This is a genomic window from Actinomadura opuntiae (genome assembly GCF_030283205.1).
In the GTDB taxonomy this organism is placed as follows: Bacteria; Actinomycetota; Actinomycetes; order Streptosporangiales; family Streptosporangiaceae; genus Spirillospora.
The window spans coordinates 115,344-172,265 of the sequence record NZ_JASNWF010000018.1; the positions used below are offsets into that span (position 1 = coordinate 115,344).

Here is a 56,922-nt window from a genome sequence, read left to right on the forward strand (position 1 = left end):
TCCTTGGCGGTATGAAGTCCACCATCACCGTGATCGGCGGAGGTCTGGCGGGTTTGACCGCTGCCATCGCGAGCGCTGAGCAGGGCGTCGATGTGGTTCTGTTCGAGGCACATCAGAGCTTGGGCGGCAGGGCTCGGTGCTCGCCTGCGCCCTATGTCGCCAATGACGGTCCCCATGCGTTCTACAAGGACGGCACCGCGTGGAGGTGGCTGGCGGCTCGGGGGCTGACGCGGCCTGCGGCGCGGTTGGGCGTCGCGCAACTGGCCCGGGTGCGGTTTCGTCACGGCGGCGGGCTCAAGCGCTGCCCGCCCGCCGGACTGGTCGGCATGCTCACCGCCGGCCGAGGACGGCGCGCCCCGGTCGACCGCTCGTTCCGGGACTGGGCCGGCGCGCAGTTCGGGACGTCCGCCTACCGGGCCGCGGCGGGTCTGCTGGGTCCGGCTCTGTTCGAGGCCGACCCCGGCCGGCTCTCGGCCGCCTTCGTCTTCGAGCGGCTGTTGCGGGTGGGGTCGTGGCGCCAGCCCGTCACCCGCTATCCGGTGGGCGGCTGGGGCGCGCTGGTCGACAGGATGGCCGCCCGTGCCCGCCACCTGGGCGTACGCATCGAAACCGGAGCGCGCCTGGATGCGATCCCCACGGCGGGGCCGGTGATCGTGGCCACCTCGCTGGACGCCGCCCGGGGGCTGTTGGGTGATGGGAGCCTGCGGTGGGAGTCGGGGCGGTGCGTCCTGCTGGACGTCGCCCTGCGGTGTTCGCGCGCCGACCAGTGCGTCACCTTCGACCTGCAGGACGGCGGCTTCGTCGAACAATTCGGCGCACAGGATCCGAGCCTTGCGCCGCCCGGCGAAACGCTGGTGCAGGGATCGATGCCACTGTGGAACAACGAGTCCAAGTCCGACGGCCTGAGGCGTCTGGAGGCCCTCTACGACCTGTGCGCCCCGGGCTGGCGCGGCCGGCTGACCTGGCGTCGCGACCAAATCGCCGTCGCGCGCACCGGGGCCCTCGACCTGCCCGGCACGACCTGGCGCGACCGGCCCGCCATCAACCGTGGCGAGAACGTGTATCTCACCGGAGACGCCGTCGCCGCTCCCGGGCTCCTGGCCGAGGTATCGGTCAACAGCGCCCTCATCGCCGCCCGCCTGGCCACCGCGAACTGATGCCTCACTCCAGGTCGAGGTCCTTAGGCACTTGCCTCGGATGCATCTCGACACGGAGGCGGACGTAGCGCACCGAGTGGCGCCATCGGCCGTGTTCCGTGGCGGCGTCCGCGCTGATCTCCGCCACCAGGGTGGGGACCACGCGGATGTACGGGGTGGGTTTCTCGGTGCCGGGCATTCCTCCGGCCCATCCGGCAGGGAGTTCGGCGGGCCAGGGATGCTCGTCTCCAGCCGGGCGCAGGAGGGCGGCCAGTTCCTGGGCTGCGGACGGGGGCAGCGGTGCGGATCGGGCGACGACGCGCAGGCGGCCGTCCTGCTCGTAGCGGCCGAGGATCAGGGTTTGGGGCGCGGCGAGGGTTCCGGTGACGCCGCCGATGATGGCTTCGGTGGTGGTGCGGTGCTTGACCTTCCACCAGCCGCGTTTGCCTTCCCGGTAGCGGCCGGCGGCGGCCTTGATGACCAGGCCCTCGATGCCCTGGGCGGGCAGGATCTCGAACCACAGCCTGGCCTCACCGGTGTCGCGCAACTGCGGGCACAAGACGATCAGGGACGGTTCCGGGACGTCGGCCAGGAGGCGTTCGAGGGCCTCGCGGCGCTCTGACAGGGGTTTGGGCCGGTAATCGATCCCGCCGGCTTCCAGGACGTCGAACACCACGTAGTGGCACGGCTCGGTCAGGGCGAGGTCGGATCCGCGTCGGGTGACGTGGCGGCGTTGCAGTGCGGCGAAGTCGAGGCGCCCGTCGCGTCCCCAGCGGACGATCTCGCCGTCCACCACGGTGCCGGGCGGGAGGGCGTCGAAGAGGGCCAGGACGACTTCGGGAAACGCGTCGTTGAAGGGCTTCAGGCGCCGCGACCACAGGCGGACGCCGCCGGCCTCGTTCACGATCGCCAGCGCGCGGAACCCGTCCCACTTGGGCTCGTACCGGCAACCGCCCGGGCAGGCCCGTTCGTCCGGGATGTGCTCGATCGCCGTGGCCGCCATCGGGACGACGGGTCCACCGATCCGCATAGCCGCCCCCAGAAACCAGTCCGTGGTGTGCGGCTACCCGCCACGTCGGCGCCGACAGCACCGCGACCGGTTTCTTGGTTGGCCGATGGGCGGGTCATTGCGCTGCCGTCGTCCCCCGCCATCGCCTTGACCGGCGCACGCGCCCCCTCGGACCCGACCGATCCGCTCGACCCGCACCACCGTCCCGACCCCACGGAGCGGCATCGCGTCGCGTTCGAGCGCGCGCTGCGGCGCAGGCCCGAGCCCGACTTCTGAACGGATCAGAGCCGCATGAGCTTGGTGACAAGTGCGGTGAGCTGGGCGCGTTCGCCGGTGGTGAGAGGGGCGAACGTTTCGTCGAGGTAGGAGGGGACGGTGCCCTCCGCCTCGGCGAGACGGTCGCGACCCTCGTCCGTGATCGTGACGGCGTAGGAGCGGCGGTCGTCGGGATTGCGCTCTCGCCGGACGAGCCCGGACCGCTCCAGGTCGTCGCACACGTTCACCATGACGCTGCGGTCGATGCGCAGCTCCTCGCTGAGCGTCTGCTGGGAGCAGGGGCCGACGGCGTCGAGCATCTTCAGCACCAGATGCTGGCCGACGCCGAGGCCGTGCCGGACGGCGTGGGCATCGGCGGCACGCGCCAGGTACGCGGCGGCCCGGCACAGGGCGATGTCCGGGCGCTCGGCCGCGAGGGCCGGGAAGTACGCAGGTCGGACGGGCTTGGACGGCATGGGTCTCCTGCTCGGTCGGCCCGCACGAGGCTACCAGAAATCATCTTTCGGATGATTGTTTGACAGCAGACGATCTGTGATCATACGGTTTTGATCGTCTGCTCGCAGACGATTCTTCGGCCCCTCCGTCCGAGCCTGGGAGAACCTCGATGACGCTTCTCGACCTCACACCCGACGAGCTGCTGTCCACCACGCGGGCCGTCCGCAAGCGGCTCGACCTCGACCGGCCCGTCCCGCGCAGGCTCATCGAGGAGTGCGTCGACCTGGCCACCCAGGCGCCCACCGGGCGCAACCGGCAGCGCTGGCACTTCATCGTGGTGACCGAGCCGCGCCTGCGCCGCAGGGTGGGCGACATCTTCCGCCGCGCGCTCGCCGCCGCCGAGGGCCAGCCGCTGACCGAGCAGGACGTCCGCCGCATGAACCACGCTCCGCGCTCCACCCAGGGCGTGTTCGACGGGCTGCGACACCTGACGGAGAACATCCACCGCGTCCCGGCGTTCGTCATCCCCGCCATTGAAGGACGCACCGACCACGCCTCGGCGGCCGTGCAGTCCGGAACGTGGGGCTCGATCCTTCCGGCGACGTGGAGTTTCATGCTCGCCGCCCGCGCCCGCGGCCTCGGCACCACATGGACCACCGCACAGGGGCCGCTCGAACGCGAACTCGCCGGCGTGCTGGGCGTCCCCTATGACGAAATCATGCTGGCCGCGTTCATCCCGCTCGCCTACACGATCGGCACCGACTTCAAGCCCGCGCCCCGCGTCCCCCGCGACCAGGTCCTCCACTGGGAGCACTGGTGACCGCTCCGCCGACGGTAGCGGCGGACGGGCCGTTTATCGCGTCTCGTCTTCCATGTCTTGCCGGAAGATCCTTCGTCTGTACCACGCGTCGAAGAGCAAGCCGAAAAGGACGGCAAAGCCCAAGCCGAGGCAGCCGGCCAGGATCCACGAAGCATCCGGCGCCATCACGATCCGCATGAGCACGCCATACAGGACCCCGCCCATGGCGTAGAAGATCACGCGCACGGCGAGCGGGCGTCTCGGAACTCTCGATTTGGCCACGCTGTCAGCACCTCGGCATGGGGGACGGGTCCGATCATCCCACTCATTCCCTGAATGGAGGGGGGAGGATTGCTTGGATTGTGTGGCGGGCGTTGGCGGAGATGATGGGGTTGGTGTGGCGGTAGTACGGGAGTTGGATGACGGCCATGGACAGGGCCCAGCCCCGGCCGCGCAGCCAGGTCGCGTCGTCCACGTCCGCGATCTCCCTGAAGGTGTCCCTGGCCGCGGCCGGCAGCAGGTTCCAGGCGACGATGAGGTCGCAGGCGGGATCGCCTATTCCGGCGGTGGCGAAGTCGATGACGGCGGTGAGGCGGCCGCCGCTGACGAGCAGGTTGCCGGGCATGAGGTCGGAGTGCACCCAGCAGGGGGCCGCGGTCCACGCGGGCGCGGTCACGGATTCTTCCCAGGCGGCGATGGCGGCGTCGGCGTCGAAGGGCTCGTCGGTGCGGCGTAGCTCTTCGATCGCCTTGCGTGTTTCGGCGTCGACGGTCGTCAGCGGGCCTCCGCGATAGGCGCGAGGGGCGCCTTCGATGTCGACCTTTCGCAGTGTCCGCACGAATTCCCCGAGGTCATGTGCGAGGTTTTCGGGGTCGGCGAGTTGGCCTTCCAGGGGGTTCTCGCCTTCGATCCAGCGATGCACCGACCAAGGCCATGGGTATCGGTCGGCGGGTTCGCCGTGGGCGACCACGGTGGGGATCGTGACGGGAAGCGCAGGTGCGAGTTCAGGCAGCCATCGCCGCTCCCATTCCAGGTCTTTGGCGCCGTTCCTGGTCAGCGGGAGCCGGACGGTCAGAGCGTCGCCAAGCCGATAGACGGCATTGACGGTTCCGCCGGAGACGAGCCGTTCGATCGGCAAGTCCGCCCACTGCGGGAATTGCCCGCGGACCAGCCGTCGGACCAGGTCGTCAGAGATGTCGGCCTCGTCGGCGTGCATCTTGGGCATCCACTCACACGACCAGCCGACGGGTTTTCCGTCAACGGGATTGTTGACGGCGAGCGGCCGGTGTCAGGTGCGCTGCCAGAGCGTCGGGACGGCTCCGGGGTGCCAGTCGCTCTGGGCGGTGTGCGCCTGGATGCAGACGTAGCTCGCGCCGTTGTAGGTCACCCGCGTTCCCGGTGCGGCTTCCCGGCGGGGGCGGTGTGCGTCTCCTGCGGCTGGGTGCGGGGCTGCCGGGTCTGGGACGAGCGCGGTGTCGGGGACGGCGCGCCTCGCGTGCTTGCGGCGCCGGTGCGCGGCGGGACGGCGCGCCCTCGGCGTGCCGGTGGTCGTCCCCGCTGCCTCGCCGGTTCCGTCGCGAGCGTCCCCTGGCGTGCCTCGCCCCCCCCATGCCCCTGCTCCCGTCCCCCATGTGATCAGACAGGGCAAGCGTAAGGCGGCGAGGCACCGCGGGGGGGCTCAGAGCAGGGCGTACATGCGGATGGCGACCGCGTCCTCCGCGACGCCGCGGGCCAGGCCGACGAAGACGGTCTGCGCGAGCCACCGGTGCGCCGGCGCGTCGGTGCGGAAGGCGGGCGAGGTGCGGTAGTACACGCCGGGCCAGCTGACCTGGAGGTCCCCGTCGTACTGCTCGGGGCTCTTGGTCTCCTCGTGGTAGTAGCCGCGGTTGACGATGTCGATGACCGCGCCGTCCTCGGCCTGGATGAGGTACCGCGCGTCGAGTTCGCAGATGCGGCCCCGGGTGTTGGACCAGTCGCCGCCGCCCGGCAGGACGGTCCCGCGCATCAGCGGGCCGTCCACCGTGCCGCCGGTGATGGGGGTGAACTCGGTCCTCTCCCCGTCGCCGTGTCCGACGTGCAGGGAGGGGGCGAGGTCGGCGCGGATCTCGAAGGCGAAGGTCAGGGCCGGCGCGAACGCGGAGGTCTCAGTCTCGGGCATGGCGGCAGGCTAGCGAGGGACGCCAGGAAATACAACAGTGTTGTACATCGCTGTTGCATCTCAGTCGCCCAGGTCAGCGCCGGGCGTGCTTGGGCAGCAGGCCGACGAGGAGGAGGGTGACGGCGTAGAGGACGGCGCCGACGGCGAAGACGAGTTCGGCCGCGGCGGTGTAGGAGCCGGTCCCGCCATGGCCGACGCGGGTGAAGAAGACCGTGCCGAGTGCGGCCACGCCGACGGCTCCGGCGAACTGCTGGACGGCGTTGAGCATGCCCGCGCCGGTGCCGGCCTCTTCCGGCGTGGCGTCGCCGAGGATGTAGTCGACCAGCGGGACGAAGACCAGGCCGGAGCCGAAGCCGGTGACCAGCAGCGCCGGGGCCAGGTTCCACGAAGTGATCGCGGCGCCGAAGTGCGCGACGGTCCACCACAGGGCGAGCAGGCCGGCGACGGCGACGGCGAGCCCGAGTTGCAACGTGGCGCGGCCGAGCCGCTCGGCGAGGAAGGCGCCGGCCAGGCCGACGGAGACGGCCGTGCCGAGCGCCCACGGGATCAGGGTGAGCCCGGCGTGGATGGCCGTCCAGCGCATGCCGAGCTGGAGCAGCAGGTTGGCGACCAGGGTGAACGCGCTCAGCGCGGCGAAGAACCCGCCGGTGATCAGCAGGCCGACGACGAAGCTGCGCTTGCGGAACAGCGACGGCGTGATGACCGGGTGCCGGCTGCGGCGTTCGGAGACGACGAACAGGGCGAGCGCGACGGCGGAGCCGGCCATCATCGCGTAGGTCCACACGGGCCAGCCGAGTTCCCGGCCCTGGACGAGCGGGACGATGAGCAGCGCCGACGCGGCGGTGAGCAGGGCGACGCCGGTGAGGTCGAGGCGGACGGCGGCGTCCTCGCCGGCGCGGTGCGGCAGGACGCGCCAGGCCAGCGCGGCGACGGCGACGCCGATCGGGACGTTGATCATGAAGATGGAACGCCACTCGCCGCCGAACAGGTCCACCTGCAGCAGCCAGCCCGCCAGGATCGGCCCGGCGACGGTGGCCAGGCCCATCACCGGGCCGAACGGGATCAGCGCCTTGCGCAGGTGCTCGGGCGGGAAGACGACCTTCACCAGGGCCAGTCCCTGCGGGATCATCACGGACCCGAACAGCCCCTGCAGGATGCGGGCGACGATCAGGAACGCCGGGTCCGGGGCGAGGGCGCAGGCCAGCGAGGCCAGGGTGAAGCCGGTCATGCCGAGCAGGAACAGCCGGCGGCGGCCGAACAGGTCGCCGAGCCGCCCGGAGGTGACCAGGCCGAGGGCGAAGGCCGCGGTGTAGCCGGCGAGCACCCATTGCAGGGTGACCGGGCCGCCGCCGAGGTCGGCGTGGATGGCGGGCCCGGCCAGGTTGGCGACGCTGGAGTCGATCAGGTCCATGAGGTCGGCGATGAAGACGACGGCCAGCACGGCCCAGGCGTGCCGCAGGCTCAGTGTCGGGGCGGCTGATCGAGGGGGTGTACGTGCATCGATGCTCATGGAACACCGTTCTACACTAGAACGGTGATCCATACAAATGGAAAGGTGTTCCACCCGGCTGGTAGGGTGCCCGCATGAGGTCCACTCCCGAGCAGCGGCGCGCGGCCCGGCACCGGTCGCCCGCCGGTCAGGACCCCGCCGCCCGCACCGCCCCGCGCGCCCGCCGCAAGCAGCCGATCACCGTCGATCTGATCGTCGACACGGCGCTGGAGATCGTGGCGGCGGAGGGGTACGAGGCGCTGACGATGCGCCGCGTGGCCACCGCCCTGAAGACCGGGCCCGCCTCGCTGTACTTCCACGTCGTCAACAAGACCGACCTGGACGACCTGCTCATCGGCCGCCTCAGCGCCGAACTGGCCATCCCCGAGCCCGACCCGGCGGCCTGGCGGGAGCAGATCATCGACGTCTGCGCGCAGATGCGCGACCAGTACCTGAGGTACCCCGGCATCTCCCGCGCCGCCCTGGCCGTCATGCCGACGAACCTGGAGACCCTGCGCGTCAGCGAGGGGATGCTGTCGATCCTGCTCGCCGGGGGCGTGCCGCCGCAGACCGCGGCCTGGACCTGCGACGCCCTGACCCTGTACGTCAACGCCTACAGCCTGGAGACGTCCCTGCGCATGGCGCAGCCCGGCGACACCGAGCGCGCCGAAGGGGACGACGCGTGGGTGCTGCCCCGCGGCGAACTGCTGAGCCGCTTCGCCGCCCTCCCCGACGACCAGTTCCCCAACACGCGGCGGCACGCGGCCGAGCTGACCGCCGGCACCGGCCACGAGCGGTTCGACTTCACCCTCAACCTGATGCTCGACGGCCTCACCGGCCGCTGACGGCGGCGGGCCCGCCCGCGCGGCTTCCGGGTGCGGGGTCGTGCGGGGCGTGGGAACCTGGTGCCGTGACCTCGGAAGGTGGGACGGCCGCTTCCCAGCGGGCCATGGGCAGGCCGCGCGCGACCTCGCCGGCCGTCCTGGAGCGGCTGGCGTTCGAGCTGTTCGCCCGCAAGGGGTTCGACGAGACCACCGTGGACGACATCGCGACGGCGGCGGGGATCGCGCGGCGGACGTTCTTCCGCTACTTCTCGTCCAAGAACGACCTGGTGTGGGGCGACTTCGAGGGGCAACTGCGGAGGCTGCGCGCGCTGCTCGACGAGACCGGCCCGCGCACGCCGATGATGGACGCGGTGCGCCGCGCCGTGGTCGAGTTCAACCGGTTCGACCCGCAGGACGTGCCGTGGCACCGGCAGCGGATGCAGCTCATCCTGGGCGTGCCGACCCTGCAGGCGGACGCGACGCTGCGGTACTCGTCCTGGCGGTCGGTCATCACCGCGTTCGCGGCCGAGCGCACCGGTGAGCCGGCGTCCGCGCTGGTCCCCCGGCTCACCGGCAACGTCGTGCTGGCCGCCGCGGTCTCGGCGTACGAGTTCTGGCTGGCGTCCGGGGAGGAGACGGTGCTGGCCGACGTGCTCGACGAGGCGCTCCGGCGGGTGAGCGACGGCCTGTCGGCGGTGCCGGACGGCGCCGGCCCGGTGTCGCGCTGATCAGCCGCCCCGGCGGACGGTGGCGGCGATCACCTCGCCGATGAGGACGGCCGTGGCAGCCGGGCCGCGCAGCGGAGCCGTCGGCAGGATGGACGTGTCGGCCACGCGGAGCCCCTCCAGGCCGTGCACGCGGCCCTGCCCGTCGACCGCGCCGCCCATCGGCACGGTTCCGCACGTGTGCTGGGACGTGCCGAGCCGGGCGAGTATCCACGCGTCGAGCAGGCCGTCGTCGTCCAGCCATCCGGGCTCCGGCTCGACGAGTCCTTCGCAGACCTCGCCGAAAGCGCCGGTCGCCACGATGGCCGCCGCCGCCCGCACGGCCTCGCGCATCCGGCGCCGGTCGGTGCCGGTCTCCAGATAGCCGTAGGTGATGCGCGGCGGGACGTCCGGGTCGGCGGACACGGTGCGGAGCGTCCCCGCTCTGCGAGGTGTCTGGACCGACACGAGGAACGGTATCGGCGCGCCGGGCGCCGCCGCCTCCCCGCCGACCAGGGCCATGGTCGGCACGAGGGACTGCAGGATCTCCAGGTCGCCCGCCGCGTCGCCGCCGGAGGAGGGCAGGTGCAGGACGCCGCCGAGCCAGCCGCCGGACGGCACGGGCATCGGCCGCCGCGGCGTCCACTCCACGACGGTCTGGGGATGGTCGCTGAGGGCGGCGCCCACGGCGGGAAGGTCGTGGACGACCGGAATACCGTGGCGGGCGAGGTCGTCGGCCGGGCCGACGCCGGACAGGTGCAGCAGGTGGGGTGAGGACAGCGAGCCCGCGCACAGGATGATCTCGCCCGCGTCCAGGACCGTCCGCCGCCCGCCGCGTTCGACCACGACCCCGGTCGCCCTGCCGCGGCGAATGACGACCGACCGCACCACGCACTCGCCCAGGACGGTGAGGTTGGGCCGGCGCGCCGCCTCGCCGAGCAGGTAGGCGACCCCGGTGTTGATCCGGCTGCCGCCGCGGGTGTTCGTCGGGACGGGCCCGAAGCCGGGTGCCCCCTGGTCGTTCTTGTCGGGATCGTCCGGATACCCCAGCGAGCGGGCGGCGGCCTGGAACGCGGCGGCGGCGGGATGGCGCAGGTCCGTCCGGTGGACGGGGACGGGGCCGTCGCCGCCGTGCAGTGCCGTCGCCCCGAGATCGAGGTCGGTCTCCAGCGCGCGCATGACCGGCAGCGCCCGTTCGTAGGACCAGAGGTCGCCGTGCACCGACCAGCGGTCGAAGTCCTCGCGCCGCGCCCGGACGAAGTAGCCGCCGTTGACGGCGGTCGACCCGCCGAGGAACCGCCCGCGCGCCGCCGCGTACGGCAGTCCGGGCGCGAGCAGGGCCGGGAACGTCCGGACGGCGGCGTTGCCCGGCTGCGCGCCCGGGACGAGGCGCGCGTCCAGCAGCCCGGCGGGGAAGTCCGGCGGCGTCCGCGGCGCCGGGCCGGCCTCGGCGAGCAGCACCTCGCAGCCGGCGTCCTCGCTGAGCCGGGCCGCCAGGACGGCCCCGCTGCCGCCCGCTCCCACCACGAGCACGTCGGGGCGGCGCCGGGCGGGGGCGATCACGCGGGATTCCGGCGGATCATGGGGTGGAGCCTTCCTTTTGGCACTCGATGCATTTACTATCCGTCCAGGACCGATGGTACGAGCCGCGCGGCATGCCGCCGGAAGGAGGACCCATGGACACCGACGCCCCGCAGCAGCAGGACGCCGACCGGGCCGACGAGCGGGCCCCGGACGCCGACGTCGCCGAGTCGCTGATCGAGGAGGTCTCGATCGACGGCATGTGCGGCGTCTACTAGGCCGCACGCGATGACCGAGCCCGCGCCCGGCCTCGACCTCGACCGCGCCTGGGACCTGCACCCGCAGGTCTCGGTGCGGCCCGAGCCCTTCGGCGCGCTCCTGTACCACTTCGGGACGCGCAAGCTGTCGTTCCTGAAGGACCGCCGGCTGCTGGAGGTCGTGCGCTCCCTCGGGGACGCGCCCACCGCCAGGGAGGCGTGCACCCGGGCCGGCGTGCCCGCGGCGGACCTGCCGAGGTTCGGCGCGGCGCTCGGCGCCCTGGCCGGCTCCCGCATGCTCGTGGAAAGGACCCCATGACCACCACGACGAACCGGCCCGCCCCGCAGAACCCCGCGCAGCGGTCCGGGACGCGGCTGGTCGACCTGTTCGAGTACGGGCTCGACGCGCCGATCTGCCTGACCTGGGAGCTCACCTACGCCTGCAACCTGTCGTGCGCGCACTGCCTGTCCAGTTCCGGGCGGCGCGACCCGCGCGAGCTGAGCACCGCGGAGGCCAAGGCCGTCATCGACGAGCTGGAGGCCATGCAGGTCTTCTACGTCAACATCGGCGGCGGCGAGCCGACGGTCCGGCCCGACTTCTGGGAGCTGCTGGACTACGCCACCGCCCACCACGTGGGCGTGAAGTTCTCCACCAACGGCGTGCGGATCACCCCGGAGGTCGCCGAGCGGCTGGCCGCCAACGACTACGTGGACGTCCAGATCTCGCTGGACGGCGCGACGCCCGAGGTCAACGACGCGGTGCGCGGCCCCGGCTCCTACGACACCGCGATCCGCGCGATGCGGAACCTGCGCGACGCGGGGATGAAGAACTTCAAGCTGTCGGTGGTGTGCACCCGGCACAACATCCCGCAGATGGACGCGTTCAAGGCGATCGCCGACGAGTACGGCGCGCAGCTGCGGCTGACCCGGCTGCGCCCGTCCGGCCGCGGCGCCGACGTATGGGACGAGCTGCACCCGCGCCAGGAGCAGCAGCGCGAGCTGTACGACTGGCTGGTCGCGCACGGCGACAGCGTGCTGACCGGCGACTCGTTCTTCCACCTGTCCGCCTACGGCAAGGCGCTGCCGGGCCTGAACCTGTGCGGCGCCGGACGGGTGGTGTGCCTCATCGACCCGGTCGGCGACGTGTACGCCTGCCCGTTCGCGATCCACGACGAGTTCCTCGCGGGCAACATCCGGCAGCCCGGCGGGTTCGCCCGCGTCTGGCGCGAGTCGGACCTGTTCCAGAACCTGCGCGAGCCGCAGACCGGCGGGGCGTGCGCGTCCTGCGGCTTCTACGACACGTGCAAGGGCGGCTGCATGGCCGCCAAGTTCTTCACCGGCCTGCCGCTGGACGGCCCCGACCCCGAGTGCGTCCAGGGGTACGGCGAGAAGCTGCTCGCGCAACGTCCCGAGGACCGTGCCGGGATCCCGAAGCCGTCCGCCGACCACTCGCACCGCACCTCGCCGCCGCGCCGCCGTCCCGTGCCGGTCACGCTGATGACCAGCCGCCCGGAGCGTCCGCCGGTGAGCGCCTGCGAGGAGAACCCGCTGGCCGGACTGCGGCTCACCTAGCGGCCGTCCACCCATCCAGGAGACATCGAGATGTTCAAGAACCCGTGGTTCGAGACCGTGGCCGAGGCGCAGCGCCGGGCCAAGAGGCGGCTGCCGCACATGGTCTACGGGGCGCTGGTCGCGGGCTCGGAGCGCGGCCGGACGATCGACGCCAACACCAAGGCGTTCGGCGACCTCGGCTTCGCGCCGCGCGTCGTCGGGCACAAGGCGCAGCGCGACCTGTCCACGACCGTGATGGGCGTGGAGACCTCGATGCCGGTGCTCATCTCCCCCACCGGCGTGCAGGCCGTGCACCCCGACGGCGAGGTCGCGGTGGCGCGGGCCGCCGCGAACCGGGGCGTCATCATGGGGCTCAGCTCGTTCGCGAGCAAGCCCGTGGAGGAGGTCGCGGAGGCCAATCCGAACGTCTTCTTCCAGATGTACTGGAGCGGCGACCGCGACGCGATGATCCAGCGCCTCGACCGCGCGAAGCAGGCGGGGGCGAAGGCGCTGATCGCCACGCTCGACTGGTCGTTCTCCAACGGCCGGGACTGGGGCAGCCCCATGATCCCGGAGAAGATCGACTTCAGGACGGCGGCGAAGCTCGCGCCCGGCGTGCTGCCGCACCCCGGCTGGCTGTGGAAGTTCGCCAAGGAGGGCCGGATCCCCGACCTCACCACCCCGAACCTCAAGCCGCCGAACGGCCCGGCGCCGACGTTCTTCGGCGCGTACGGCGAGTGGATGCAGACGCCGCCTCCCACCTGGGAGGACGTCGAGTGGCTGCGCAAGGAGTGGGGCGGGCCGTTCCTGCTCAAGGGCGTCACCCGCGTCGACGACGCCAAGCGCGCCGTCGACGCCGGGGTGACGGCGCTGTCGGTGTCCAACCACGGCGGCAACAACCTCGACACCACGCCCGCCACGATCCGCGTCCTGCCGTCGATCGCCGAGGCCGTCGGCGACCAGATCGAGGTGCTGCTGGACGGCGGCGTGCGGCGCGGCGGCGACGTCGCCAAGGCGCTCGCGCTCGGCGCGCGGGCGGTGCTCATCGGCCGCGCCTACCTGTGGGGCCTGGCGGCCAACGGGCAGGCCGGGGTGGAGAACGTCCTCGACATCATGCGCGGCGGCCTCGACTCCGCCGTCCTCGGGCTGGGGCACTCCTCCGTCCACGAACTCAACCCCGACGACCTCGTTATCCCGCCCGGGTTCGCGCTGACGCTCGGCGGCGGATCGGTCGCCGACGCGCCGGCGAGCTGACGTGCCCGCTGCCGGCGACCTGGCCGGGGCCGCCTGGACGGACGTCCGGGCGGCCCCGCTGGTCCTGGTGCCGGTCGGGTCGTGCGAGCAGCACGGCCCGCACCTGCCGCTGTCCACCGACACGGTGATCGCCGAGGCGGTGGCCGGGCGCGCGGCGGACGCGCTGCGCCCGGACGCCGGCGGGCAGGTGCTCGTCGCGCCGCCGATCGCGTTCGGCGCGAGCGGCGAGCACGCCGGCTTCCCCGGCACCGTCTCGATCGGGCACGAGGCGCTGAACGCGGTGCTCGTGGAGACCGTGCGCTCGCTCGCGCTGTGGGCGGGACGGGTCGTCTTCGTCAACGGGCACGGCGGCAACGTGCCCACGCTCGACGCCGCCGCCGGCCGGATGCGGGCCGAGGGGCACGACACCGCCTGGGTCGGCTGCGGCGTCCCCGGCGGCGACGCGCACGCCGGGTTCACCGAGACGTCCGTGATGCTCTATCTGGCCCCTGATCTGGTACGGCCGTTCGACGCGGTCACCGGGGAGTCCCGCCCGCTCGCCGCGATCATGCCGGAGCTGGTCGCGGGCGGGGTTCGCGCCGTCTCGCCGTCCGGGGTGCTCGGCGACCCGTCCGGGGCCTCCGCCGAGGCGGGCCGCGAGATCGTGGACGCCATGGTCGCGTCGGTCGTCCGCCGGATCGGCTGCGGGCGCGCGGACGAGCGCGGGCGCCTCCTCGACGCGGCGGTCCCCCGGTCATGAGCCGGTTCCGGCTGCCCGACGGCTTCCCCGTCGCCCTCGCCCGGGACACCTCGCTCTGGTCGGGCGGGCGCGTGGCCACCGGCGGCGCGCCCTGGAAGGTGGTGCGGCTCGCGGCCGCGGCCCGCCCGCAGCTGGCGGCGCTGCGCCGGGCCGGCGCCGCCGGTCTCGCCGACTCCTCGCCGACCGGGCGGGCCCTGGCCCGCAGGCTCCTCGACCTCGGCATGGCCGACCCGCTCCCGGCGCCGCGTCCCGGACCGCACGACGTGACCGTCGTGATCCCGGCCTATGAGCGGACCGGCGAGCTGGAACGGTCCCTGGCCGCCGCCGGGGACGTGCCGGTGATCGTCGTGGACGACGCGTCGCCCGATCCCGGACCGCTGCGGCGGGTCGCGGAGGCGTACGGGGCGCGGCTCGTCCGGCATGACCGCAACCGGGGCCCGGCGGCGGCCCGCAACACCGGGCTGCGGCTGGTGGAGACGCGGTTCGCCGCGTTCGTCGACTCCGACTGCCGGCCGATGGAGGGCTGGCTGGACGTCCTCGTCCCGCACTTCGACGATCCGCGCGTCGCCGCCGTCGCCCCCCGGATCGTCCCGCTGTCGGAGGACACCGGGCTGCTGGCCCGCTACGAGACCGCCCGGTCGGCGCTGGACATGGGGATACGGCCGGCGCTGGTGCGTCCGGGCGGGAGGCTCGGGTTCGTTCCGACCGCGACGCTGCTGGTGCGGGTCGCGGCCGCGGCGGAGGAGCCGTTCGACGAGGACCTGCGGCTGGGCGAGGACGTCGACTTCGTCTGGCGGCTCGGCGACCGGGGGTGGAACGTCCGCTACGAGCCCGCCGCGCAGGTCGCGCACACGCCCCGGCTGCATCCCGTCGCGTGGGCGCGGCGGCGGCATGAGTACGGCACGTCCGCCGCCGATCTGGCGCGGCGGCATCCCGGCAGGCTCGCGCCGGCGCGGCCGTCGATGTGGAACCTCGCGGTCCTCGTCCTGCTCGCCCGAGGCCGTCCGGGTATGGCGGCCGGAGTGGCCGGGGTGACGGCGGCGCTGCTGGCCAGGCGGCTGTCCGAGCTGCCCGCCGACTGGAGCCTGGCCGTCGCCATCGTCGGCAAGGGCGTCGTCGCCGACGCCGCCGCGCTCGGGCACGCGCTGCGCCGCGAATGGTGGCCGCTCGGCCTGTTCACGCTCGCCGCCTCCCCCCGCAGCCGCGTCGCCCGCGCGGCCGCCGTGGCCATGCTCGCGCCGATCGCGCTGGAATGGCTGCGGCAGCGTCCGTCGATCGACCCCGTCCGGTACACGGTCCTGCGGCTCACCGAGGACGTCGCCTACGGGTCCGGCGTGACGGCGGCGTCGGCCCGCGCGCGCTCTGCCGCTCCCCTGCTCCCGGACGTCCGGTTCCCGGAGTCGTTCTCCTCCGCCCGTGCGCGGGCCCGCACCGCCGCCGCGCGGTGGATCGCGGCCGTCCGCCCGGCGGGCCGCGATCCGCGCTGACGCCTTCCACCCCGCCTTCTACGCCGCCTTCTCCACTGCGGTCAGCGGTTCAGCGCGCCGAGGTCGACGGGCAGCTGGGCGCCGGTGATGTACTTGCCCTCGTCGGAGGCCAGGAAGGCGACGATGTTCGCGATGTCCTCCGGCTCGACCATCTCGTAGGGCAGCGCCGGCATGTAGATGGGCCCGAGCATCGGGCTCTGCTCCAGCAGCTCGGTCATCGTCCCGCTGGTCATCCCGGTCCGGACCCCGTGCGGGTGGACGGTGTTGACCCGGATGTCGTGCTCCCCCAGCTCGTTGGCGAGGACCTTCGCCAGGCCGACCACGCCGTGCTTGGACGAGGCGTAGTGCGCGAGGAAGGGCAACCCCTTCAGGCCCGCCACCGAGCTGGTGATGATGATCGAACCGCCCTGGCCCTGCTCGATGAGCGTCGGCACGGTGGCCTTGACCGTCTTCCACACCCCGGTGAGGTTGGTGTCGATGACGTCCTGCCACTGCTCCTCTTCGAGCTCCCAGGTGCGGCCGTAGTTCACGATCCCCGCGTTGGCCACCACCACGTCGAGCCGGCCGAGTTCGGCGACGCCCTCCTGGACGGCCGCCTGCAGCGCGGCCAGGTCCCGCACGTCCGCCTTCCGGGCCACGACCCGGCGTCCCTGCTCGGCCACCAGCTTGGCGGTCTCGTCAAGGTCGTCCTGGGTGGAGGGCTCGTAAGGGACGTGGGAGCTGGCCGCTCCCACGAGGTCCACCGCGATGATGTCCGCGCCCTCGGAGGCCAGCCGGACGGCCTCCGCGCGGCCCTGCCCGCGCGCCGCGCCGGTGATGAAAGCGACCTTGCCTGTCAAACGCGCCATGGGGTTCTTCCTCCACATTGGTCAGACCCGGCGACGCAGGGGCGGAAGGCCTTTTCGGGCGGACAACGGCTGCGCTGCCATCGGGCCGATAAGCGGTCCCCGTCATAGTGGCACTCAGTGCCAAAAGGAGCAAGAGCCCGCTCGGCCCCGTGTGGGCCCGCCGCCGCCACCGGCGCCGACAGCACGGTGACGGCGGCGGGGGCCGAGACCCCGGCGGCCGGGGGTTCCCCCCGGATCCCCGGCCGCCGGGCCGGCGGACCGCGCGGGCACGCCGGTGCGGGGCGGGCCGCCGGAAGCACCGCCGCGCGACGCCCATCCTCACCGGGCCGGCGGTGGGGGGCATCGGTAGATGAACCGAATCCGGGTACCGATTCCCGGTCGCCATCCGTAGCACCGCAATTACAATTCAGGCGTACCGCAAGTCGCCGGGCGTCCGGCGGGAGCTGACTCGGAGACGGCGTGGCGCTGGAAGTGACGCTGGAACGGCAGACGGGGCGTCTGCCCGCGGAGTTCACCAGCTTCGTCGGGCGGAAGACGGAGCTGCACCAGGTCGGGAGGCTGATCGACGGGCACCGGCTGGTCACCCTGACCGGGCCGGGCGGGGTCGGCAAGACCAGGCTCGCGGTGCGCACCGCGGCCCGGGCGCGCGACGCCTTCGACGGCGGCGTGTACTTCGTCGGCCTGTCGAGCCTCACCGAGCCCTCGCTGCTGGCGCAGGCGGTCTGCGACGCGCTCGGGCTGGCCGGCCAGGGCTGCGGGCCGGCCGCCTCCCGGCTCGCCGACCATCTCGCCGACCGGCGGGTGCTGCTCGTCCTGGACACCTGCGAGCACCTGCTCGACGCGTGCGCGGCGCTGGCCGAGGTGCTGCTGCGCAGCTCCCCGGGGCTGCGCGTGCTGGCGACCAGCCGGCAGCCGCTCGACGTGCTGGGCGAGCACACGATCAGCATCGCCCCGCTGGGCCGTCCCGGGTCCGGCGCACCCGACGCGGCGGAGGCGCCGGACGGCGAGGAGTGCGACTCGGTGAAGTTGTTCGCCGAGCGCGCCGCCGCGGCCGTCCAGGGCTGGACGCTCACCAACGGCAACCGCGACGCCGTCGTCCGGCTGTGCGACCGCCTCGACGGGATCCCGCTGGCGATCGAGCTGGCCGCGGTGCAGCTGCGGACCTTCTCGGCCGACCAGGTGCTGACCCGGCTCGGCACCCGGCTGTTCCAGGCCCGCGGCGCGCGCACCAGCGTGCCGCGGCACCAGACGCTGCGCGCGGCGATCGACTGGAGCCACGCGCTGTGCTCGGCCGAGGAGCGGCTGCTGTGGGCGCGGCTGTCGGTGTTCGCCGGCGACTTCGACCTCGACGCCGCCGAGCACGTCTGCTCCGGCGAGGGCCTGCGGGCCGAGCAGGTCGTCGACGTGCTGACCGGCCTGGTCGACAAGTCGGTCGTGCAGCGCGCCGACCGCGGCGGCGTGGTGCGGTACCGGATGCTCGACAGCCTGCGCGAGTACGGCGTCGAGCGGCTGGCCGCCGGCGGCGGGCAGGCCCGGCTGCGGCGGCGCTGCTTCGACTGGTACGCCGGGCGGCTGCGGCGCGCCCGGGCCGAGCTGGCGGGCGCGGAGCAGACCCGGTGGCTCGCGTGGTTCGACCGCGAGCGCGCCAACATCCGGGCGCTGCTCGGCCACGTCCTGGCGACCGCCGAGACGGCCACCGCCCGGGACGCGATGGACGCCCTCGGCCGGCTCTGGATGCTGCACGGCATGGCGGGCGAGTGCCGGCACTGGATGGACCGGCTGCTGGAGGCCCGCGACACCACGGGCGAGGGCTGGGCGCGCCTGCTCGGCCTCGCCGCCCTGACGATGACGCTCCAGGACGACCTCGACGCCGCGAGGGAGCTGCTCGGCCGGGCGGCCGCGCAGGCACGGGCGGAGGGCGACCGGGACGCGGTCGCGCTGGTGACCTGCTGCGAGGGCGCCACGGCGCTGTTCGCCGGCGACGTCGACCGGTCGCTGCGGCTGCTCGGCGCCGCCGACGAGCTCGGCGAGGACGCCGGCGCCGACGTGCTCCTGCTGCTGGTGGAGGTGTTCCGCGGCGTCGCGCACCTGTTCAAGGGCGACCACGCGGCGGCCGTCGAGCACGCCGGGCGGGGCGCGCGGGCCGGCGAGGAGCACGGCGAGCTGTGGGTGCGCTCCTACGGCACGCTCGTCGGCGGGCTCGCGCTGTGGCTCGCGGGCGACCTCGACGCCTCGCTCGAACGGCTCCGCTGGTCGCTGCGGATCAAGCGCGACCTCGGCGACGAGCTCGGCATGACGCTGGGCCTGGAGGCGATCGCCGGATGCCTGTGCAGCGGCGGCGAGTACGTCCGCGCCGCGCGGCTGCTCGGCGCCTCCGACCGGATGCGCGAGTGCACCCAGACGGCCTGGTTCGGCCCGCACCACGCGATGCTGCGGGAGACCCACATCGCGGAGGCCGTCGGTGCGCTGGGCGAGCGGCGGTACCGGACGGCGTTCGAGGAGGGCGGGCGCCTTCCGCCGGCGCACGCGATCCAGGACGCGCTGGGCGAGCCCCCGCCCTCCGCCGCGTCCTCCGCCGGTTCCGCGCGGGCGGCGTCGCCGCTCACCGAACGCGAGCGGGAGGTGGCGGCGCTGGTGGCCGAGGGGCTGTCCAACCGCGATATCGCCGACCGGCTGACGATCGCCAAGCGCACCGCCGACTCCCACGTCGAGCACATCCTCGCCAAGCTCGGGTTCTCCTCCCGCGCGCAGATCGCCGTCTGGGTCACCGAGCAGAACACCTGACCTCCGGTCCCCGGTGCGTGTGCTCTCGATCACGGAGGGTAAGGCCGGATCTGCACGGGGACGCCGATCGGGGAGGCACCGGGGATGCAGGGGTTCGCCACCGCGACGGTCTACGAGGGCCCGCTGGCGGAGGTGCCGCCGGACGGGCTGCGCAAGATCTGGCTGTGGGCGGCCCTGATCGCGGTCGGGGGGTTCCTGTTCGGGTTCGACACCGGGGTGATCTCCGGGGCGCTGCTGTACATCAAGACCGACTTCGGGCTGAACTCCTTCGAGCAGTCGAGCGTGGTCAGCGTGCTGGTGCTCGGCGCCATGGCGGGCGCCCTCGGGTCCGGGCGGATCGCCGACCGGATCGGGCGCCGCAGGATCCTCGGCCTGGAGGGGCTGGTCTTCCTGATCGGCACGGTGATCGCCGTGCTGTCCACCGGGTACCCGATGCTGGTCGTCGGCCGGCTGGTGCTGGGCCTGGCGGTCGGCGGCGCGTCGGCGACCGTCCCGGTCTACCTCTCGGAGATCTCCCCCAAGGAGATCAGGGGCCGCACCCTGACCCTCAACCAGCTGTTGATCACCGTCGGCATCCTGATCGCCTACCTGACCAACCTCGCGTTCTCCGGCGCCGGCGACTGGCGGGCCATGATCGGCGTCGGCGCGGTGCCCGCGCTGGTGATCGTCGCGGCGTCGCTGTGGGTGCTGCCGGAGTCGGCCGCGTGGCTGGCCGCGCGCGGCCGCCGCGACGAGGCGCGCCGGCTGGTCGCCTCCGTCACCAACGGGGCGACCGCCGACCGGCTCCTGGACCGCTACGAGCGCGACCGGTCGCGCCGCGACGACGGGCGGACCGGCTGGCGGACCCTGCTCGGCGCCGACGTCCGCCCCGCGCTGGTCGTCGGGCTGACGCTCGCGGCCGTCCAGCAGTTCGGCGGCATCAACACGATCATCTACTACGCTCCGACGATCATCCAGGAGAGCGGGCTGACCGCGTCGAACTCGATCGTCTACTCCATCGCCATCGGCGTCATCAACCTGGTGATGACGCTGGTCGCGATCCGCGTCATCGACCGGTCCGGGCGCCGGCCGCTGCTGCTGTTCTCGCTCGGCGCGATGACCGTCATGCTGGCGCTGCTCGGGCTGTCGTTCGTCGCGGGCTGGTCGTCCGGGCTGTCGCTGGTGTGCATGGTGCTCTACATCGCCGGCTACGCGGTCGGCACCGGGCCGGTGTTCTGGACGCTGATCGGGGAGGTCTTCCCGCCGCGCGCCCGGGCCGCCGGGTCCGGCGCGTCCACCGCGGTGAACTGGCTGGCGAACTTCGTGGTCAGCCTGGTCTTCCTGCCGATCGCCGGCGCCATCGGCCAGGGCGAGACGTTCTGGATCTTCGCGGTGATCGCGGCGCTCGGCTGGGTCTTCGTGGGCCGCTTCGTCCCCGAGACCAAGGAGCGCGACTTCACCGAGGTCGACGCCGACCTGCGGTCCCGGTTCGGGCGGCGCGCCCCGGCAGGGACCGGCTAGCCCCGCCGATCAGCCCGTATGCCCGCTCACCGGCCGCTCCCAGTGGCGCCGGACCCGCGTCCAGGGGAACCGGGGCCCCGGGTCGATGCGGCGGCGGACCGGCACGGCCGGGTCGTCGGACGCGGGGACCGTCCGCTGGTCCAGGTCGCTGTGGCGCACCAGGTGGACGAGGTTCGGGTGGGTCTCCTTGAGGACGTCCAGCAGCGCGAGCAGAGCGTCCGTCTGCTCGGCCGGGAAGTCCTCGGCGGGGACCTGTGCACGCGAGTGGAAGTGGTCGGGGTGGCGGCCGGTGTTGACCAGCTCGATCCCGATCGACGGGGTGTTGTGGCCGGCGGCGTGGGCGGCGACGCGATCCAGCGGCACGAAGAGGTGGCAGCCGCCGTCGCGGTCGATGTAGAGGTGACCGCACACCCCGGTCCCGTCGGCGGATCCGTCCGCGCTGCGCTCGGCGTAGTCCCACGCCTCGTCGAGGGTGGGGATCTCGGTGGCGTGCAGGACGACGGTCGTCACCGATTCCGGGGATCGGCGGGGCAGCGACGCCCACCAGGAGACGAGCCTGTCGTCCACCGGAGGACCTGCGGAGACGCCCATGGCCCGATCGTATTCGCCGGCGCCTATTCGGGGCCGGGGTCGGTCAGCCATGCGGACAGCCGGTGGGCGATGCGGACGTTGCGGTAGGTCGTGTGCGCCTCGACGGGGCGCGGCAGGTCGCGCCGGTCGGTGCGCGAGTCGGAGTCGCCTTCGGGTTCGGCCTTCGTCCGCTCGGTGACGTCCGCCGGCTCGCGGACGACGAGCTCGTCGGCCTCGACGGAGGCGCCGATCTCCACGTCCGGTTCCCGTCGTTGTTCGCCCATCGCTCCTCAGCTCCCCGGCAGGCGCTTCAGGACGCCGCCGATCAGATCGCGGCCGGCCCGGACGGACTTCCTGGTCAGGGCCGCCGCGAGGTCGCCCGCCGCCAGGTCGTCGGCCCGGCCCGGGACGTCGCGCCGCGGCTCGCCACGGGGCGCGGGACCGGCCGGCGGGGGCTGCGGCGCCTCCGTCCGCCGGTGTTCCGGTCCGGGCTCGCGCCCGACGTGCGGGCGGTGCGGCGCCCTCCGGGGCAGCTCCGGTCCGGGACGTCCGGGATCGGCCGCGTGCCGCGCCGGGCCCACGACGCCGTCCCCGGCCGCCTGGCCGGCCTCGTCGCCGATGACGTTCCCCGCCTTCCCGCCGGCGGCCCGGACCGCGCGGCCGGCGTCCCCGCCCACGTCCTGGACGGCGCGGCCCGCTCCCCCGCCGAGGCCGTCCACCGTTCGCGCGGCGCCCGTCCCGACCTCGCGGACCGCGCCCCCGGCGCCCCGCCCGACGTCCCGGACCGCGCCTCCGGCACCGCGGCCGAGCTCCCCGGCGGCCGTGCCGAGCCCGCGCGTCGCCTCGGCGAGGATCTCGGGGTTGGCGTCGACCGTCTCCAGCACCCGCTCGATGATCCTGGCGACGTTGTCGAGGCGCACCTTCAGCACGGCCTGGGCCTCCACCCCCTTGAGGGCGAGGCTGACCCGGCCGAGCGTGACGTCCGCGCCGACCTCGAGGTTGAGGACGTCGAGCACGGCGGCGCGCAGCGACACGTCGGCGCGCAGGTCGTCGACCTCCAGCTCGATCTCGTCGACCTTGACGACCGGGACGTCGAGCAGGACGTCGGGGTCCTCGCGGGGCGCGCCGCCCCCGGCGGCGTGCGGCTGGTCCATCGGTCCTCCTCCGGTGCGGCGGGACGGCCGGAACGCGCGACCGGTTCCGAGTACCCCTTACCGGCGTCGACCGGCCCGAACCCGGACAACGCCCCGGCTTTGCCCGGATATGACCGCACGATGCCGCACCCATCGCCCTCCGCTGCGCGGCCCCGGGCGGCGCCACCGCCGCCCCCGGACGGCCGTCGTCCTTTATCGTGGTCTTCCGTCTGCGACGCGCCCCGTCCCGCCCCCTCCGCGGCGGGACGCGCGAGCCGGTGCCGCGGGTGACGAGGCCAGGGAACTCGATGAGAAAGGCGGAAGCGTGACTCAGCGACGACCGCGGCTCTCGGCCGACGCCCCGGCGGCCGAGGAACCGGCGGCCGGCGCGGCTGGCGAGGTGCCCGACGACGTCACCGCCGCCGTCGAGCGGGTGCTGAGCGCGGCGGCGCTGCTGTGGAGCCGCGCGGACCAGGGACTGGAGCCGGCGGTGTCGCCGATCCAGCTGCGCGCCGTGGAGGCGATCGCCCGGTTCGGCCGGCCGAACCTCGGCCGGCTCGCCGAGGAGCTCGGCGCGATCCCCTCGTCCACGAGCCGGCTGTGCGACCGGCTGGAGGCGGCCGGGCTGGTGGTGCGCGAGAGCGCGCTGACCGACCGGCGGGAGATCATCGTCCGGCTGAGCAAGCAGGGCGAGCGGCTGTACTCGGAGCTGACCCGGCGCCGCCGCGCGGCGGTGCGCGAGGTGCTGGCGCAGCTGACGCCCGCCTCCCGGGGGCGGCTGCTCGACGCGCTCACCGAGTTCGACCTGGCGCGCGAGCGGCAGGACGACGGCGGCTCCTCGCCGGCCCTCGGCTCGCGGACGGCCTGAGCCCGCCCGCACCCGCCCGGCCGGTTCCGCGCGAACCCGGTAACGAATTCCGGTGCTCCTCGACATCAAGTATTTGCCATGTGGCAAGCTTTTTGACAGTCTTCCCCTGCGGTCCTCCGCCCCAGTCCGGACGGGCCTGCGGAGGAACCACGCCCCGGGAGGTGGACGGCCCGGACCAACGAGATGGGGTCGCAATGAGCACGCACGGCCGCGCGGCCAGGGTCGAACGGGCGCTGCGCCTGGCCCCCGCGCACGCGCTCCCGGAGACGCTCACCGCGCTGTTCCGGCAGGAGCTGCCGCAGATCCGCGAAGTGCGCCTCCTGGTGAACGACTACCACTCGCGCGTTCTGCTGCCGGTCGAGCCCTTCCGCGCCGCGCCGGGGCGGCCGGCCGGAGGGGAACCGGCCGGAGGGGCGGCCGGAGGAGCGGCCGGAGGGGAGCCGGCCGCGCCGATCAGGATCCGGGGCACCGCGCCGGGACGCGCGTTCGTCTCCCGGCGCCGCGTGGTCGACTCCGCGGTGGTCTTCGTCCCGGTCACGGCGCGGGGCGAGCGGCTCGGGGTGCTGGAGTTCCGCTCGTCCGCCGCCGGCTGGGACGACGCCGTCCTGGACGCCCTGGAGGAGACCGGCGCGGTGTTCGGCGCGGCCCTGCGGGTCGCCTGGAAGTACACCGACCGCTACGAGCGGGCCCGGCGCGACCAGCGGCTGACGCTCGCCGCCGAGCTGCAGTGGCAGTTACTGCCCGGCCACGCCTGCTCCGGTGACGGCTACAGCCTCGCCGGCCATCTCGAACCGGCGTACTCCATCGGCGGGGACAACTTCGACTGGTCCGCCGAGCACGACCATCTCGCGCTGACCGTCACCAACGGGTCGGGCACCGGCATCCAGGCGGCGCTGCTGACGTCGCTGACGGTCGGCGCGCTGCGCAACGCGCGCCGCTCCGGCGCCGACATCGGCGAGCAGGCGAGCCTGGCCAACGACATGGTGCACGTCCGCTACGGGGGCCGCGAGTTCACCGAGACGCTCGTGATGCGGATCGACCTCGCGGACGGGACGGTGCACGTCATCGACGCCGGCTCGCCGCGGATCCTGCGGGCGCGCGGCGCCGAGGTGACGCCCGTCCCGCTGGAGCAGCAGCTGCCGCTCGGCATGTTCCCCGACACCGAGTACCGGCCGCAGCGGTTCCACCTGGAGCCCGGCGACCGGCTGGTCATCGTCAGCGACGGGGTGTTCTCCGCGCGGTCCGCGCGCGGCGAGTTCGGCACGCACGCGCTGGAGCAGGCCACCCGCCGCAGCCGGCTGCAGGACGCGGCCGAGGTGCCGCTGACCATCGTCAACGAGCTGATCGAGCACCACGAGGGCGCCGATCTCGCCGACGACGCCGTGGTGGTGTGCCTCGACTGGCACCGCCCCGCCGCCCCGGCGGCGGGCGAGCCGGAGTAACCTCCCGCTTACCAGGCGAGCGGAGGAGGCGCGATGGGCGGGCTGGACGCGATGGAGACCGTGCGGGCGGCCGACAGGATCGTCCACGACGTGGGCGCGGCGTGGATGCTCGACCCGGCGACCGCGGAACGCGGCAAGGAGGCCGGATACGCCAACCCCTTCGCGTTCTACTTCGCGGGCCGCGGCGGCGTGCTCGGCGACGTGGACGCCGACGTCGTGTCGGCCGCGATGGGCTGGTTCCCCCCGCAGGTCGTCCGAATGCTCTGGGACGAGGGCGTCGCGGTCGCCGGCGCGCGGGAGGCGGCGCGGCGGTACGGGGCGACCTGCGTGCAGTGGGGCCGCGACCGCATCGGCGACACCGGCGGCGAGCGGCTGTGCGAGCTGGCCGGACGGGTCGTCGACGCGGCCGAGGGGTCCGGGCTGCCGCTGTTCTGCGGCTGGCGGGCCGAGCCGCTGGCCGACGACGTGCCGGGCCGCACCGCGCAGCTGGTGCACGTGCTGCGGGAATGGCGGGGCGCGCTGCACCTGGTGGCGACGACCGCGGCCGGGCTCGCGCCGCTGGAGGCGGTGCTCGCCAACGACACCGAGGACCGGGCGCGCTTCCTCGGCTGGCGCGGCGACCTGCCGGACTGCTCCGCGCTGAAGGGCCGCCGCATGGAGGCCGAGGACACCACCGACCGGCTCGCCGCCGCGGTGTACGAGCGCGCGCTGTCGCCGTCCGAGCGCGCCGAGTTCGCCGATCTGATCCGCGCGGTCGGCACCGCCGCGCTCGGCTGACCGCCTACCGCTTTGCCCCGGCCGCGCGTGTACCGCGCGGTGCGGGGGCGCGTTTTGTCGTCCCGGGACAGAAACGGCGCGGGAACTGTGTCAGCGGACGACTGTCGCGGCGGCGGGACGGCGTTCATTGTTGCCCCGTATCCGTCAGCGTCCGGAAGGAGAATGCGATGGGGCGACCATCCCACCCCCTCGTCCGCCGCCCCCCGCGCCGGTTCGGCGCGCTCGCCGTGCTGGGCGCGTCGGCGCTCGTCGCCGCCGCGGTGGCGGCGCCGGGGCCCGCGAACGCGCGCGCGACCGACCGGGTCGAGACGCCGGTCGCCACCAATTCCCCCGTCACCGGGGTCGCCGAGTCGCTGGTGCGGGTGCGCGTGCCCCTGCCGGCCTCGGCGGGCCCGCATCCGGAGGCCTGCGACTGGCTGTCGTACCTGCGGTTCCGCGACGCCGGCGGTCCCGCCGCCTCGGCGCAGGCCGACAGGATCCTGGTCGCGCAGCCCGGCGTCCTGGAAGGCGCGGGCGCCTTCGACAGCGTCGCCCGCAACACCGTCGCGGCCGCCGCCGAGAACGGCAGGCACATCGAGTTCTGGGCGCTGGACCGCCGGTCCAACTGCCTGGAGGACCACACCGGCGTGCAGGCCGGGCTCGCCGCGAAGAACGTCCATCTCGCCGTCGACTACTACTACCGGCAAAAGGAGGTGGACGGGCGCAAGTTCGCCGGTTACCAGTCCAACGACCAGGTGAAATGGCTGCAGAACGTGGGGCTGGAGCAGACCGTCCGCGACGAGTACGACCTGATGGCCCACGAACTGCCGGACCAGAAGGCGCGCAAGCAGAAGATGCTGTGCGGCGGCCATTCCCTCGGCGGCATCCTGACCGCGTTCTTCTCCGAGTGGGACTTCGACGGCAACCATTCCACCACCGATGACGCCGGCTACAACCAGTGCTCCGGCTACTTCGCGCTCGACACCCGCATCAGCACGAGCCTGCCCGGAATGGACGGCCAGCTCCCGACCGACCTGGTCCCGCTGCTGAAGTTCGGCGCGGCCGCCGTCCAGGCCGGGCTGGAGAGCGGTGTCGTGCCCCGCACGCTGTCGGCCCCCGCGGTGATCAACACCGAGACGATGAACCTGCTGTCGATCGCGGGGCTGGCCGCCGACCTCGCCCCCGACGGCCTGTCCGACCTGGCGGCCTACGTGCCGTCCTCGTTCAACACCGACACCACCTACCGGCTGCTGTTCTCCAAGGACTACCCGACGTTCCTCAAGGGCTCGCCGACGGTGAAGGACTTCAACTTCACCAACGCGGCGGCGCTCGGCGGGCTGCTCGACGACAACTCCGAACCGCTGGCGTTCATGCAGGCCAGCGTCGGGTTCTGGGACGGCGGGAAGATCGTCGACAAGGAGTTCCCGGCGCCCAACGACCTGGACAAGATCGGTCTCGGCGGCCTCACGCAGCTGCTCGGCCCCGACAAGAAGGCCATCCCGGACGAGCCGAACGGCCCGCTCTACACCTGGCGGAACTACGACCGCGTCGGCGCCCCCGACGACCCGGTCTACAAGTCCAAGGACGGCACCCCGTTCACGTCCGCCGCCAAGGAGGTCACCGACATCGGCGAGCTGGCCCGCAGCCTGGCCGAGCAGCCGCTGGACTTCACCGAGCACTACTTCCCCACCAAGATGGTCACCGACATCGCGCTGGCCGCCTCGCCCGGCATCGCCGACGACGCCGTCCACACCAACGGCCCGACGGCCAACCCGATCGCCAACCTGGAGGCCGGCGACGGGCTCGGCGGCCGGACCCCGCAGCCCGGCGACGTCATCGCCCCCGGCTACCAGCACATCGACGTGCTGACCGCGTCCGCGAAGCAGAACGACGGCAAGCCCGAAATCATCTCCACCGCACTGGCGGCCTTCGCCGCGAAGTGACGCCCCGCCCGCGTCCCGCCCCCGGGTGTTTCGGGGTGCGGGACGCGGGTAGCTGTCGGCCCGATGAGGTGAGGGGGTCGAGATGGGCGTCCGCCAGTGGATCGGATCGTGGCCGGTGTACCGGCAGGTGACCGGGAACGATCCGCTGGGCCGCGGGGCCGCCGCGAAGAGCGGGGCCAGCGAACGGCTCAGGCCGCGGGTGAGCACCGCCGACCAGGTCGTCAAGTCCGTCTGCCCCTACTGCGCGGTCGGCTGCGGCCAGAACGTGTACGTCGAGAAGGGGAAGGTCACCCAGATCGAGGGCGACCCCGACTCCCCCGTCAGCCGCGGCCGGCTCTGCCCGAAGGGGTCGGCGAGCCTGCAGCTGACGACCGGCGCGGCGCGCGAGCACCACGTGCTCTACCGGCGCCCGCACGGCACCGAATGGGAACGCCTCGACCTGGACACCGCCATGGACATGATCGCCGACCGCGTCATCGCGGCGCGGCGGCACGGCTGGCAGTGGGAGCAGGACGGCAGGCGGACGCGGCGCACCCTCGGGTTCGCCAGCCTCGGCGGCGCCACGCTGGACAACGAGGAGAACTACCTCATCAAGAAGCTGTTCACCGCGCTCGGCGCCGTGCAGATCGAGAACCAGGCGCGCGTTTGACACTCCTCCACCGTTCCCAGTCTGGGAACCTCGTTCGGACGCGGCGGCGCGACCACCTTCCAGCAGGACCTGCAGAACTCCGACTGCATCGTGGTCCAGGGCTCGAACATGGCCGAGTGCCATCCGGTCGGGTTCCAGTGGGTGATGGAGGCGAAGGCGCGCGGGGCCAAGCTGGTGCACGTCGACCCGCGGTTCACCCGCACCAGCGCGCTCGCGGACGTGCACGTCCCGCTGCGCGCGGGCAGTGACATCGCCTTCCTCGGCGGGATCGTCAACCACGTCCTGTCGAACGAGAAGTACTTCCGCGAGTACGTCCTGGAGTACACCAACGCGTCGGTGATCCTGAACGAGGACTTCCGCGACACCGAGGACCTCGACGGCGTGTTCTCCGGCCTGGACCGCGACTCGCGCAGCTACGACCCGAGCACCTGGCGGTACGAGGGCCTGGAGGTGCAGTCCGCCGCGGGCGAGCGCGACATGAAGTACGACGAGCGCGTCGAGGCGTTGTCGTCGTCCGGACGCGGCGAGAAGAGCGGGTCCGGCGGCCCGGCGCTCGGCGAGGGCGACCCGGAGCGCGACCCGTCGCTGGAGCACCCGAGGTGCGTCTTCCAGGTGCTCAAGCGGCACTTCTCCCGCTACACCCCGGAGATGGTGGAGCGGATCTGCGGCGTGCCGCGCGACCAGTTCCTCCAGGTCTGCGAGCTGGTCACGGAGAACTCCGGCCGCGACCGGACCACCGCGTTCGCCTACGCCGTCGGCTGGACGCAGCACACGGTCGGCGTGCAGTACATCCGGACGGCGGCGATCCTGCAACTGCTGCTCGGCAACATCGGGCGCCCCGGCGGCGGCATCCTCGCGCTGCGCGGCCACGCCTCCATCCAGGGCTCGACCGACATCCCGACGCTGTTCAACCTGCTGCCCGGGTACATCCCGATGCCGCACGCCCACGCCAACGAGGACCTGGACGCGTTCATCGCCGCCGAGGCCGCCCGCAAGGGCTTCTGGGGCAACATGCGCTCCTACCTCGTCAGCCTGCTGAAGGCGTACTGGGGCGACGCGGCGACCGACGGCAACGACTACTGCTTCGACTACCTGCCCAGGCTCACCGGCTCGCACAGCACCTACGAGACGGTGATGGCGCAGATCCAGGGGCAGTGCAAGGGCTACTTCCTGCTCGGCGAGAACCCGGCGGTCGGCTCCGCCAACGCCAGGATGCAGCGGCTCGGCATGGCGAACCTCGACTGGCTCGTCGTCCGCGACTTCTCGCTCATCGAGTCGGCGACGTGGTGGAAGGACGGCCCGGAGATCGAGTCCGGGGAGATGCGCACCGAGGACATCGGCACCGAGGTGTTCTTCATGCCCGCCGCCGCGCACACCGAGAAGGACGGCAGCTTCACCAACACCCAGCGCATGCTGCAGTGGCACCACAAGGCCGTCGAACCGCCCGGGGACGCGCGCAGCGAGCTGTGGTTCATGTACCACCTCGGCCGGATCATCCGCGACAAGCTCGCCGGCTCGTCCGACGAGATGGACCGCCCGGTGCTCGACCTGACCTGGGACTACCCCACGCGGGGCGGCATCGCCGAGCCCGACGCCGAGGCCGTCCTCGCCGAGGTCAACGGCCGCGGCGAGGGCGGGGACCCGATCTCCTCCTACACCGAACTGAAGGACGACGGCTCCACCTCCTGCGGCTGCTGGATCTACGCCGGCTGCTACGCCGACGGCGTCAACCAGCCCGCGCGCCGCAAGCCCGGCAGGGACCAGAGCTGGGTGGCGCCCGAATGGGGCTGGGCGTGGCCCGCGAACCGCCGGATCCTGTACAACCGGGCGTCCGCCGACCCCGACGGCAACCCGTGGAGCGACCGCAAGGCGCTCGTCTGGTGGGACCCCGGCAAGGGCAGGTGGACGGGCCACGACGTCCCCGACTTCGTCGCCGACAGGGCGCCCGACTACGAACCACCGCACGACGCGTCCGGTCCGGACGCCCTCGCCGGCAACGACCCGTTCATCATGCAGGCCGACGGCAAGGCGTGGCTGTACGTCCCCGCCGGGCTCACCGACGGCCCGCTGCCCGCGCACTACGAGCCGCAGGAATCGCCCTTCACCAACCCGCTGTACACCCAGCAGCGCAACCCCGTCCGGCACCTGCTCGAACCGCATCCGGCGAACCTCTACCAGCCGAGCGGGAACGAGCCGGGCTCGGAGGTGTTCCCCTACGTCACGACCACGTACCGGCTCACCGAGCACCACACGGCGGGCGGCATGTCCCGCTGGCAGCCGTACCTGGCCGAGCTCCAGCCGGAGTTCTTCTGCGAGATCTCACCGGAGCTCGCGGCCGAACGCGGCCTCGAGCACGGCGGCTGGGCCACCATCGTCAGCGCCCGCGGCGTCATCGAGGCCCGCGTCATGGTGACCGAGCGGATCACGCCGCTGGCGATGGACGGCCGCACCCTGCACCAGATCGGCCTGCCCTACCACTGGGGCTCCAACGGCTACAGCCGCGGCGACTCCGCCAACGAGCTGCTGCACCTCGCCCTGGACCCGAACACCCACATCCAGGAGGCGAAGGCCCTCGCCTGCGACATCCGCCCCGGCTGCCGCCCCCGCGGCCAGGCGGCCCTCGCCCTGGTCCGCACCTACCGCGCCCGGGCCGGCATCACCGACCAGACCGGCACCGAGGTCTGACGAACGCCGACGGCGGCGGGTCAGCGGACGATCAGGGGGTGGTCGGTGGCGGGGATCAGTTCGCCTATCACGGGGTGGCCCGGGAGCTTGGCGGCGACCAGGAGGCCGCCGGAGGTCTGGGCGTCGGCGAGGAGGAGGCGGTCCTCCTCGGAGGCGGCGCCGAAGTCGGTGCGGGGGGCGACCCAGTCGAGGTTGCGGCGGGTGCCGCCGCTGACGTGGCCGGCGCGGACGGACGCGCGGGCGCCGTCGAGGTAGGGGACGGCGGCGGCGTCGATCACGGCGGTGACGCCGGACGCGCGGGCGAGCTTGTAGAGGTGGCCGAGCAGACCGAAGCCGGTCACGTCGGTGGCGCAGACGGCGGCGGCGGCGAGCGCGGCGGCGCAGGCGTCGCGGTTGAGCGCGGCCATGGACTCGACGGCGTGCGGGAACACCTCGCCGGTCGTCTTGTGCCGGTTGTTGAGGACGCCGACGCCGAGCGGCTTGGTCAGGGTGAGCGGCGCGCCGGGCTTGCCGGTGTCGTTGCGGAGCAGGCGGGACGGGTCGGCGACACCGGTGACGGCCATCCCGTACTTGGGTTCGGGGTCGTCGACGCTGTGGCCGCCTCCGACGTGGCAGCCCGCTTGGGCGGCAACGTCCAGGCCGCCGCGCAGCACCTCGCGGGCGAGGTCGAACGGCAGGACGCCGCGGGGCCAGGCGAGCAGGTTCACCGCGACGAGCGGGCGGCCGCCGACGGCGTACACGTCGGACAGCGCGTTCGCGGCGGCGATGCGGCCCCAGTCGTACGGGTCGTCGACGACGGGGGTGAAGAAGTCGGCGGTGGCGACGACGGCGGGGCCGCCCGGGGCGTCGGGCAGCGTGACGACGGCGGCGTCGTCGCCGGTGTCGAGGCCGATGAGGAGGTCGCCGTTCGGATGGGCGGGCCCCGCGGTGAGGCCCGCGACGACGTCCTCCAGCTCGCCGGGCGGGATCTTGCAGGCGCAGCCGCCGCCGTGCGCGTACTGGGTCAGCCGCTTGAGGGTCATGGGGTCCTTCCGGTGCAGCGTCTGCGCTGGTCGTCGACGCGGACGGTGCGGCCCTGCTCGTCGAGGTGTTCCAGCAGCGGGACGGCGACGCGGCGGGTGGTGCCGAGGGCGCGGCGCGCCTCGCTGAGGGTGAACGGCTGGTCGAGCCCGGCGAGCAGCTCGGCGGCCTCGGCGTCGGCGCCGGGCAGCAGGACGATGCCGTCGGCGATCCTGAGCAGCGCGCCGGTCGCGGCGGCGGCCGCGATCAGCTTCGGGGTCAGGCCGAGTTCGGCGAGCCGCCTCGCGTCGGGCGCGCTGAACGGGGCTCCGGCCAGGTCGCGGCGGACGGCGTCGACCGCCTTGCGGATGTGCGCGGGCAGCTCGGGCGCCTTGGCGGTGCCGTAGAGGCGGCCGTCGCGGCGGTGCAGGCCGGTGGCGAGGGCCTCGACCAGGGCGCGGTCGGGAAGGCCGAGGGCGCGGCGGGCCGCTTCGGCCGACATGCCGGGGTCGGTCGGGTGGTCCCTCGCGTGCTCTTCAACGGTCGCGTGCAGGCGGCGGCGCAGGTCGTCCCAGTGGGCGGGGTCGGCGAGCCAGTCCCCCGTGACGGGTTCGGACGGCACGGGCACGCCCATCGCGATCAGGTCGGCGCGGCGGACGAGGCCGCGGCGCTGCAGTTCGGCGGCGCCGTCCGGGCGGCCGGTCATCGCGGCCAGCTCGCGGGCGCGGGCCGCCGCGGCGCCGCGGCGGGTGAACGGCTCGGGCCGCACGTCCAGCACCGTGACCCCGGCGGGAACGCGGTGCCGGCCGGGGTCGCGCAGCAGCGCGACGTCGCCTATCCGCAGCGGCAGCGGGCGCTCCAACGCGAGCCGCGCGGTGTCCTCGCCGAGCGCACGGACGTGCACCGGCACCGCCGCCGACCCGGCGTGCAGGACGAGCTGTCGCGGCAGGTCGCGGGCCGGGTCGCCGTGCAGCCGGACGTCGACCAGCTCGGTGGCGAGCCAGCGTCCGGGGGCCAGCAGCGCGTCGCCGCGGCGGATCTCCGCGCCGCCGTGCAGGTTGACGGCCACGCGGGCGACGGCGCCGACCTCGTCGCGCTGCTCCTTGAGGCTCTGCAGGCCCCGCACCCGGACGGTCTCGCCGCCGACCTCCAGCCGGTCGCCGACGCGGATCGTCCCGGCGCCGAGCGTGCCGGTCACGACGGTGCCGCGGCCCTGGACGGTGAAGACCCGGTCGGTCCAGAGCCGCACGTCGGCGTCCGGGTCGGGGGCGGGAAGCGAGCCGGCGAGGTCGCGCAGGGCGGCGCGCAGGTCGTCCAGGCCCTGCCCGGTGGCGCCGCTGACCTCGACCGCCGCGACCTTGCCGAGGGAGGTTGCGGCGATGCGGTCGCGGGCGTCGTCGCGCACCCGTCCGGCGGTCTCGGCGTCGGTGAGGTCGGTGCGCGTGACGGCGAGCAGGCCGTGCCGGACGCCGAGCGCGTCGAGCACCGCGAGGTGCTCCTGCGACTGCCGCTGCCAGCCCTGGTCGGCGGCGACGACGAACAGCGCGGCGGGTGCGGGGCCGACGCCGGCCAGCATGGTGGCGACGAGCCGCTCGTGCCCGGGGACGTCGACGAACGCGAGGGTCCCGCCGCCCGGCAGGCCGGTCCAGGCGAAGCCGAGCTCGATGGTCAGGCCGCGGCGCCGCTCCTCCTCCAGCCGGTCGGGCTCCATCCCGGTCAGCGCGCGGACGAGGGTGGACTTGCCGTGGTCGACGTGGCCTGCAGTGGCGACGACGTGCATCCTCACGGTCCTTCCACCGCGCGGGCAAGCGCGTCGTCCTGGTCCGGCGGGACGGAGCGCAGGTCGAGCAGGCAGCGACCGTCCTCGATGCGGCCCATCACCGCCGGCGTGCCCTGCCGCAGCCGCGCGGCGTACGGTTCGGGCAGCGAGACGGCCGCGCTCGGCAGGACGACGCCGGGCGCGCCCCCGCCTCCGACGGCGGCGTCGCTGCCGACCGCCGCCGCGTCCACGCCCTGCTCGCGCAGGCGCAACGCGAGGCGCCGCGCGCGTTCCCGCAGCTCCTCGACGTCGGCGTGCAGCGCCTCGCCCGTCGGGGTGCGGGGCCCGCGGACGGTGGCCTCCAGCGCGGCGAGCGTCAGCTTGTCGACGCGCAGCGCCCGCGCCAGCGGATGCCGGGCCAGCCGCCGCACGAACTCCTCCCGGCCCAGGACGAGCCCGCACTGCGGGCCGCCGAGCAGCTTGTCGCCGCTGGCGGTGACCAGGTCGGCGCCCGCCTTCAGCCAGGTGGACGCGTCGGGCTCGTCGGGCAGCAGCGGTTCGGGTTCCAGCAGGCCGGAGCCGATGTCGGCGACGACCGGGACGCCGAGCCCGGCCAGTTCGGCGACGTCCGCCGAGCGGGTGAAGCCGGTGACGCGGAAGTTGGACGGGTGCACCTTGAGGATGAAGCCGGTGTCGGGGCCGATCGCCGCCGCGTAGTCGTCCGGCGAGGTGCGGTTCGTGGTGCCGACCTCGCGCAGCCGGGCGCCGGTCGCGGCGAGCAGCTCGGGGATGCGGAACCCGTCGCCGATCTCCACCATCTCGCCGCGGCTGACGATGATCTCGCGGTCGCCGGCGAGCGCCGTCGCGGCCAGCACCAGCGCCGCCGCGCCGTTGTTCACCACGTGCGCCGCCTCCGCCGCCGGGACCGCCTCCAGCAGCGCGGCCAGCGCGGACCGGCCGCGCCGCGCCCGCGCCCCGGTCGCCAGGTCCAGCTCGACGTCGGTGGCGCCGGATGCGACCAGCATCGCCTCCCGCGCGGCGTCCGACAGCGGCGCCCGCCCGAGGTTGGTGTGCAGCAGCACGCCGGTCGCGTTGATCACGGGCCGCAGCCCCGCGGCGGTGTCCGGCAGCGCCGCAGCCGCCTCGTCCGCGACCGCGCCGGCCGGGATCTCGCCCGTCCGCGCGCGCCGCTGCGCCGCGACGACCGCCGCCTTCACCACGCCGCGTCCGAGCCGCGCCGCCGCCTCCGCGAGCCGCGGGTCGGCCAGCAGCACGTCCGTGCGCGGGATGTGCCGCCGCCCGTCCTGCGCACCGGACGGCGCCGCCGGGACCGGTGCGGGCTCACGATCCATTCAGGCGACCTCCAGGCGGGCGGCGGGGCACCGTACGGCACACGGGACCAGCAAGCATTACCCCCGCAGGCCGGCAGGCAAACGACGGCGCGCGAGCTTTCCGTGACTTCCCCGCCACGGGTTGCGCCGGTCCCGCCCTCGCTGTTATGCATGACTCATGCATGACCGACTCGCGAACCTGCTCGGCGCCGCCTCGCTGGCGGTCGCCGACCTCGTGCTGGCCGAGGCGACCCGGGCCGCCGGGGTGAGCGCCAGCGGCGCCGGCGCCCTCGTCGTGCTGGCGGGCGCGCCCGGCCTCGGCGTCACCGAGCTGGGACGGCGCGTCGGGCTCACGCAGTCCGCGGCGGCCCGCATGCTCGACGGCCTGGAGGCCACCGGCCTCGCCCGGCGCGACCGCGGCCCCGGCCGCGCCGTCCACGTGCGGCTGACGCCGGCCGGCGAGAGGGCGGTGGACGCCATGCTCACCGCGCGCGGCGCCCCGCTCGCCACCGCCCTGGCCGGCCTCGACGCGGCCGAGCGCGACCAGCTGACGGCCCTCCTCGGCAAGCTCCTGACCCGGCTGTACGCCGAGATCGGCGACGCGGACGTCATGTGCCGCCTGTGCGACCGCGCCTGCTGCACCGACGGTGCCGTCTGCCCCGTCGGGCAGGCCGAACGCGATGCCCTCGCGGAGGGGTCCGGCGGGGAGAGGGCCCCGGAACCGTCGTGACGGGCGCCTTTCTCGCACTCGCGTCAGCGCTCTGTTACGGCATCGCCGATGTGACCGGCGGCCTGTTGTCGCGGCGAGCGGATTTCCGCACGGTCGCATTCCTCGGCCAAGTGGGCGGGCTGGTCTGCGCCGTCGCGGTCGCTTTCGCCGTCCCGGTGCGGGAATTGTCGTGGCAGGACGTCGCGTGGGGCGCCCTGTCCGGAATCGGGACGGGAATCGCCATGGTGTTCCTGTACCGGGGCATCGGCCAGGGGACCATGAGCGTGGTCGTCCCCGTCAGCGCGGTCGGCGGAGTCGCGCTCCCCGTCCTGGTGGGCGTGGCGTTCCTCGGCGACCGGCCGTCCCTCACCGCCTGGACGGGGATCGCGGTGGTGCTGCCCGCCCTGTGGCTGGTCTCCCGGTCGCGGTCGGACGAGCGGGACCGGGTCCGGTCGGCCCTCGTCAACGGGCTGGTGGCGAGCGCCGGGATCGGCGTGCAGTACCTGGCGCTCGCGCAGGCCGGGCACGACGCGGGCCTGTGGCCGGTCGCGGCCGGACGCCTCGCGGCCGTCGTGGCGATCGCGCCGATGGCGCGCGCCCGCACGCTCCCCGGCATGCGGACGCAGCTCGGGGCGCTCGCGACCGGCGCCGTCGCGGCGGCGGCGCTCGCGTTCTACCTCCTCGCCACCCGCCAGCAGCTCGTCGTCATCGCGGTGGTGCTGTCGTCGCTGTACCCGGTGGTGCCGGTGTTGTGGGGCGTCACCGCGCTGCGCGAACGGCTGTCGGCCGGGCAGGTGGCCGGGCTGGTCGCCGCCGCGGCGGCCGTGCTGCTCCTCACACTCCCGCACTAGGCGGCACTTCCGCGAAAAACGACAAAGCGCCACCGCGTTTCTTGTGCCGTTCTGCCCAAAACAGGTTAGCTTTGTCTTCCGCTGCGCGAAATCAATCCGCTGCGCACCAAACCGGAGTGCGGCTTGTCACTCCTGTGAGTGTCGCAGGTGCCCAGGGATATCTAGCCTGGCGGCCCGGGTGTCCGCTCATGGAGGTGACACTTTGACGGAGCTGCACGAAGGGTCCGCCGAAACAGACGATCTGTCGGCCCAGCCCTGGCGCGACATCCCGCGCGAGGAGGCGCGGTGGATGCGCCCGCACCTTCCGGATCTGGTCGAGACCATGGTGGAGGGGGTGCTGCGGAACGTCCCCGAGTACGGCCGGCCGGACGATCCCGTCTACACCGAGGTGATCCGGGACGCGGTGGCGCAGGGCATGGGCCACTTCGTGCAGATGATCGCCGACCCCGACACCCCGTGGCGGGAGGTCCACCAGCTCTTCTTCGACATCGGCTACGGCGAGGCCGTCGAGGGGCGCAGCCTGGAGCACCTGCAGAACGCGCTGCGCGTCGCGTCCCGGACCGCCTGGCGGTACCTGTCGCGGGAGGCCGACCGGCTGAAGAAGCCGCGCGAGCTGGCGATCGCGCTGACCGAGGTGAACTTCGCCTACCTGGACCTGCTCGCCTCGGCCGCCGCGCAGGGGTACGCGCGGGCCCGGGAGAAGGCGGCCGGCGAGCGGGAGCAGCGCCGCGCCCGGCTGCTCGGCCTGCTGCTGTCGGCCCCGCCGGCGCCGCACGACGTCATCGTGGAGCAGGCCGGGCTGGCGGGCTGGCCGCTGCCGGAGCGGATCGCGATGATCGTGCTGGAGCCGCGCCCCGGCACCGGCGGCGAGGGCCCGGCGGGGCTGCCGCCGTTCCTGCTGAGCGGCGTCGACCGGGGCCGCCCCTGCCTGGTGATGCCCGACCCGGACCGGCCCGGCGGGCCCGACCGGCTCACCGCCACGATCGCCGGCTGGACCGGCGCGATCGGCCCGTCCGTGCCGCTGGAGCAGGCCGGGGTGTCGCTGCACTGGGCGCACCGGACGCTCGACCTGATGGCCGCCGGGCGGCTCGGCGGCGCGGAGAACCCCGCCGGCTCGCCCGACCGGCCGTCCGGGCGGCACAAGCGGGGCGGCGCGGCGGCCGGACGGCTCGTCCGCGCGGACCGGCACCTGCCCGAATTACTGCTCCAGGAGGGCTGGACGCTGGCCGAGGCGACGGCGCGGCGCCGGCTCGCGCCGCTCACCGAGCTCGGCCCGCACCGCGGCGGCCGGCTGGCGATGACGATGCTGGAGTGCCTCAAGCACGGCTTCAACGCCACCGACGCCGCCGAGGCGCTGTGCGTGCACCCGCAGACGGTCCGGTACCGGCTCGCGCAGCTCCACGACCTGTTCGACTACGACATCGAGGACCCGGCACTGCGGCTTGAGCTGATGCTGCTGCTCCCCGTCTGGCTGCGGGACGCCGCCGACGGGGAGCAGTAGAGGTACCGGACCGGGCGGCTACTCCTCCCGGGCGGGGACGGTCACGTACGGCAGGGTGCGGTCGAGATAGGCCTGCCGGCACGCCGACCGGGCGATCTTGCCGCTGCTGGTGCGCGGGATCCCGCCCGGCTCGATCAGCACGAAGTCGTGCACGCGCAGGTCGTGCTGCTGCTTGACGGCGGTCCGCACGGCCTGCGCGACCTCGTCGACGTCCAGCAGCGCGATCGGCACCCGGCGGTTCCGCTCGGCCACCACGACCAGGCCCTCGGTGTCGCCGGTGTCCACCGACACCGCCGCGGTGTACTCGCGGCGGATGCCCTTGTGCGCGTTGGACACGGTGAACTCGATGTCCTGCGGGTAGTGGTTGCGGCCGTCGACGATGACCAGGTCCTTGATCCGGCCGGTGACGAACAGCTCGCCGCCGTGCAGGACGCCGAGGTCGCCGGTGCGCAGCCACGGGCCGCGCGGCAGCCCGCCGATGTCGCCGGACAGCTCGGCCTCGAAGGTCTCCTTGGTCGCCTCGGGACGCCCCCAGTAGCCCGCGGCGACGTTCGGACCGTGCACCCAGATCTCGCCGACCGCCCCGTCCGGCTTCCGCTCTCCGGTCTCGGAGTCGACGATGATCGTGTGCTGGCCGTAGGACGTGCCGCACGCGATCAGCTGGATCGCGCCGGGCGCGTCGGCGTCGCACGGCTCGGCGGTGCCGCGGCGCAGCGCCTCGTGGTCGAACGCGGCGCGCGTCGGCTTGCGGAACCGCGACGACGCCGACACGTACACGGTCGCCTCGGCGAGCCCGTACGCGCACACCTGCGCCTCGGGCTTCAGCCCGCAGTCCTTGAACGCCTCGTAGAAGCCGGTGAGGGTGCTCTCCCGGATCGGCTCGGCGCCGTTCATGAACACCTGCACGCCGCTGAGGTCGAGCTTCGCCTTCTCCTCCTCGGTGACCTGCGCGGTCAGGTACTCGTAGGCGAAGTTCGGGCCGCCGGTGAACGCGTGCTTCTGCGCGCTGAGCAGCTCCAGCCACCGCACGGGCCGCATCACGAACGCCACCGGGTCCATGATCACGCCGGGGTTGCCGTAGACGAGCGGCAGCGCGACCGTGGTGACCAGGCCCATGTCGTGGAACACCGGCAGCCAGTTCACGCCGGACGACTCGCGCGGGATGCCCTCGAACGTCCGCCACAGCTGCTCGGCGTTGGTGGCGAAGTTCCCGTGCGTGATGATCACGCCGGCCGGGGTGCGGGTCGACCCGGACGTGTACTGCAGGTAGGCGACGTCGTCGGGGTCGATCGGCTCCGGCGTCCAGTCGAGCGCGCCGTCCACCTCGTCCGCGACGATGACCTCGGCGGGCTCGCGGACGCCGTCGCCGGCCAGGAACGTGCGGACGGCCGGCAGCGACGCGCTCGTGGTGATGACGACGTCCGGCTCGGCGTCCTGGTAGACGGCCAGCAGCCGGTCGCCGTGGCCGGGCAGGTCCGGCGAGAACAGCGGGACGCCGATGACGCGGGCGTACATCGCGCCGAGGAACCCGGTGACGTAGTGCAGGTCCTGCGGGGCGAGCAGCGCGACGCGCCGTCCCGGCGAGGTGGCGCGCCGGATCGCGGCGGCGATCGCGCGCGAGCGCCGGTCCAGCTCCCCCCAGGTGACGTCGGTGGCGACGCCGTCCGGGTCGGTCATGTAGTCCATGAAGGTGTAGGCGCGGTCGTCGGGGAAGTCCTTGGCGAACCGGGCGAGCCGCTCGATCAGGGGGGTGCGGTCGAGCGCGGGGAGGTCGGTCATGCTCACAAAGCTCCTGGTACGGGAGGGACGAGTCAGGAGGAGACGGCGTCGGCGGCGGCCGGTTCGGGGGCGGGTTCGCCGCGCCGGACGCGGCGGCCCTCGAGGCGCTCGTAGTCGGGCCAGCGGACGTCCCAGACCCAGCCGAGCCTCTCGAAGAGCCAGATGACGCGGGCGCTGATGTCGATCTGGCCCTTCAGCACCCCGTGCCGGGCGCAGGTCGGGTCGGCGTGGTGCAGGTTGTGCCAGGACTCCCCGAACGACGGGATGGCCAGCCACCACACGTTGCGGGCCTTGTCGCGGGTCCGGAAGTCCTCCTTGCCGAACACGTGGCAGATGGAGTTGATGGAGAACGTGACGTGCTCGCCGACGAACACCCGCATGAGGCCGGCCCAGAACAGCGCGGTGACCGCGCCGTGCCAGGACCAGGTGAGCAGCGCGCCGAGCCCCAGGGGGACCAGGAACGTCGACAGCACGATCACCGCGTAGACGGGGTCGAGCGACAGGAACCGGATGTCCCGGTCCCTCAGCAGGTCGGGCGCGTACTTGCTGCGGGACGTGCGGTCCTTGCTGAACAGCCAGCCGATGTGCGCGTGGTACAGCCCCTTGGTGAGGCCCCACACGCCCGGCCCGTACGCCCAGGGCGAGTGGGGGTCGCCCTCCTGGTCGGAGTACTTGTGGTGGCGGCGGTGGTCGGCGACCCACCGGACGACCGAGCCCTGCATGGCCTGGCCGCCCAGGATGGCGAGCGCGATCCGCAGCCACCGCTTGGCCTTGAACCCGCCGTGGGTGAAGTGCCGGTGGTAGCCGACCGTGATCCCGAGCGCGTTGAGCGGGTACAGGAAGGCGAAGATCGCGATGTCGGTCCAGCCGATCCCCCAGCCCCACAGGAAGGGGACGGCCGCCAGCACCCCGATGATCGGCGCGGCCACGAACACCACGACCGCGATGCGCTCGGGCAGCGGAACGGTTCCGGAAATGTCCGGCTGCGGGGCTTTGCGGCCGACGTCGGCGACACCCGCTGTCATTGCGGACTCCTTGAACTCAGCGAAGAACGTGTGGGATGGGGACGGGGAGCGCGGGCGGGGCGGCGGTTCAGCAGTTGCCCTGGGCGGGCTTGCCGGCGAACCGGTCGCCGAGGAAGTTGGTCACGTCCCCGGCGGCGCCCCAGTCGGTGGACAGGTGCTCGGTCGGGTAGGTGTTCTTCCAGGTCGTGTTGATGCCGGCCTTGCAGTAGGCCTCGTGGGTGCCGTCCTCGGTCTCGTGCGGGATGATCTCCTCCAGCCAGCCGCGGTACTGGAACACCGGGAAGCCGATCCTGTACTTGGCGGTCGAGGACGCCGGGCCGATGTCGACGCCGAGCTTCTGCCGGTCGACGATGTCGCCCCAGCTCGTCCCGTCCGGGCCCTTGAGCGCGTAGATCTGGTCGAGGGACAGGCCCTGCTTGGAGAAGTTCTCGACCTTCGCGCCGAGGAACACCGCGAGCGTCCCGTACAGGCAGTTGGCCTTGACGTCCTTGATCGCCTGGGCGCCCTTGTCGTTCATCAGGTCGTCGAACGGCATCTCCGGGTAGGCGGCGTGCAGGCCGACCAGCGCGTCGGCGAGGAACCCGGCGAACAGGCTGCCGTTCAGCTGCTTGGCGGTCAGCTTGAGGTCGCCGGGCACGCCGCCCGCCGCCGCGCCGACCACGTTCAGCTCCGGCGCGTACGACGCGGCGAGCTGCGCGCCCCACAGCGCGGCGGCGCCGCCCTCGGAGTAGCCGGAGATGCCGACCTTGCCGTCCGCCTTGAGCGTCCCGCCGGGGACCTGGCGGGACGTGCGGACGATGTCGAGCAGCGCGTGCCCGGCGTTCGCGCCGATCATGTAGGTGTGCACCTGGCCGTCGAGGTAGCCGACGCCGTCGGTGGCGGCGACCGCGTACCCGGCCTTCAGCATCAGCTGCAGGTTGCCGCCCTCGTACATGTCGACGTACTGGCCGGCGAGCTGCTTGGAGAACGCGCACTGCGGGCCGGAGCCGAGGGTGCCGGGGTTGAAGGCGACCGTCGGGCGCGACCCGCCGCCCTTCCACTCGGCGTCCGGGACGGCGACCGTGCCGGACACGGCGATCTTCTGCCCCTTGGCGTCGGTCGAGACGTACCTGACCTTCCAGGCGTGCATCGGCACGTCGCCGGGGATGTTGGTCAGCTTCGCCGGACGGCAGGCGAGCAGGTCGCCCGGGTTCCCGGTCACCGTGCCGGAGGGCGCCGCGTAGATCTGCGCGTCCGTCGCGTCGCAGCCCGGCGGCGCGGCCTCGGCCTGCGCCGCGGGGAGCACCGCGGGCACGGCCAGGGCGGCCCCCAGCGCCGCGGTGGTGAACAGGGTCCGAAGTCGCATTCCTCACTCCAGGGGTGGGTCCGGAAAGTGAATGCTGCCGACTGTCCCCCACGGGCGCCGCGCCGTGGAATGAACTCGCCTCACAGGCTCGGGCGCGCCGATTAGCAACCAAGTCAAAAACCGCGTGCCCGGAGGGAGCGGACGGACGGCCCGCCGCGGACGAGAGGGGACAAGCCATTGCAAATTGGTGGAGTCTTCATTAACGGTTCGCCGGTGCGGGGCGGCCGGGCCGTACCGTCCCGCGCATGCGCCGAACAGCAGCAGCACTCGCGGCCGTCCTGGCCGCCGGCATGACCGTGAGCACGGCCGCCGGCGTCGGGACGGCCGGCGCGGCGGAGCCGGAGACCTGCGGCTCCCCCGCCACCCACCAGATCGCCGAGGTGCAGGGCACCGGCGGCACCTCGCCCCTGCGCGGGCAGACCGTCCGCGTCGAGGGCGTCGTCACCGGCGACTTCCAGCGCGCCGACCAGCTCAAGGGCTTCTTCGTCCAGGACCCGACGCCGGACGACGACCCGCGCACCTCCGACGGGCTCTTCGTCTACTCCACCCAGGACGTGCAGCCGGGCGACCGCGTCCTCGTCACCGGCAAGGCCGCCGAGTACAACGGGCTCACCGAACTGTCGCCGGTCACCGCGGTCGACGTGTGCGGCCGGGGCAAGGTGCGGCCCGACAACGTGCGGCTGCCGCTGGAGGACGGCGCGAACCTCGAACAGTACGAGGGCGTCCTGCTGCGCTTCCCGCAGAAGCTCACCGCCACCGAGACCTACCAGCTCGGCCGCTACGGCCAGATCACCGTCTCCGCCGGCGGCCGCCTCTTCCAACCCACTGATGGGCACGGCTCGACGCAGGCCGAGAACGACGCGCGGCAGCTCCTCGTGGACGACGGGTCGAACGTGCAGGACCCGGCGACGATCCCCTACACCGACCCGCGCGTCCTGAGGATCGGCGACACCACGTCCGGGCTCACCGGCGTGCTCACCTACCAGTTCGGCGCCTACGCGCTGCAGCCGACCAGGTCGGCGCACTTCGCCAACGACAACCCGCAGCCGAAGAAGCCGCAGCCGGTCGGCGGCGACGTCCGCGTGGCGAGCTTCAACACGCTCAACTGGTTCACCACGCTGAACCTGCGCGGCGCGAACACCGCCGAGGAGCGCGAGCGGCAGCTCGCCAAGCTGGTCGCCGCGCTCAAGGGTCTGAACCCGGACGTCGCCGGGCTGATGGAGGTCGAGAACAACGGCGACACCGGCGCGCTGAAGACGCTGGTCGACCGGCTGAACGAGGAGGTCGGCGCCGGGACCTACTCCTGGGTCGAGAACCCGGACCCGGGCACCGACGCGATCCACGTCGCGATCATCTACAAGCCGGCGAAGGTGACGCCGGTCGGCGCCGCGCACTCCTCCGACCAGGCGGTGTTCGAGCGCCCGCCGCTCGTCCAGGCGTTCCGGCCGGCGGGCGGCGGCGCGACGTTCACGCTGATCGTCAACCACTTCAAGTCCAAGGGCTGCACCGGCGCGACCGGCGCCGACACCGACCAGGGCGACGGGCAGGGCTGCTTCAACGCCCGCCGCGTCACGCAGGCGGAGGCCGTCGCCGAGCTCGCCGCCCGCGAGGAGAACCCGCTGGTCATCGGCGACCTCAACAGCTACACCGCCGAGGACCCGATCAAGGTGCTGACCGGCGCCGGGCTGGCCGGGCAGACCGAGCGGTTCGTCCGGCCCGAGCAGCGCTACTCCTACGTCTTCGACGGCATGTCCGGCGAGCTCGACCACGCGCTGGCGGGCGCGGCGCTGTCGCGGCGGGTGACGGGCGCGACGATCTGGCACGTCAACAGCGACGAGCCGACGTTCCTCGACTACAACACCGAGTACACCCAGCCGCGCTTCTACCGGCCGGACGCGTTCCGCTCGTCCGATCACGACCCCGTCCTGATCGGCCTGCGCCTGCGCTGAGTCCCGCGGGGCCCGGGCGTGCGGAAACGTGACGTCCGGGCCCCTTGCGCCGCCGCTCACCGAGCGTATGATCCAGGTCACTTTCCTAGTGATCGGTGCGCTCATGAACGAAGCAGCCCCCCGTCTGGCGTTCGGCATCGGCCCCGACGGGACGTACACGCGCGGCGGGCAGACGGCCGCGTTCATCCTCGGCCTGCTCACCATGTTCGCGTTCCTGCCGCTGCTCATCGTCGGCGCGATGCTCTACGGCAGGGCGGAGGAGACCTTCCCGGCGGACGCCGACCGGGCGCGGCGGCTCGCGAACTGGTCGTGGATCAGCATCACCGCCCCCGTCGCGATCGGGATCGTCCTCGGCGTGGTGGTGGCGGCGCTGCGGCTCTGACCGGGAAGACGGCGGGGCCCGGGCGGGTTTGCACTGTCTATGAGCATTCCCTTCTCCGTCCTCGACCTGGCGCCCGTGGTCAGCGGGTCCAGCTCCGGCGACGCGCTGCGCAACACCCTCGACCTCGCCCGGCGCACCGAGGGGCTCGGCTTCCACCGGTACTGGCTGGCCGAGCACCACACGATGCCCGGCATCGCCAGCTCCGCGACCTCGGTGCTGATCGGCCAGGTCGCGGCGGCGACGTCCCGGATGCGGGTCGGGTCGGGCGGGGTGATGCTGCCGAACCACGCGCCGATGGTGATCGCCGAGCAGTTCGGGACGCTGGAGGCGCTGTTCCCCGGGCGCATCGACCTCGGCCTCGGCCGGGCGCCCGGCACCGACCAGGCGACCGCGCGGGCGCTGCGCCGCTCCCCCGACGCGCTGTCGGTGGACGACTTCCCCGAACAGGTCATCGAGCTGCGCAACTACTTCGCCGAGGACAGCACGGTGACGCCCGCGGCGGGCAACGAGCCGCCGGTGTGGCTGCTCGGGTCCAGCGGCTACAGCGCGCGGCTGGCCGGGCTGCTCGGGCTGCCGTTCGCGTTCGCGCACCATTTCAGCGCGGAGAACACGCTGCCGGCGCTGGCGCTGTACCGCGACTCGTTCCGTCCGGGCATGCTGGACGAGCCGTACTCGATGATCGGCGTGTCGGTGACGGCGGCGGAGTCCGACGAGCGGGCCCGCGAGCTGGCGGCGCCGCAGGCGCTGGCGTTCCTGCGGCTGCGGCAGGGCCGCCCGGGGAAGATGCCGACGCCTGAGGAGACCGCCGCGCACCCGTACACGCCGCTGGAGCGGCAGATGATCGACTCGCGGCTCGCCGACCAGGTGATGGGCGGCCCGGACAGCGTGAAGCGGCAGATGGACGCGCTGATCGACAGGACCGGCGTGAACGAGGTCATGGTGACCACGCAGGTGTTCGACCACGCCGACCGGATCCGCTCCTACGAGATCGTCGCCGAGCTGTACGACCTGAAGACCGTCGAGCCGCCCGCCGTCAGCGTGCTCTGACCTCGAAGGAGAACGGAACGGTCCCGGGGTCGGGGAGCGCGGTGCCGCCGTCCACCGACAGCACCGCGCCGTTGACGTAGGACGCCTCAGGGCCGAGCAGCCACAGCACCGCCGCCGCGGCCTCGTCCGGAGTGCCGGGGCGGCGCTGCGGGACGAGCCGGGTGACCTCCTCGTACGCCTCCTCGCGGCCGAGGCCGAGCGGCGCGCCGAACTCGCCCATCTCCGCGTCGGCCATCTCGGTGCGGACCCAGCCGGGGCACACCACGTTCGCGCGGACGCCGCGCGGCCCGTAGTCGGCGGCGATCGTCTGCGTGAGCATGGTGAGCGCGGCCTTGGACGTGGCGTACGCGGCGCCGTCCATGGGGGCGCGCAGCGCCGCGACCGACGACACCGCGACGAGGGCGCCCTTCGCCTCGATGAGGTGCGGCAGCGCCGCCTTCGCCAGCAGGAACACCGAGGTCAGGTTGGTGCGCAGGGTGACGTCCCAGTCCTCGGGGCTGAGGTCGAGGACGGCGCCGGCCCGCATCACGCCGGCGTTGGCGACGAGGCCGTCGAGCCGTCCGTGCGCGGTGATGACGCCGTCCACCAGCTCGGCGACCGCGTCCGGCTCGGACACGTCGCACACCCGCGGTTCCGCGCCGGTCACGGCTGCGACCTGCTCCAGCGCGTTCTTGCGCCGCCCGCAGATCACCGCGGTGTCACCGCGCTCCCCCGCCTGCCGGGCGACGGCCGCCCCGATGCCGCTGCCCCCACCGGTGACGATCAGCACCCGTCCCATGCGCTTCCCTTCGTTGAGTTGCGGCGAGTCGTTGTCATGACGCTGCTCATAACGACGACTCGCCGCAAGTGAACGTCTTCAGGCGCCGGCGGTCCCGGCCGGGGGTCACACGGTCAGCCGGCGAACGCCTCCTCGATGACGTCCAGGCCCTCGTTGAGCAGGTGCTCGGGGATCACCAGCGGCGGCAGGAAGCGCAGCACGTTCCCGTACGTCCCGGCCGTCAGCACCAGCACGCCCTGGGCGTGGCAGCGGCGCGCGATCTCCGCCGTCAGCTCCGGGTCGGGGTCCTTGGTGCCGGGCCGGACCAGCTCGATCGCGATCATCGCGCCGCGTCCGCGGACGTCCCCGATCGCGTCGTGCTTGGCCGCGAGGGCGCGCAGCCGGGGCAGCATGATCTCCCCGATCCGGCGGGCGCGCTCGGTGAGCTTGCCCTCCTCGATCTCCTCCAGCACGGCGAGCGCCGCCTCGCAGGCGAGGGGGTTGCCGCCGTAGGTGCCGCCGAGGCCGCCGCCGTGCACCTTGTCCATGATGTCGGCGCGCCCGGTGACGCCCGCGAGCGGCAGCCCGCCCGCGATGCCCTTCGCGGTCGCCACGATGTCCGGGACGATCCCCTCGTGCTCGCAGGCGAACAGGTCGCCGGTCCGCGCGAACCCCGTCTGCACCTCGTCGGCGATGAACAGGATCCCGTTCGCGCGGCAGAACTCGGCGATCGCGGGCAGGAACCCGGGCGCCGGTTCGATGAACCCGCCCTCGCCCTGGATCGGCTCGACCAGCACCGCCGCGACGTTGGCCGCCCCGATCTGCTTGGTGATCTGGTCGATCGCCTGCGCCGCCGCCTCCGGACCGCAGTTCTCCGGTCCGGTCGGCCAGCGGAACGGGTACGCCAGCGGCATCCGGTACACCTCGGGCGCGTACGGGCCGAACCCCTGCTTGTACGGCATGTTCTTCGCGGTGAGCGTCATCGTCAGCAGCGTCCGGCCGTGGTAGCCGTGGTCGAACGCCACGACCGCCTGCCGGCCCGTCGCGTACCGGGCGATCTTGACGGCGTTCTCCACCGCCTCCGCGCCGCTGTTGACCAGGATCGACCGCTTCTCGTGGCCGCCCGGCGTGATCCGGTTCAGGTTCTCGCACACCGCCACGTACGACTCGTACGGCGCCACCATGAAGCAGGTGTGGGTGAACCGGTCCGCCTGCTCCTTCACCCGCGCGGCGACCCGCGGGTTGGCGTTGCCGACGCTCGTCACCGCGATGCCGGAGCCGAAGTCGATCAGCGAGTTGCCGTCGGCGTCGACGACCACCCCGCCGCCCGCGTCGGTCACGTACACCGGCAGCACGCTGCCGACGCCGGGCGCCACGGCCGCGGCACGGCGCTCCTGCAGCGCCCGGGACCGCGGCCCCGGGATCTCGGTCACGACGCGTCGCTCCTGCGGCAGGCGGTCACCGCTCAGGTTCTGGCTGGTCATGGCGCGAACATAAGCCGAACCGCCCCTACGATGAACCGTACGGGACGGCGAAATCCGTTCAAAGGTTTCGACATGAAGGAGTGCGCGCGTGCCGCCGACGCTGGCCGCCGTGGCCGCCCTCCCCCAGCTCGGCCTGCGCTCGCGCACCGGCCCGCTCCCGGACGCGCCCGTCGTGTGGGTCGCGGTCAGCGAGCTGGAGGACCCGACCCCGTTCCTGGAGGGCGGCGAGCTCGTCCTCACCACCGGCATGCGGCTCACCCCGGATGGCGCCGCCGGCTACGTCGACCGGCTGGTCCGGCGCGGCGCCGCCGGGCTCGGCTTCGCGGTCGGCGTCATCCACCCCGCCGTCCCGCCCGAGCTGCTCGCCGCCGCCCGCGACCGGGGCCTCGCGCTGCTGGAGGTGCCGCGCCCGACGCCGTTCATCGCGATCGGCAAGGCCGTCTCGCGGATGCTGGCCGCCGAGTGGTACGAGGACGTCACCCGCGCGTTCCAGGCCCAGCGCGAGCTGACCCGCGCCGCGCTCACCGGGCCGGGCGCGCTCGTGGCGCGGCTGGCGCGGCTGCTCGGCGGGTGGGCGCTGCTGCTGGACGACTCCGGCGCCGTCCGGCACGCCGAGCCCGCCGGCGCCCGCGACCGCGCCGCCGCCCTGGCTCCCGAGCTGGCGCGGCTGCGCCGCCGTCCCGCCTCGGGCTCCTCGCCGGCGAGCATGGCGCTGGCGGTCCCCGACGACCACATCGTCCTGCAGCGGATCGGGCTCGGCGGGCGCCCGCGCGGGTTCCTCGCCGTCGGGACGCACGCGGCGCTCCCGCACGTCGCGCACACCATCGTCGGCGCGGCCGTCGCGCTGTTGACGCTCCAGTCGGAGACGCCCCGCACCGGGCGGGACGCGCGGGCCGCGCTCGCGGCGCTGCTCGCCGGGCGCCCGGCCACCGGGCCCGCGGTGCCGGACGGGCCGGTCCGCGTGCTGGCCTGCGCGGGCGGCGGCGCCGTCCTGGACGCGCTGGAGTCCGACCCGGCCGGGGAACGCTGCCTGGCGACGCCGCTGCCGGGCGGCACCGCCGTGATCGTCCCGGACGAGCTGGCCGGTCAGGTGACCGCTCTCCTCGAAGCGACCGGTCCCATCGGCGTCAGCGGCCCCGGCCAGGCGGACGCCGGAGCCGGGGCGCTCGCCGAGGCGCTGCGGCAGGCCGAGGACGCGCTCGCGGCGGCGCGCCGCACCGGACGGGCCGTCCTGCACCATGCCGACCTGCCGGGCCAGGGCCTGCTCGGGCTGCTGGAGCCGGAGGCCGCGCGGGCGTTCGCCGCCGCGCTGCTCGCCCCGCTGCGCGCCGAGGGCCTGGCCGGGACGGTCCGCGCCTACGTGGCGGCGAACGGCCAGGGCGAGCAGGCGGCGCGGGCGCTCGGCGTGCACCGGCACACGCTGCGGTCCCGGATGCGCAAGGCCGCCGAGCTTCTGGGCCGCGATCCCGACGATCCGGCCGTCCGCGCGGAACTGTGGATCGCACTGGCCGTGACGGCCAACGACGACGATCCGATTGGCCATCCTGGAGACTCGCCATCCGGCAGGCCGGAGATAGCGTGAGGTCATGAACGTGACCCCATTCTGGCTGGCCGGTCGCCCCGAGACCGGTGACGGCGAGCTGACCGTTACGCACCCCTATGACGGCCGCGTGGTCGGGACCGCCGCCGTGCCGACGCCCGCGCAGGTGGAAGAGGCGGTCGCGGCGGCCGACGCGGTCCGCCGGGAGGCCGCGGCGCTGCCCCTGCACGTGCGGGCGGAGGCGCTCGCGCACGTGTCCGCGCGGCTCGCCGAGCGGGCCGAGGAGGTCGCCCGGCTGATCACCGGCGAGAACGGCAAGCCGCTGCTGTGGGCGCGCGGCGAGGTCACCCGCGCGATCTCCACGTTCCGGTTCGCCGCCGAGGAGGCCCGCCGGTTCAGCGCCACCACGCAGCGCCTGGACACCGACCCCGCCGCGGAGGGCCGGATGGCCTACATCACCCGCGTGCCGAAGGGCCCGGTGCTCGGCATCTCGCCGTTCAACTTCCCGCTGAACCTCGCCGCCCACAAGGTCGCCCCGGCGATCGCGGCGGGCGCCCCGATCGTGCTGAAGCCGGCGCCCGCGACGCCGCTGTCGGCGCTGCTGCTCGGCGAGCTGCTCGCCGAGACCGGCCTGCCCGCCGGGATGTTCTCCATCCTGCCGGTGCCCAACGACCGGGCGTCCGCGCTGGTGGACGACCCGCGGCTGCCGATCGTGTCGTTCACCGGGTCCGTGCCGGTCGGCTGGGCGATCAACGACCAGGTGCCGCGCAAGCACGTCACCCTGGAGCTCGGCGGCAACGGCGCGGCGGTCGTGCTGCCGGACGCCGACCTCGACTGGGCCGCCGAGCGGATCGGACTGTTCTCCAACTACCAGGCCGGGCAGAGCTGCATCGCCGTCCAGCGCGTCTACGTCGACCGGTCGGTGTACGAGGAGTTCGTGCCGAAGCTCGTCGAGCGGGTCGGGTCCCTCGTCACCGGCGACCCGTGGGACGACAAGACGCAGGTCGGCCCGCTGGTCAGCCAGGACGCCGCCGAGCGCGTCGAGGCGTGGGTGGACGAGGCCGTCGCCGCGGGCGCGAAGGTGCTCACCGGCGGCACCCGCGAGGGCGCGGCCTACGCCCCGACCGTCCTCGCCGACGTCCCGGCCGACGCGAAGGTGGCGCGCGAGGAGGTCTTCGGGCCGGTCATGCTCGTCCAGCCCGTCGACGGCGTGGACGAGGCGTTCGCGCTGGTCAACGACTCCAAGTTCGGCCTTCAGGCGGGCGTGTTCACGCGCAACCTCGACATCGCGTTCCGCGCCCACCGCGAGCTGGACGTGGGCGGCGTCGTGATCGGCGACGTCCCGTCCTACCGCGCCGACCAGATGCCCTACGGCGGCGTGAAGGACTCCGGCGTCGGGCGCGAGGGCCTGCGGTCGGCGATGGCCGACTACACCGAGGAGAAGGTCATGATCCTCACGGGCCTGCCCCTCTGACCCGCACCCGGGCCCGGCCTCACCCGACGGGGCCGGGCCTGCTCGCGCGGGCCGAGGCGTCGGACAGCCGCAGTCCGGTCCGCAGCGCCCCGGCGGCCTCGGCGATGGCCTCCTGGAACCGGCCGCTGAGCGCCCACATGTTCGCGAACCCGTGGATGAGGTCCTCCTGCCGCCGCAGCGCGACCGGCACCCCGGCCTCCTCCAGCCGCTTCGCGAACGCCTCGCCCTCGTCGCGCAGCGGGTCGAACCCGGCGGTGACCAGGTAGGTGGCGGGGAACCGGCTCAGGTCCCCGGCCAGCAGCGGCGACACCTTCGGGTCGGTGCGGCGCGCCACGTCCGGGCAGTAGTGGTCGCTGAACCAGACCATGTCCGCATCGGTCAGGTAGAACCCCTCCGCGAACAGCTCCCGCGACCGGCGCCGCACCGACATGTCGGTGGCCGGGTAGAACAGCAGCGCGAAGTCCGGCCGGCGCTCGGCGAACAGCCCGGTGACCGCCGCGAGGTTGCCGCCCGCGCTGTCGCCGCCGACCGCGATGGCGCCCGGGTCGGCACCGAGCGCCGCCGCGTTCTCCACCGCCCACGCGTACGCGGCGAGCGCGTCGTCCGGGGCCGCCGGGAAGGGGTGCTCGGGCGCGAGCCGGTAGTCGACCGACAGCACCCGCACCTCGGCGTTCACTGCCAGGTACCGGCAGACCGAGTCGTGCGTCCCGATGTCGCCGATCACCCACCCGCCGCCGTGGAAGAACACCAGCAGCGGCGAGCCCTCCGCCAGGCCCTTCGGCTCGTACAGCCGCGCGGGGACCGTCTCCGCGGCGGTCAGGTCCCGGGTCCGGACCGGCCGGTCCGGCAGCCGGTTGATGTACTGCTGCCCGCGGGCGAGGCCCTGCCGCGCCTCCGCCGGCGTCGACGCGGTCAGGCTCGCGCCCTCCAGGCGCGTCATCAGCAGGAGCAGCTGCGCGTCCAGCGCGAGCCGCTGCCCGTCCCGCACCACCGGACGGCCGGCGATCAGCCGCCGCACCGGATCCGGGAGCGCGAACACGGCGCGGAGCACGGCCCCCGCGACCGACGGCGGGACCATTTCGGCGAGCTGCGCCATCCACCCTCCAACCATTCGGACGTTCCGGACACCGTACTCCCGGGTAGCCCGTCCGGTCAGCGGGCGGTCCAGGCGTCCGCGAACATCTCGTGCAGGGGGCGCGGGGGCAGCAGGCGCAGGAACGGGCCGCCGACGCTCTGGCCGCGGACCTCCCTGGCCAGGTGGGTGGCGAGCTTGGCGGCCTCCACGGGGAGTTCGGGGGCCTTGAGCGCGGTCCATTCGCCGGGGACGAACGCGGTGCGGCCCGCGCGGGGGCGCTTGTCCTGCTGGACGAGGGCGCGGTCCACGAGCTCCGCCTGGGCCGCCTTGTGCCGGGCGGCCGTCCAGCCGTTCCACTTGCGGACGTTGCGGTCGGTCGGGCGGACGAGGGTGAGCAGCTGCAGGTAGAGGACGGCCGCGTCCTCGCTCGTGCCGGTCTCGGCGGCGGCCTCGGCGACCAGGTCCGGGACGCTGAGCAGCGGATTCGCCTCGTAGCCGCCGGGCGGGACGGGCGTGGCCGCGGCGCGGGCGACCATCCGGGCGACCGCGTCGGCGCGCAGGACGGCGCCCTCGACGCTGCGGAGCAGGCGGTCCAGGCCGTGGTCGGCGCAGAGCCGTTCGAGGCGCGCGCGGGCGGCCCGGTCGGCGAGCGCCGACGGGCGGAGGATCACGGGCGCGAGCGCCCGCCGGCCGTCGACGATCAGCAGGCCGTCGTCGTAGGCGAGCGCGTCGCCGTCCGGCCCGGCGGACACGCCGTCGCGGGTGGCCCTGCGGACGGGATGGACGTCCGGCCCGAACAGGCTCCCGCGCCGTCCGGTGTCGCCGAGGGAGCACAGGCCGAGCGGGAGCAGCAGGCCGGGGGCGGCCAGCCGCGCCTTCAGCCGCGCGGCGAGATCGGGCACGCCGGAGACCGCCGGGTCGTCGACGGGACGTTCCGTCAGCGCCCACACCAGCACGGACGCGAGCGGAACGTACGGGTCGTGGTCCATGCGCCGCGTGTTCACCGTGCCGTCGGACGAGACGATGTGGACGCCGATGCCGTACGGTTCGCGATCGGCGACGACGCAGGTCAGGTCGGCTGCGGCGATCGGGGACGCGGCCGGGTCGGCGAGGGCGGCGGCCCAGGCATCCGGGAGGCCGAGGTCGCGTTCCAGGTCGGCGACCAGGGCCTCGTCCACGGCGGCGCGGCGGCCGAGGAGCCGCGACCACGCCTCGGCCATGCGCCCGGCGGCGGCCGCGAGACCGCCCTCCGCCCACAGCTCGGCGGGATCGTCGGGCATGCCGGCGGCCACCACGCGCTGCCGGCCGGGGACGCCGAGGCGCTGGGAGAGGTGCTCGGCCTCCTGCGCGACCTCGTTGGTCGCCGAGTACGGCTTGGTGCGCAGCATCTTCTTGTGGGCGTCGAACCGGGTGACGAGGTCGCCGCCCTCGTAGGCGCGCCGGGGCAGGCCGTCCAGGACGAGCGCCGCGATGGCGCGGCGGACGCCGGTGCCCCGGACGAACGCGGCGACGGCGTCCTCGTCCCGCGCGAGCGGCCCGTTCCGCTCGTACAGGTCGAGGAGGCGGCGGAGCCGGGCGGCGTCGTCGCGGGCGACGGTCGCGGTCTCGGTCTTCGTCGCGCCGGCCGGCTCCGGTGCCTCGGCGCGCTGGACGAACCGGTACGCCCTCGCCGGGTCGATCGGCCCGCCGGCGGACGGGACGGCGCCGACGATGACGGTCGCGTCCAGCCCGGCGAGGGCGGCGCCGGTCGCGTAGCCGCGCCGCCAGGTGCCGGGGCGGGCGAACGGCTGGTCCGCCCAGGTGCGCAGCAGCGCGGCGAGGGACGCGCGGTCCGCGCCGCTCGTCGACGGCGCGACGAGCCGCCAGGCGGCGGCGTCGATCGCGCCGAGCAGCGGCGCCCAGTCGAGGGGCCGCGCGGGCGGGCTGTTCAGCCGGGTCGCGTCGTCGATCTCGCCGGCGAGGTACCGGCCGTCGGCGGCGATCGCGGTGACGGTGGCCGGACGCGGCGACCGCTCCTCGCCGTTGAGGCGGGGCGGCGGGGGCAGCAGCCCGAGCAGCGCGTCGTCGAGGTCGGTGTCGGGGGTCTCGGCGGGCGGCCGCACCGTCGCGCCGGACCGGATCACCTCGACGCGGCGCGACAGCGCGCGGCGGCGGCCCAGCACGTCCGCGGCCCGCAGCACCGTGCCGACGACCCCGGCGACGACCGCGGGGTCGGTGACCTCGGGCATCTCGCGGGCCAGCGCGTCGCGCACCGCCTCCGGCGACGGCGCGGCGTCCAGCAGTGCGCGGGCGGCGGCCTCGCCGGTGCGGCGGAGCGCCGCGGAAGAGGCGGCGTCGCGCGGAGCGAGGAAGTGCCAGAACGCGGGCGGCGGCAGCATCGGGCGGCCCTGCGGGTCGACGCTCCACTGCGCCTTCCCGGCGGGGTAGGCGCGCCCTTCCCACAGCAACGTGTCGTCGGCCGCGTCGTAGCAGCGAATCGGCACGTAGGCGTTGGAGTCGTCCAGCGCGACGACGAGGTCGGGGCCGCCTGGCATGCGCAGGACGCCCCACGGGTCGCCGACGTCCTCGGTGTAGCGGAGCGTGGCGCGGCGGCCGTCGGTGCCCTCGATCGTCCAGCCGGACGGCGGGCCGCTCCTGCCGCCCTCCATCGCGGCGACGCGGAACCCGGCGAGGCCGCCGGACTGGCCGAGCGGCGACGCGGTCACGCCGTCGGGAAGGCGGACGAGGCTGGACCAGTCGGGGTCCCAGGCGGCGCCGTCCGGCGGGTCGGCCGCGAGGAAGTCCGGCGGCGAGGCGGCCGGCCCGCGCTCGCCCGTCGCCGGATCGAGGACGGCCAGCTCCTCCCCCCAGTCCGAGTACCGGGGCGCGCTCCAGATCCGGGTGCCGTCGCCGCACTGCTTCTCGTGGTCGCCGATGCCCTCCCGGCCGCCGGGGAGCAGGACGCGTTCACCGTCGTAGCGGCCGCCGCGGGCCTCGAACTGGTAGCCCTGCCCGCCGCTGCGCAGCGCCCGGCAGGCGACCATGCCCCGCTTGTTCTCCGGCTCGAAGACCTCGCCGGGGGCGCTCGCCCAGAAGGCGCGGTCCACGCCGCGCGCGCCGTCCCGCTCCGACCAGCCGACCAGGAAGTCGCCGCCAGCGAAGTGGACGGTGCGCACGCTCGTCGCGTCGGGCAGGGCGAACGCGCAGGCGCCGCGCCGTCCCGCGTGGTCGACGGCGATGGCGCGCGTGGCTCCGTAGACGGTGAGGACGGGCCAGGTGGAGGTGACGCCGAGGACGTCCTCGCCGAGGTCGGCGAGCGCCTCGTCCAGCGCGGGCCAGCCGAGTTCGGCGAGGGTGCCGGCGCGCAGCGTACGGGCGAGCGGGACGGCCAGGTCGAGCCCGGCGAGGGCCTCGCCGATGCCGTCCAGCGCGGTGATCGTCGGCGGGTCGAGGAGGCCGTCGAGGGCCGTCAGGGCGCGGTCGGCGCCGCCGAGCCCGCCGTCCGCCGCCTCGTCGACCAGCGCGGAGAGCCGGGCGTGGACGGCCTTCTCCACGCCGGGCGTCTCGGGCAGCCGCGAGATCGCGGTGCCCTGCCGCAGCCCCGCGTGGACGGTGCCTTCCAGCCGGGGCCCGAACACCGGGTCGGCGGCGATGGCCGTCAGGTCGCGGCGCGAACCCCGGCTCCAGAAATGCAGCCGCGCGCGCTCGCCCGGGTCCTCCACGGCGATGCCCTCGGCGAGGCACGCGTCGACGAGGTCGGCGTCGAACAGCGACGCGCCCCGGTAGCGCGACTCGTGCAGCCGCACCGGGACGCCCTCGGCGCGCAGCCGGGCGGCGAGCCGCGGCAGCACGGCGAACAGCTCGTCCGGCATGGGCTGGGGGGTGATGCCGCCGTAGGCGACGCGGACGTAGGAGTAGTGCGCGGCGAACGCGCCGAGCCAGCCCGCGAGCCCGCCGGACGGCCGGACGGCGCCGTCCGCCATCGCCTCGACGACCCCGGCGGCGTCCAGCATCCGCAGCCAGGCGGAGCCGTCGATGGCGCCGGTCGGGAAGATCTCCGCAAGGCCGGCGCGCAGGGCGGCGGGCGGCGGCGCCTTGGCGAACACCTTCGCGGCGCCGTCGAGCACGCCGTCCGGGACGGCGGTGCCGCGCGCGTCGGCGAGGGCCTGCGCGAGGATCTCGGCGTCCTCCGACAGCCCGAGCCCGGCCGCCTTCGCCGACCTGCGGACGCGGGTGTGCAGGTCGGCGGGCGGCGCGGCCCCGCCCCTCCCCCAGGCGGCCACGAACCGGGCGAACTCGCGGTGTGCCCGGTCGGGCGGGTAGGTCGCGGCGAGCCACTCCTGGTGCTGGCGGATCCGCGCGGCGCCGATGGCCCCGGCACGGGCGAACAGGAGGGCGTTGTCCACGCGGTACTGGTCGTCGACCGGGAGCGCGTGCCGGGCCTCGGCGTCGCGCGCGTCCGCGTACGCGGTGGCGGCGTGCCGGGGGGCGAACCGGCTCAGCCGATGCCCGACGGTGTCCCAGAACCAGGGCAGGTGCGCGGCGGGGAGACCGCGCACCTCCCGCTTCATGTCGTCCAGGAACCGGCCGGGCCGCTCGTACGCGCGCGCGAGCCCGGTGCGGACGGTCGCGAACAGCTTCTCCGCGTCGGGCGCGGCATCGGGGTCGGTTTCCTGCACCCAGTCCAGGTAGAGGGTCGACTGTCCGGGATCTGCCGGGAGCTGCGGGGACATGGCGGGCAGTATGGCAGCGTCCCCGGACATAACACGCCGGAAAAGATCAAACCAGGGTGACGGTCACCGGCATCTCCTTGATCCCGTTGACGAAGTTGGACCGCACCCGCCGGATCCCGCCCGCGAGCCGCACGTCCGCCAGCCGCGGCAGCAGCTCCTCGAACATGATCCGCATCTCCAGCCGGGCGAGCGCGCTGCCCAGGCAGAAGTGCGAGCCCTTCCCGAACGCGATGTGGTCGTTCGGGGTGCGGGTCACGTCGAAGCGGTACGGGTCGGCGAACACGTCCTCGTCGCGGTTGGCGGACGCGAACCACAGCACGACCTTGTCGCCCGCGCGGATCGCGGTGCCGCCGACCTCGGTGTCGCGGGTCGCGGTGCGGCGGAAG

At 74.0% G+C, this 56,922-nt stretch carries 49 protein-coding genes (1 of these 49 cut by a window edge); 26 read left to right on the forward strand and 23 right to left on the reverse strand.

Going from position 1 to position 56,922, the window contains the following annotated elements:
• Positions 1–11: 11 nt before the first annotated feature.
• Positions 12–1,157: an NAD(P)-binding protein gene (locus QP089_RS34190; RefSeq protein WP_285917357.1), complete on the forward strand. Its 1,146-nt coding sequence runs from the start codon at positions 12–14 to the stop codon at positions 1,155–1,157.
• Positions 1,158–1,161: 4 nt separating this feature from the next.
• Here the strand turns inward: QP089_RS34190 and QP089_RS34195 are convergent, their stop codons facing one another.
• A complete protein-coding gene (locus QP089_RS34195) occupies positions 1,162–2,166 on the reverse strand; it encodes an ATP-dependent DNA ligase (RefSeq protein WP_285917360.1) in 1,005 nt (334 codons plus the stop codon).
• Between the two features lie 78 nt (positions 2,167–2,244).
• Between QP089_RS34195 and QP089_RS34200 the strand changes: the two genes are divergently transcribed.
• Positions 2,245–2,421: a hypothetical protein gene (locus QP089_RS34200; protein WP_285917362.1), complete on the forward strand. Its 177-nt coding sequence runs from the start codon at positions 2,245–2,247 to the stop codon at positions 2,419–2,421.
• 5 nt (positions 2,422–2,426) lie between these two features.
• Here QP089_RS34200 and QP089_RS34205 read toward each other — a convergent pair whose 3' ends face one another.
• Positions 2,427–2,876 (reverse strand): MarR family winged helix-turn-helix transcriptional regulator, encoded by a 450-nt coding sequence (locus tag QP089_RS34205; RefSeq protein ID WP_285917364.1) that lies wholly within the window; start codon positions 2,874–2,876, stop codon positions 2,427–2,429.
• 149 nt (positions 2,877–3,025) lie between these two features.
• On the opposite strand from QP089_RS34205, the gene QP089_RS34210 reads away from it, so the two are divergent.
• Entirely contained in the window at positions 3,026–3,676 is a 651-nt protein-coding gene (locus QP089_RS34210) for a nitroreductase family protein (protein ID WP_285917366.1), read from the forward strand.
• Between the two features lie 33 nt (positions 3,677–3,709).
• Here QP089_RS34210 and QP089_RS34215 read toward each other — a convergent pair whose 3' ends face one another.
• The 5 genes from QP089_RS34215 to QP089_RS34230 all read right to left on the reverse strand — a co-directional run bounded on the left by QP089_RS34215 (position 3,710) and on the right by QP089_RS34230 (position 7,323).
• The gene (locus QP089_RS34215) at positions 3,710–3,937 is read right to left on the reverse strand and encodes a hypothetical protein (protein ID WP_285917368.1); all 228 of its coding nucleotides are present in this window, start codon (positions 3,935–3,937) and stop codon (positions 3,710–3,712) included.
• Positions 3,938–3,980: 43 nt separating this feature from the next.
• On the reverse strand, positions 3,981–4,871 hold the full coding sequence (locus QP089_RS34220; protein ID WP_285917370.1) for an aminoglycoside phosphotransferase family protein: 891 nt from the start codon (positions 4,869–4,871) through the stop codon (positions 3,981–3,983).
• Positions 4,872–4,943: 72 nt separating this feature from the next.
• Positions 4,944–5,042 (reverse strand): carbohydrate-binding protein, encoded by a 99-nt coding sequence (locus QP089_RS48930; RefSeq protein ID WP_353070658.1) that lies wholly within the window; start codon positions 5,040–5,042, stop codon positions 4,944–4,946.
• Between the two features lie 291 nt (positions 5,043–5,333).
• Positions 5,334–5,813 (reverse strand): DUF3237 domain-containing protein, encoded by a 480-nt coding sequence (locus tag QP089_RS34225; RefSeq protein WP_285917371.1) that lies wholly within the window; start codon positions 5,811–5,813, stop codon positions 5,334–5,336.
• A 73-nt stretch (positions 5,814–5,886) separates the two neighbouring features.
• Positions 5,887–7,323, reverse strand: coding sequence for a DHA2 family efflux MFS transporter permease subunit (locus QP089_RS34230; protein WP_285917373.1), 1,437 nt, complete (start codon positions 7,321–7,323; stop codon positions 5,887–5,889).
• A 74-nt stretch (positions 7,324–7,397) separates the two neighbouring features.
• On the opposite strand from QP089_RS34230, the gene QP089_RS34235 reads away from it, so the two are divergent.
• Both QP089_RS34235 and mftR read left to right on the forward strand, forming a co-directional pair.
• Entirely contained in the window at positions 7,398–8,147 is a 750-nt protein-coding gene (locus tag QP089_RS34235) for a TetR/AcrR family transcriptional regulator (protein WP_285917375.1), read from the forward strand.
• 65 nt (positions 8,148–8,212) lie between these two features.
• Entirely contained in the window at positions 8,213–8,854 is a 642-nt protein-coding gene (gene mftR, locus QP089_RS34240) for a mycofactocin system transcriptional regulator MftR (protein ID WP_285917376.1), read from the forward strand.
• Here the strand turns inward: mftR and mftG are convergent, their stop codons facing one another.
• Positions 8,855–10,393, reverse strand: coding sequence for a mycofactocin dehydrogenase MftG (gene mftG, locus QP089_RS34245; protein WP_285917377.1), 1,539 nt, complete (start codon positions 10,391–10,393; stop codon positions 8,855–8,857).
• Positions 10,394–10,506: 113 nt separating this feature from the next.
• Between mftG and mftA the strand changes: the two genes are divergently transcribed.
• From mftA to mftF, 6 genes are read left to right on the forward strand one after another with little or no spacing between them, the layout of a single operon-like run.
• Entirely contained in the window at positions 10,507–10,629 is a 123-nt protein-coding gene (gene mftA / locus QP089_RS34250; protein WP_285917378.1) for a mycofactocin precursor MftA, read from the forward strand.
• A gap of 10 nt (positions 10,630–10,639) precedes the next feature.
• Positions 10,640–10,927 carry a mycofactocin biosynthesis chaperone MftB gene (gene mftB, locus QP089_RS34255; RefSeq protein WP_285917379.1) on the forward strand — a complete coding sequence of 96 codons (288 nt, stop codon included), beginning with the start codon at positions 10,640–10,642 and terminating at the stop codon, positions 10,925–10,927.
• Positions 10,924–12,180: a mycofactocin radical SAM maturase gene (gene mftC, locus QP089_RS34260; protein WP_285917381.1), complete on the forward strand. Its 1,257-nt coding sequence runs from the start codon at positions 10,924–10,926 to the stop codon at positions 12,178–12,180. The genes mftB and mftC overlap by 4 nt, the downstream gene beginning before the upstream one ends.
• A 30-nt stretch (positions 12,181–12,210) precedes the next feature.
• Entirely contained in the window at positions 12,211–13,413 is a 1,203-nt protein-coding gene (gene mftD, locus QP089_RS34265; protein ID WP_285917383.1) for a pre-mycofactocin synthase MftD, read from the forward strand.
• Position 13,414: 1 nt separating this feature from the next.
• Complete coding sequence (gene mftE, locus QP089_RS34270; RefSeq protein WP_285917384.1) at positions 13,415–14,152, forward strand: mycofactocin biosynthesis peptidyl-dipeptidase MftE; 738 nt, start codon at positions 13,415–13,417, stop codon at positions 14,150–14,152.
• On the forward strand, positions 14,149–15,639 hold the full coding sequence (gene mftF / locus QP089_RS34275) for a mycofactocin biosynthesis glycosyltransferase MftF (RefSeq protein WP_285917385.1): 1,491 nt from the start codon (positions 14,149–14,151) through the stop codon (positions 15,637–15,639). Before mftE ends, mftF begins: the two co-directional genes overlap by 4 nt.
• 41 nt (positions 15,640–15,680) lie before the next feature.
• Here mftF and QP089_RS34280 read toward each other — a convergent pair whose 3' ends face one another.
• Complete coding sequence (locus tag QP089_RS34280) at positions 15,681–16,487, reverse strand: mycofactocin-coupled SDR family oxidoreductase (protein WP_285917387.1); 807 nt, start codon at positions 16,485–16,487, stop codon at positions 15,681–15,683.
• A gap of 459 nt (positions 16,488–16,946) precedes the next feature.
• Between QP089_RS34280 and QP089_RS34285 the strand changes: the two genes are divergently transcribed.
• Together QP089_RS34285 and QP089_RS34290 are read left to right on the forward strand one after the other, a co-directional pair.
• Positions 16,947–19,271, forward strand: a complete 2,325-nt coding sequence (locus QP089_RS34285) for an ATP-binding protein (RefSeq protein ID WP_285917389.1) — start codon at positions 16,947–16,949, stop codon at positions 19,269–19,271.
• Between the two features lie 84 nt (positions 19,272–19,355).
• On the forward strand, positions 19,356–20,771 hold the full coding sequence (locus QP089_RS34290; RefSeq protein ID WP_285917390.1) for a sugar porter family MFS transporter: 1,416 nt from the start codon (positions 19,356–19,358) through the stop codon (positions 20,769–20,771).
• Positions 20,772–20,780: 9 nt separating this feature from the next.
• On the opposite strand, the gene QP089_RS34295 is transcribed toward QP089_RS34290, so the two are convergent.
• The 3 genes from QP089_RS34295 to QP089_RS34305 are packed head-to-tail and all read right to left on the reverse strand — an operon-like array spanning position 20,781 to position 22,495.
• Positions 20,781–21,362, reverse strand: coding sequence for an N-acetylmuramoyl-L-alanine amidase (locus QP089_RS34295; RefSeq protein WP_285917391.1), 582 nt, complete (start codon positions 21,360–21,362; stop codon positions 20,781–20,783).
• A gap of 23 nt (positions 21,363–21,385) precedes the next feature.
• Positions 21,386–21,625: a hypothetical protein gene (locus tag QP089_RS34300; RefSeq protein ID WP_285917393.1), complete on the reverse strand. Its 240-nt coding sequence runs from the start codon at positions 21,623–21,625 to the stop codon at positions 21,386–21,388.
• Between the two features lie 6 nt (positions 21,626–21,631).
• Complete coding sequence (locus QP089_RS34305) at positions 21,632–22,495, reverse strand: TrbL/VirB6 family protein (RefSeq protein ID WP_285917395.1); 864 nt, start codon at positions 22,493–22,495, stop codon at positions 21,632–21,634.
• Between the two features lie 304 nt (positions 22,496–22,799).
• Between QP089_RS34305 and QP089_RS34310 the strand changes: the two genes are divergently transcribed.
• The 5 genes from QP089_RS34310 (at position 22,800) to fdh (ending at position 30,817) form a co-directional block, all read left to right on the forward strand.
• Positions 22,800–23,342, forward strand: a complete 543-nt coding sequence (locus tag QP089_RS34310) for a MarR family winged helix-turn-helix transcriptional regulator (RefSeq protein ID WP_285917397.1) — start codon at positions 22,800–22,802, stop codon at positions 23,340–23,342.
• Between the two features lie 194 nt (positions 23,343–23,536).
• Complete coding sequence (locus QP089_RS34315) at positions 23,537–24,784, forward strand: PP2C family protein-serine/threonine phosphatase (protein ID WP_285917398.1); 1,248 nt, start codon at positions 23,537–23,539, stop codon at positions 24,782–24,784.
• Positions 24,785–24,817: 33 nt separating this feature from the next.
• On the forward strand, positions 24,818–25,561 hold the full coding sequence (locus QP089_RS34320) for an SCO6745 family protein (RefSeq protein WP_285917401.1): 744 nt from the start codon (positions 24,818–24,820) through the stop codon (positions 25,559–25,561).
• A 167-nt stretch (positions 25,562–25,728) separates the two neighbouring features.
• Positions 25,729–27,483, forward strand: a complete 1,755-nt coding sequence (locus tag QP089_RS34325; protein ID WP_285917402.1) for a hypothetical protein — start codon at positions 25,729–25,731, stop codon at positions 27,481–27,483.
• A gap of 82 nt (positions 27,484–27,565) precedes the next feature.
• The gene (fdh, locus tag QP089_RS34330) at positions 27,566–30,817 is read left to right on the forward strand and encodes a formate dehydrogenase (RefSeq protein ID WP_285917404.1); all 3,252 of its coding nucleotides are present in this window, start codon (positions 27,566–27,568) and stop codon (positions 30,815–30,817) included.
• A 20-nt stretch (positions 30,818–30,837) separates the two neighbouring features.
• Here fdh and selD read toward each other — a convergent pair whose 3' ends face one another.
• The 3 genes from selD to selA are packed head-to-tail and all read right to left on the reverse strand — an operon-like array spanning position 30,838 to position 34,927.
• Positions 30,838–31,839 (reverse strand): selenide, water dikinase SelD, encoded by a 1,002-nt coding sequence (selD, locus tag QP089_RS34335; protein ID WP_285917406.1) that lies wholly within the window; start codon positions 31,837–31,839, stop codon positions 30,838–30,840.
• The gene (gene selB / locus QP089_RS34340; protein ID WP_285917408.1) at positions 31,836–33,596 is read right to left on the reverse strand and encodes a selenocysteine-specific translation elongation factor; all 1,761 of its coding nucleotides are present in this window, start codon (positions 33,594–33,596) and stop codon (positions 31,836–31,838) included. Before selB ends, selD begins: the two co-directional genes overlap by 4 nt.
• 2 nt (positions 33,597–33,598) lie before the next feature.
• Positions 33,599–34,927: an L-seryl-tRNA(Sec) selenium transferase gene (gene selA / locus QP089_RS34345; RefSeq protein WP_285917410.1), complete on the reverse strand. Its 1,329-nt coding sequence runs from the start codon at positions 34,925–34,927 to the stop codon at positions 33,599–33,601.
• Between the two features lie 157 nt (positions 34,928–35,084).
• Here selA and QP089_RS34350 point away from each other — a divergent pair, with 157 nt between their 5' ends.
• The 3 genes from QP089_RS34350 (at position 35,085) to QP089_RS34360 (ending at position 37,967) form a co-directional block, all read left to right on the forward strand.
• On the forward strand, positions 35,085–35,636 hold the full coding sequence (locus QP089_RS34350) for a MarR family winged helix-turn-helix transcriptional regulator (RefSeq protein ID WP_285917412.1): 552 nt from the start codon (positions 35,085–35,087) through the stop codon (positions 35,634–35,636).
• On the forward strand, positions 35,633–36,466 hold the full coding sequence (locus QP089_RS34355) for an EamA family transporter (protein ID WP_285917413.1): 834 nt from the start codon (positions 35,633–35,635) through the stop codon (positions 36,464–36,466). Before QP089_RS34350 ends, QP089_RS34355 begins: the two co-directional genes overlap by 4 nt.
• A gap of 202 nt (positions 36,467–36,668) precedes the next feature.
• Positions 36,669–37,967 carry a PucR-like N-terminal domain-containing protein gene (locus QP089_RS34360; RefSeq protein WP_285917415.1) on the forward strand — a complete coding sequence of 433 codons (1,299 nt, stop codon included), beginning with the start codon at positions 36,669–36,671 and terminating at the stop codon, positions 37,965–37,967.
• A gap of 18 nt (positions 37,968–37,985) precedes the next feature.
• Here the strand turns inward: QP089_RS34360 and QP089_RS34365 are convergent, their stop codons facing one another.
• From QP089_RS34365 to QP089_RS34375, 3 genes are all read right to left on the reverse strand, one after another.
• Positions 37,986–39,746 (reverse strand): fatty acyl-AMP ligase, encoded by a 1,761-nt coding sequence (locus QP089_RS34365; protein WP_285917417.1) that lies wholly within the window; start codon positions 39,744–39,746, stop codon positions 37,986–37,988.
• A 32-nt stretch (positions 39,747–39,778) separates the two neighbouring features.
• Positions 39,779–40,771, reverse strand: a complete 993-nt coding sequence (locus QP089_RS34370; RefSeq protein ID WP_285917419.1) for an acyl-CoA desaturase — start codon at positions 40,769–40,771, stop codon at positions 39,779–39,781.
• 67 nt (positions 40,772–40,838) lie between these two features.
• A complete protein-coding gene (locus QP089_RS34375) occupies positions 40,839–42,116 on the reverse strand; it encodes a lipase family protein (protein WP_285917420.1) in 1,278 nt (425 codons plus the stop codon).
• Between the two features lie 245 nt (positions 42,117–42,361).
• Here QP089_RS34375 and QP089_RS34380 point away from each other — a divergent pair, with 245 nt between their 5' ends.
• The 3 genes from QP089_RS34380 to QP089_RS34390 all read left to right on the forward strand — a co-directional run bounded on the left by QP089_RS34380 (position 42,362) and on the right by QP089_RS34390 (position 45,494).
• Positions 42,362–44,065 (forward strand): ExeM/NucH family extracellular endonuclease, encoded by a 1,704-nt coding sequence (locus tag QP089_RS34380; RefSeq protein WP_285917421.1) that lies wholly within the window; start codon positions 42,362–42,364, stop codon positions 44,063–44,065.
• Between the two features lie 103 nt (positions 44,066–44,168).
• Positions 44,169–44,447, forward strand: a complete 279-nt coding sequence (locus QP089_RS34385) for a hypothetical protein (RefSeq protein WP_285917422.1) — start codon at positions 44,169–44,171, stop codon at positions 44,445–44,447.
• Between the two features lie 39 nt (positions 44,448–44,486).
• Positions 44,487–45,494 (forward strand): LLM class flavin-dependent oxidoreductase, encoded by a 1,008-nt coding sequence (locus QP089_RS34390; protein WP_285917423.1) that lies wholly within the window; start codon positions 44,487–44,489, stop codon positions 45,492–45,494.
• On the opposite strand, the gene QP089_RS34395 is transcribed toward QP089_RS34390, so the two are convergent.
• Together QP089_RS34395 and gabT are read right to left on the reverse strand one after the other, a co-directional pair.
• Positions 45,481–46,272 (reverse strand): SDR family NAD(P)-dependent oxidoreductase, encoded by a 792-nt coding sequence (locus QP089_RS34395; protein WP_285917424.1) that lies wholly within the window; start codon positions 46,270–46,272, stop codon positions 45,481–45,483. The two genes, QP089_RS34390 and QP089_RS34395, sit on opposite strands and share 14 nt — an antisense overlap.
• A 113-nt stretch (positions 46,273–46,385) precedes the next feature.
• A complete protein-coding gene (gabT, locus tag QP089_RS34400) occupies positions 46,386–47,735 on the reverse strand; it encodes a 4-aminobutyrate--2-oxoglutarate transaminase (RefSeq protein WP_285917425.1) in 1,350 nt (449 codons plus the stop codon).
• Positions 47,736–47,823: 88 nt separating this feature from the next.
• On the opposite strand from gabT, the gene QP089_RS34405 reads away from it, so the two are divergent.
• On the forward strand, positions 47,824–49,317 hold the full coding sequence (locus QP089_RS34405) for a PucR family transcriptional regulator (protein WP_285917426.1): 1,494 nt from the start codon (positions 47,824–47,826) through the stop codon (positions 49,315–49,317).
• Between the two features lie 4 nt (positions 49,318–49,321).
• On the forward strand, positions 49,322–50,749 hold the full coding sequence (locus QP089_RS34410; protein ID WP_285917427.1) for an aldehyde dehydrogenase family protein: 1,428 nt from the start codon (positions 49,322–49,324) through the stop codon (positions 50,747–50,749).
• 19 nt (positions 50,750–50,768) lie between these two features.
• Here QP089_RS34410 and QP089_RS34415 read toward each other — a convergent pair whose 3' ends face one another.
• The 3 genes in view from QP089_RS34415 to QP089_RS34425 are tightly spaced (at most 56 nt apart) and all read right to left on the reverse strand, a layout consistent with a single transcriptional unit that may run on beyond the window.
• A complete protein-coding gene (locus tag QP089_RS34415) occupies positions 50,769–51,845 on the reverse strand; it encodes an alpha/beta hydrolase (protein WP_285917428.1) in 1,077 nt (358 codons plus the stop codon).
• Between the two features lie 56 nt (positions 51,846–51,901).
• The gene (locus QP089_RS34420) at positions 51,902–56,536 is read right to left on the reverse strand and encodes a hypothetical protein (RefSeq protein WP_285917429.1); all 4,635 of its coding nucleotides are present in this window, start codon (positions 56,534–56,536) and stop codon (positions 51,902–51,904) included.
• Positions 56,537–56,582: 46 nt separating this feature from the next.
• Positions 56,583–56,922 carry the 3' end of a cytochrome P450 gene (locus QP089_RS34425; RefSeq protein ID WP_285917430.1) on the reverse strand. 911 nt of this gene lie beyond the right edge of the window, so only the last 340 of its 1,251 coding nucleotides appear in the window; its start codon lies beyond the right edge, outside the window — the gene reads right to left on this strand; the stop codon is at positions 56,583–56,585.

Excerpts from the sequence above, each read along its gene's own strand:
- QP089_RS34190 (WP_285917357.1), top strand. The coding sequence starts at position 12 with ATGAAGTCCACCATCACCGTGATCGGCGGAGGTCTGGCGGGTTTGACC.
- QP089_RS34195 (WP_285917360.1), bottom strand. The coding sequence starts at position 2,166 with ATGCGGATCGGTGGACCCGTCGTCCCGATGGCGGCCACGGCGATCGAG.
- QP089_RS34205 (WP_285917364.1), bottom strand. The coding sequence starts at position 2,876 with ATGCCGTCCAAGCCCGTCCGACCTGCGTACTTCCCGGCCCTCGCGGCC.
- QP089_RS34210 (WP_285917366.1), top strand. The coding sequence starts at position 3,026 with ATGACGCTTCTCGACCTCACACCCGACGAGCTGCTGTCCACCACGCGG.
- QP089_RS34220 (WP_285917370.1), bottom strand. The coding sequence starts at position 4,871 with ATGCACGCCGACGAGGCCGACATCTCTGACGACCTGGTCCGACGGCTG.
- QP089_RS34225 (WP_285917371.1), bottom strand. The coding sequence starts at position 5,813 with ATGCCCGAGACTGAGACCTCCGCGTTCGCGCCGGCCCTGACCTTCGCC.
- QP089_RS34230 (WP_285917373.1), bottom strand. The coding sequence starts at position 7,323 with ATGAGCATCGATGCACGTACACCCCCTCGATCAGCCGCCCCGACACTG.
- QP089_RS34235 (WP_285917375.1), top strand. The coding sequence starts at position 7,398 with ATGAGGTCCACTCCCGAGCAGCGGCGCGCGGCCCGGCACCGGTCGCCC.
- mftA (WP_285917378.1), top strand. The coding sequence starts at position 10,507 with ATGGACACCGACGCCCCGCAGCAGCAGGACGCCGACCGGGCCGACGAG.
- mftB (WP_285917379.1), top strand. The coding sequence starts at position 10,640 with ATGACCGAGCCCGCGCCCGGCCTCGACCTCGACCGCGCCTGGGACCTG.
- mftC (WP_285917381.1), top strand. The coding sequence starts at position 10,924 with ATGACCACCACGACGAACCGGCCCGCCCCGCAGAACCCCGCGCAGCGG.
- mftD (WP_285917383.1), top strand. The coding sequence starts at position 12,211 with ATGTTCAAGAACCCGTGGTTCGAGACCGTGGCCGAGGCGCAGCGCCGG.
- mftF (WP_285917385.1), top strand. The coding sequence starts at position 14,149 with ATGAGCCGGTTCCGGCTGCCCGACGGCTTCCCCGTCGCCCTCGCCCGG.
- QP089_RS34280 (WP_285917387.1), bottom strand. The coding sequence starts at position 16,487 with ATGGCGCGTTTGACAGGCAAGGTCGCTTTCATCACCGGCGCGGCGCGC.
- QP089_RS34290 (WP_285917390.1), top strand. The coding sequence starts at position 19,356 with ATGCAGGGGTTCGCCACCGCGACGGTCTACGAGGGCCCGCTGGCGGAG.
- QP089_RS34295 (WP_285917391.1), bottom strand. The coding sequence starts at position 21,362 with ATGGGCGTCTCCGCAGGTCCTCCGGTGGACGACAGGCTCGTCTCCTGG.
- QP089_RS34300 (WP_285917393.1), bottom strand. The coding sequence starts at position 21,625 with ATGGGCGAACAACGACGGGAACCGGACGTGGAGATCGGCGCCTCCGTC.
- QP089_RS34305 (WP_285917395.1), bottom strand. The coding sequence starts at position 22,495 with ATGGACCAGCCGCACGCCGCCGGGGGCGGCGCGCCCCGCGAGGACCCC.
- QP089_RS34315 (WP_285917398.1), top strand. The coding sequence starts at position 23,537 with ATGAGCACGCACGGCCGCGCGGCCAGGGTCGAACGGGCGCTGCGCCTG.
- QP089_RS34320 (WP_285917401.1), top strand. The coding sequence starts at position 24,818 with ATGGGCGGGCTGGACGCGATGGAGACCGTGCGGGCGGCCGACAGGATC.
- QP089_RS34325 (WP_285917402.1), top strand. The coding sequence starts at position 25,729 with ATGGGGCGACCATCCCACCCCCTCGTCCGCCGCCCCCCGCGCCGGTTC.
- selD (WP_285917406.1), bottom strand. The coding sequence starts at position 31,839 with ATGACCCTCAAGCGGCTGACCCAGTACGCGCACGGCGGCGGCTGCGCC.
- selB (WP_285917408.1), bottom strand. The coding sequence starts at position 33,596 with ATGCACGTCGTCGCCACTGCAGGCCACGTCGACCACGGCAAGTCCACC.
- selA (WP_285917410.1), bottom strand. The coding sequence starts at position 34,927 with ATGGATCGTGAGCCCGCACCGGTCCCGGCGGCGCCGTCCGGTGCGCAG.
- QP089_RS34350 (WP_285917412.1), top strand. The coding sequence starts at position 35,085 with ATGCATGACCGACTCGCGAACCTGCTCGGCGCCGCCTCGCTGGCGGTC.
- QP089_RS34365 (WP_285917417.1), bottom strand. The coding sequence starts at position 39,746 with ATGACCGACCTCCCCGCGCTCGACCGCACCCCCCTGATCGAGCGGCTC.
- QP089_RS34370 (WP_285917419.1), bottom strand. The coding sequence starts at position 40,771 with ATGACAGCGGGTGTCGCCGACGTCGGCCGCAAAGCCCCGCAGCCGGAC.
- QP089_RS34375 (WP_285917420.1), bottom strand. The coding sequence starts at position 42,116 with ATGCGACTTCGGACCCTGTTCACCACCGCGGCGCTGGGGGCCGCCCTG.
- QP089_RS34380 (WP_285917421.1), top strand. The coding sequence starts at position 42,362 with ATGCGCCGAACAGCAGCAGCACTCGCGGCCGTCCTGGCCGCCGGCATG.
- QP089_RS34385 (WP_285917422.1), top strand. The coding sequence starts at position 44,169 with ATGAACGAAGCAGCCCCCCGTCTGGCGTTCGGCATCGGCCCCGACGGG.
- QP089_RS34390 (WP_285917423.1), top strand. The coding sequence starts at position 44,487 with ATGAGCATTCCCTTCTCCGTCCTCGACCTGGCGCCCGTGGTCAGCGGG.
- QP089_RS34395 (WP_285917424.1), bottom strand. The coding sequence starts at position 46,272 with ATGGGACGGGTGCTGATCGTCACCGGTGGGGGCAGCGGCATCGGGGCG.
- gabT (WP_285917425.1), bottom strand. The coding sequence starts at position 47,735 with ATGACCAGCCAGAACCTGAGCGGTGACCGCCTGCCGCAGGAGCGACGC.
- QP089_RS34410 (WP_285917427.1), top strand. The coding sequence starts at position 49,322 with ATGAACGTGACCCCATTCTGGCTGGCCGGTCGCCCCGAGACCGGTGAC.
- QP089_RS34415 (WP_285917428.1), bottom strand. The coding sequence starts at position 51,845 with ATGGCGCAGCTCGCCGAAATGGTCCCGCCGTCGGTCGCGGGGGCCGTG.
- QP089_RS34420 (WP_285917429.1), bottom strand. The coding sequence starts at position 56,536 with ATGTCCCCGCAGCTCCCGGCAGATCCCGGACAGTCGACCCTCTACCTG.